Here is a 57,139-nt window from a genome sequence, read left to right as displayed (position 1 = left end):
CCGTGCAGATGCTGGCGATGCCCGCCACCGCGGTGTTGAGCCCGATGAGCGTGCTCGACGCGCCGCGCCGCTCCATCTCGATCGAGAGGAGCGGGATCGACAGGCTGAGTCCGATGCCGACGACCGTGACGCAGGTCACGGCCGCCGAGATCGCCGCCACATCCTCCGAACTGATCCCGCGCCGCCCGTCCTGCAATCCGTCCGGACCGCTCACAAGGCCACCCGTTCGCGCCGCCCGTAGCGCTCGTAATGGAAGGGGATCGTCCGGTAGGGCGCGAAATCGACGGCGATCTGCGCCTCCAGCTCGTCCAGGATCGCGCGGGTGATGTAGGGCAGATCGAGCTTGCGGGCCGCGTCGAGCCGGACCCAGGCGAGTTCGGTGAACTCGGCATCGGCCTCGACCCGCCCCGGCTCCTCGGCCGCCACCATCCGGCGGTCGATCGCGAAGAAGCGCGTGTCGAAGCGGCGCACGCGCTTGGGCGGCGTGATCGCGCGGGCGACGAGGTGCAGCGCCTCGAGATCCGGCAGCACGCCGTGCCGGGCGAAACCCTCCCAGCCCGACGGGACGTCCTCCGGGGCGCCGTGCTCGGTCGTGCCGAGCAGCAGGCCGGTCTCCTCGTAGGTCTCGCGGATCGCGGCGAGGGCCAGCGCCCGGCCGAGATGGTGCGGCGGCCGGGACACCTGCCGGGTCAGCGCCGCCTCGGCGTAGTCCGGGAGCGCCCCGGCCACCGGCATGTGGCGGTCGCCGAGTTCGATCCGGCCGCCCGGAAAGACGAACTTGCCCGGCATGAAGGCGAGGTTCGGGTTGCGCCGGCCCATCAGGACCTTCGGGCCGCCCTTACCGCGCCGGTCGATCACGATCATGGTCGCGGCGTCGCGCGGCCGCAGGCGCGCCGCGGCGGGCTTCCGCTCAGGAGCTGTGACGATCGGGGGCTCCCGCTGCGGCTCCGGCAAGGCGCGTCTCCTCAAGCCCCGGGGCGGGGCGGCTCCGCGGTAGCGTGGCGAAGCCGTGCATGCCAAGGGCGTATTGCAGCCCGACGACGGCGCCCTTCACGGGCTGGAGCAGGGCCAGCGCGAAGACGAGGGTGAAGACCGGCCACACGCCCATCTCGACCCAGAGGGGCACCTCGTAGGCGCTCTCGGTCTCCAGGATCAGGTAGCCGACGATGTGGGCGACGATGAAGATCACCACGTAGGGCGGCAGGTCGTCGGCCCGGTGATGGTGCAGCTCCAGGCCGCAGACGTCGCATTCCGGCCGCACCTTGAGGAAGCGGCCGAAGATCCGGCCCCGGCCGCAATGCGGGCAGCGGCCGACGAAGCCCCGGGCCATCGCGGGGATCAGGCGGGTGCGCTCGGGAATCGCGTCGGCGGCCATGCCCTGGCTGTACACGGCCCGGGTCAGCGGCGCGAGCCGCGGTGGCGCGACCCGGTGTTGCGGATGCCGGGGGGACGACCGGGCGGCGCGGCCTTGAAGGGCCGCCCGCCGGATTTCTTGCCCGGACCGGCGCTCCGCGCGCCGGAGCGGCTCCGGCCCTCGCTGAGCAGCTCGAACCGCAGCGCCCCGGCCACCGGCGCGGCCTCGACGAGCCGCACCTCGACCCGGTCGCCGAGACGGAACGTCTCCCCGGTGCGCTCGCCGACCAGGGCGTGACGGCCCTCCTCGTGGCGGAAATAGTCGGCGCCGAGCTGCGAGACCGGCACGAAGCCGTCCGCGCCGGTCTCGTCGAGCTTGATGAACAGGCCGGCCCGGGTGACGCCGGCGATCTGGCCCGCGAACGTCGCGCCGACCTGGTCGGCGAGGTGGTGGGCGATGAGGCGGTCGATCGTCTCGCGCTCGGCCGCCATGGCGCGGCGCTCGGCCGCCGAGATCTGCTCGCCGATCTGCGCCAATTCGCCGAGGGAGACGTCGCCCGCGAGACCGTCCGATCCGAGCCGGCAGGCGGTGATCAGCGCCCGGTGCACGATCAGGTCGGCGTAGCGCCGGATCGGCGAGGTGAAGTGCGCGTAGCGGCGCAGGTTCAGGCCGAAATGCCCGAGATTCTCCGGGGCGTAGACGGCCTGGGCCTGGCTGCGCAGGATCACCTCGTTGAGGAAGACGCCGTGCTCGGTCTCGGCCGCCGTGGCGAGGATCCGGTTGAACAGGGCGGGCCGCAGCGCCCCCTCCTTCGGCAGCTTGATGCCCACCGAGGCGAGGACCTCGCCGAGCGCCCGCATCTTCTCCAGGGCGGGCTCGTCGTGGACGCGGTAGATCAGGGGCTGGCGCGCCTGCTCCAGGGTCTCGGCGGCGGCGACGTTCGCCTGGATCATGAACTCCTCGATCAGCCGGTGGGCGTCGAGGCGCTCCGGCACGATCACCCGGTCGACCGCGCCCTCGGGGCTCAGGAGGACCTTGCGCTCGGGCAGGTCGAGGGCCAGCGGCCCCCGGCGGTCGCGGGCCGCGCGCAGGGCCGCGTAGGCGGCCCAGAGGGGGCGGAGCGCCGACTCCAGCAGCGGGCCGGTCGCGTCGTCCGGCCGCCCGTCGATGGCGGCCTGGGCCTGCGCGTAGGCGAGCTTGGCGCGTGAGCGCATCATCACCCGGTGGAAGCCGTGGCGGCGCTTCTCGCCGTCGGCGGCGATAACCATCCGCACCGCCAGCGCCGGCCGGTCCTCGCCCTCGCGGAGCGAGCAGAGATCGTTCGAGATCCGCTCGGGCAGCATCGGCACGACCCGGTCGGGGAAGTAGACCGAGTTGCCCCGCTCAAGCGCCTCGCGATCGAGGCTGGAGCCCGGCCGGACATAGGCGGCCACGTCCGCGATGGCGACGGTGAGGACGAAGCCGCCGGGATTGGCCGGGTCGGGATCGGCCTCGGCCATGACGGCGTCGTCGTGGTCCTTGGCGTCCGGCGGGTCGATGGTCACGAGCGGCCGGTCGCGCCAGTCCTCGCGGCCCTTCAGGGTGGCGGGCTTCGCGGAATCGGCCTCCGCCAGCGTCGCGTCGGCGAAGACGTGCGGGATGTTGTGGAGGTGCAGGGCGATCAGGCTCACCGCCTTCTCGGAACCGAGCGAGCCGAGCCGCTCCCGCACACGCCCCTTCGGCAAGCCGAACCGGGTCTCGCGCTCCAGCGAGACGCTGACGAGGTCACCGTCGCGGGCCTGCCCCTCCTCGCCGGGCGGGATCAGGATCTCGCGGCCCTGCGCGCGCTTCTCGACGGGCACGATCCGGCCGCCCTGCGCGCCGGCCCGGTAGACGCCGATGATCTCGGCCTTGTTCTTCCCGATGACCTTGACGACCCGGCCGCTGTAGCCGCCCTCCGCGTCGCGCTCGACCCTGACCAGGGCGCGGTCGCCGATCCCCGGGGCCGGGCGGTTGCCCTTGCGGGGGCCGCGCGGCTGGGTCAGCACGATGCCGGGCGGCTTGCCGGTCCCGGTCCACTCCACCGGGACCGCCAGGAAATCGCCGTGGCGGTCGCGGGAGCGGATGTCGGCCAGCACGACCGGCGGCAGGTGGCCCGCCGGAGCGAGGCCGCCGCGGCCGCGGTCGAGGGCGCCGTCCTCCTCGATCTCCTTGAGGACACGCTTCAGGTCGATCTTGGCGGCCCCCTTGATCCCGAAGGCCTTGGCAATCTCCCGCTTGCCCACGCGCTCCTTCGACTCGGCCACGAAGGCGAGGATCTGCTCGCGGGTGGGGAAGGGCTGCGGAGCGGTGGGCTCGGCCGCCGGGGCGGTGGTGCGTCGTGCCAAAAGGGGGGTGCCGGAGAGTTCTGCGATAGACGGGACCCGCGTGCGGGCGCGGGACCGGGGCGTCGGTCCTGTGAGGCTAACATGGGTGTCCCGCCCGCCCGCGGCAACGCCGTGCCGGCACTCCTCAACAGGCGCGATCAGCCGGTCGAGGCGCTCTTGCGGATGCGCGCCACGGCCTGATCCACGTCGAGACCGGGCGCGAGGAGCTCGTCCAGGGTGAAGGGGCAGGCGCGCGGCAGGGTCAGATTCACCCGACCTTCCAGCGGCGCGAGTTCCGGACTCTCCGCCTCCTGGACGGCGAGCGTCCAGGCGCCGTCCATCCGCAGGCTCTCGGGCTCGGGCGGATCGCCCGCGAGGGCGGCGAGCTTGGCGTGACCCGCGTCGCGGCAGGCGCGGCTCAGTCCGTCGTCCGAGAGGAGGGCGGCCTTGATCAGCTCGGCCAGGGCGTCCCTGACCCGTTCGAGGCTCGCGTTCATGGGCATCCGTTCCGGAGATTGCGGGAGGTCGCGGGAAGTCGCGGGTGCGTGGCAAGCCGGATGCCAGCACGCCCCGTCCCGGCGCCGATGGTCTCCCGCGATCCGCCGGGTGTAGAAGGCGCGGATGATCCCCGTCCTGACCCGCCATACCGAGGAAGTCCCGCTCTACGCCGCGGCCTGCGCCGAGCTGCGCCTGCGCGGCTTCGAGGGCGACCTGACGCTCTCGGACGCCGACCGCACGGTCTTCTCCACCGACAACTCGATCTACCAGGTGGCGCCTGGGGCCGTGGCCTTTCCGCGCACCCGCGACGACCTCGTGCGCGTTGCCAAGCTCCTCGCGGATCCGCGCTTCGCCGAGATCGTGATCCGGCCGCGGGGCGGGGCGACCGGCACCAACGGCCAGTCGCTGGGCCACGGCCTCGTGGTCGACACCTCGCGGCACATGAACCGCATCCTGGAGATCGACGTCGCGAACTGCGTCGTCCGGGTCGAGCCGGGGGTGGTGAAGGACCAGCTCAACCGGGAACTCGCCAAGCACGGCCTGTTCTTCGCGCCGGAACTCTCCACGTCGAACCGCGCCACGATCGGCGGGATGATCTCGACCGATGCCTGCGGGCAGGGCTCGTGCCTCTACGGCAAGACCCGGGACCACGTCCTCGCGCTGACCTGTGTGCTCACCGACGGCACGGTCTGGACCGCCGAGCCCCTGGACCCGGCCGGGCTCGACGCCGCCAAGGGCCGCGACGACCGCGTCGGCGCCATCCACCGCGCCGTCGACGCCGTCGTCACCGAGAACGCGGCGCTGATCGCCGAGCGCTTCCCCAAGCTCAACCGCTGCCTCACCGGCTACGACCTCGCGCACCTGCGCGACGCGGGCGGCCGGTTCGATCTCAAGAGCGTGATCTGCGGCTCGGAAGGCACGCTGGCGCTGATCGCCGAGGCGCGGCTCAACGTGCTGCCGATCCCGAAGGCCGCCGTGCTGGTCGCGCTCTCGTACATCGATTTCGACGCGGCGCTGCGCGACGCGCAGGCGCTGCTGCCGTTCGGCGCCGCCTCGGTGGAGACGATCGACTCCACGGTCCTGGCGCTGGCCCGCAAGGACCCGATCTGGGCCGAGGTGCGGGCCTTCTTCCCCGACGACCCGGCCGGGCGGCCGGTGGACGGCATCAACCTCGTGGAGTTCGTCGGCGACGACGCCGTGACCGTGGAGGCGGCCCTCGCGCGGCTCACCGGGATGCTGGAGGCCGAGCGCGGCACCGACACGAAGCGCCTCGGCTTCACCGTCGCGCGGGGCGACGCGATCGAGCGGCTCTGGACCATGCGCAAGAAGGCGGTGGGCCTGCTCGGCGCCGCCAAGGGCGAAGCGCGCCCGATCCCGTTCGTGGAGGACACGGCGGTCCCGCCGGAGCGGCTCGCCGACTACATCGCGGAGTTCCGCGCGCTCCTCGACGGCAAGGGCCTGCGCTACGGCATGTTCGGCCACGTCGATGCCGGCGTGCTGCACGTCCGGCCGGCCATCGACCTGAAGGATCCGGCCCAGAACGGCCTGATCCGCGAGGTCACGGAGGGCGTCGTCGCGCTCACCGCCAAGTACGGCGGCCTGCTCTGGGGCGAGCACGGCAAGGGCTTCCGCTCGGAATTCGTGCCGGCGACGTTCGGCCCGCTCATGCCGGCGCTGGAGGCGGTCAAGCGCGCCTTCGACCCGGACGACCGGCTGAACCCGGGGAAGATCGCCTCGGCCAGGGGCGCGGGCCTGACCCGGATCGACGGCGTGCCGCGCCGGGGCGAGCGGGACCGCACCATCCCGGCGCCGGTCCGGGAGAGTTTCGACGAGGCGCTCCACTGCAACGGCAACGGCGCCTGCTTCAGCTTCGACGCGGACGAGGCCATGTGCCCCTCCTGGAAGGCGACGCGGGAGCGGCGCCACTCGCCCAAGGGTCGCGCCTCGCTGATGCGCGAGTGGCTGCGCCGCGCCGCGGAGGCCGGGATCGACCCGGCCGCCGAGCTGGCGCGGCAGCCCGCCGGGTGGCTCTCCGACGTGGCGGCGACCCTGCGGCGCCGCCTCCGCGGCCGGTCCGAGGCCGACGACTTCTCCCACGCCGTCAAGGAGGCGATGGACGGCTGCCTCGCCTGCAAGTCCTGCACGGGGTCCTGCCCGATCAAGGTCGACGTGCCGACCTTCCGGGCGAAGTTCCTGGCGCTCTACCACACGCGCTACGCGCGGCCGCTGAAGGACCATCTCGTGGCGGCGCTGGAGCCGCTGCTGCCGCTGGCGGCGCGGGCGCCGCGCCTCTTCAACGCGGTCCTGGCCAACCCGCTGGCCCGGCTGATCCTGGCCCGGGCCGGGCTGGTGGCGATCCCGGCCCTGTCGCCCGTCGCGCTCGCGGCGCGGCTGGCGGAGCGCGGCGTCGCCGTCGCGACCCCGGACGCCCTGGCTCGGCTGGATCCGCGGGAGCGCGCGCGGTCCGTACTGGTGGTGCAGGACGCCTTCACCAGCCACTTCGACGCGGCGGTCGTGGCCGACAGCTGCGACCTCCTCGTCGCCCTCGGCTTCCGGCCCTGGCTGGTGCCCTACCGGCCGAACGGCAAGCCGCTGCACGTGCACGGCTTCCTGGCGCGGTTCGCCGCCGTCGCCCGGTCGAACGCCGCTATGCTGCGCGACCTCGCCGGGCACGGCGTGCCCCTGGTCGGGATCGATCCGTCGATGACGCTGACCTACCGGTCCGAGTACGCGCAGGCGCTCGGCGGCGACCTTCCGAAAGTCCATCTCCTGCAGGAATGGCTCGCCGCCCGCCTCGACCGGATCGCCCCGGGGCAGGGCGGGCGCACGATGCGGCTGCTGCCCCACTGCACCGAGCGCACCAACGCGCCGGGCGCGGTGCGGGACTGGCAGGCCGTGTTCGCCCATCTCGGCCTGCGGCTCGAGGTGCCGGCCGCCGGCTGCTGCGGCATGGCGGGGACCTACGGGCACGAGGCGCGCCACCGCGCCACCTCCGAGGCGATCTACGGCCTGAGCTGGGCCCGCCACGTCGCCGAGGCGCCCGGCTGCACCCTGCTGGCGGACGGCTATTCCTGCCGCTCCCAGGCCAAGCTGGTCGACAGCGTGCGGCTGCGGCACCCGGCCCAGGCGCTGCTGGAGCATGTCCGCGCGGCTGAAGCGGGCGCGGCGCCCTTCCATCCCGAGCGCGCCGCCGCGGTGGCGCCGTGAGCCCCGCCGTGAGCGACGCCCTGACCGTCGCCGTCGTGGGGGCCGGCGCGGTCGGCTGCTATTACGGGTTCCTCCTGGCGCGGGCCGGCCACGCGGTGACGCTGATCGGCCGTCCCGCCCTGGTCGAGGCGGTGGAGAAGGACGGTCTCGTGCTGGAGAGCGCGGCCGGGACGGCCTCCGTGCCGGTCCGGGCGACCGATGCGGGGGCGGGCGTGTCGGGCGCCGACCTCGTGCTGGTCTGCGTGAAGTCGGGCGACACCGCGGCGGCGGGCGCGATGATCGCCCCCCATCTCGATCCGGCCGCCACGGTCCTGAGCCTCCAGAACGGCGTCGACAACGCCGAGCGGCTCGCCGCGGTGCTGGGCCGCCCGGTCGTGCCGGTGGCTGTCTACGTCGCCACCGCGATGGCCGGCCCCGGCCGTGTCCGGCACAACGGGCGCGGCGACCTGATCCTCGGCGCGTCCGAGACGAGCGCGCGCGTCGCCGCCGCGTTCGCGGCGGCCGGCATCCCGACCACCGTCTCGGCGAGGGCCGTCGACGCGCTCTGGGCGAAGCTGATCATCAACTGCGCCTACAACGCCCTGTCGGCCCTGACGCAGCTGCCCTACGGCCGCCTGGTGCAGGGCGAGGGCGTGACCGCGGTCATCGCGGACGTCGTGCAGGAATGCGCGCGCGTCGCGGAGGCCGAGGGCGTGTCCGTGTCGCCCGGCATCCTCGACGACGTGATGGCGCTCAGCGCCGCCATGGCCGGACAGCGCTCGTCCACCGCCCAGGACCTGGCCCGCGGCCGGCCGAGCGAGATCGACCACCTCAACGGCACCATCGTGCGCCGGGGCGCGGTGCACGGGATCCCGACGCCGGCGAACCGGCTGCTGCACGCGCTGGTCAAGCTCGCCGAGCGGCGGGACTGAGATCGACCCCGGACGCCGGAGACACGGTTCGCGACGGGATCAGGCCCGCGCGGCGGCGTTGGCCTTGCGGGTCGCGGCGGCCTTCCGGGCGGAGGCGGAGCGCTCCGCGGCCGTCCGACCGGCCGAGGCCTTGCCGCCGGACGCGCCGCCCTTGTGGGCGGCCGGGTGGCCGGTGGCCTTGCCGCGACCCGATCCGCCCGGCTTCTTGCCGCCGCCGTCGTCCTTGTTGACGGTGGCCCAGGCGCGGGCCTCCGCCTCCTTCTCCGGCACGCCGCGGGCCTCGTACGAGTCGGCGATGTGCTCGGCCTTGCGCTTCTGCTTGTCGGTGTATTTCGACTTGTCGCCCTGGGACATGGGCCGTCTCCCGAAGCTCAGCCCACCCCGGTCGGACCGTCGAGGATCGCGCGCACGCGGCGGACCAGCTCCGTGCGCCGGTAGGGCTTGTTCAGGAGATCAAACTCCGAGCCGCCGATATCGGTTCGCTCCAGGCTCGCCTCCGCGTAGCCCGTGGCGAGCAGCACCTTGAGCTTGGGCTGGCGCCGCCGGGCCTCGCGGGCCAGCAGCACCCCGTTCATGCCCCCCGGCATGATCAGGTCGGTGAACAGCAGGTCGACCTTCTCGCTCGAGTCCAGGATCTCCAGGGCCTCGCGGGCGTTGCTCGCCACCAGCGTCGTGTAGCCGAAGTCCCGCAGGATGGTGCGGGCGAGTTCGGCCACGTCCTCGCGGTCGTCGACGATCAGGATCGTCTCGGTGCCCTGGCGGTCCACGGCCCGCAGCGAGACCTTCGCGGGGGCGTTCACGTCGCCGTCGGTCGCGGGGAACGACAGGCGCACCGTCGTGCCGGACCCGACCGTCGACTCGATCTGCGCGGCGCCGCCCGACTGCTTGGCGAAGCCGTAGACCATCGACAGGCCGAGGCCCGTGCCCTTCCCCTCCTCCTTGGTGGTGAAGAACGGGTCCATCACGCGGGCGAGCACGGCCGGCGGGATGCCGGTGCCGCTGTCCCTGATGGCGATGCTGACGTAGCGGCCGTCGCGCAGAGGCCCGATCTCCCGGCCACGCGCGGCGATCTCGTTGTTCTCGGTGGAGATCCGGACGGTGCCGCCCTCCGGCATCGCGTCGCGGGCGTTGATCAGCACGTTCAGGATCGCGACCTCGGCCTGGGTCGGGTCGACGCGGCAGTTCCAGAGATCCGCCGCGAGGTCGAGCTCGACCTTCACGGCCTCGCCCACGGAGCGGGCGACCATCTCGCCCATCCCCTCGATCAGGGTGTTGAGATTGACCGCGCGGCCGTCCAGCCGTTGCTTGCGGGCGAAGGCCAGCAATTGCTGGGTCAGCGTCGTGGCGCGCTCGGCCGCCTGCCGGATGTTCTCGGTGGCGCGGCCGAGCCGCGCGCGGTCGGCGTCGGGCTTCTCCAGGCCGGCCGCCAGGATGTCGACGTAGCCGACGATCACCTGCAGCAGGTTGTTGAAATCGTGCGCGATGCCGCCGGTGAGCTGGCCGAGCGCCTCCATCTTCTGGGCCTGGCCCAGGGCCTCCTCGGCGTCGCGGCGGCGCGAGACGTCGAGCTGCGAGCCGAAGTAGTACACGAGCTCGCCGTCGGCATTGTAGACCGGCGAGACGAACAGGGCGTTCCAGAAGGTCGATCCGTTCTTGCGGTAGTTCAGGATCTCGGTGGCGAACTCGCGCTTTTCCGCGATCGCCGCGCGGATCTGCGCGACACTCTCTCGGTCGGTGTCGGGACCCTGGAGGAAGCGGCAGTTGCGCCCGATCAGCTCTTCCGGCGTGTAGCCGGTCATCGCCAGGAATGCCCTGTTGGCGAAGATGATGGGGTTGTCGGGCTGGCGCGGATCGGTGACGATCATCGGCATCCGCGTCGTCTCGACCGCCGCGAAGAAGATGTCGCTCTTGCGGTCGGTGATGTCGCTCGGGGCGCTGTCCCGGATCGGGGGACTCGGCCCGGAGGGCGGCGTTTCTGGCGTTTCAGACATGCGAGGCGGTCGTCACCTTCCAGGACGGGAAAGACCTCTGCGCGCGGTCGATCACGAAATGCGTGAGCGAGATTAGCGGCCGGACGGCCGAAGTCGACATGGTATCCCCGGCGGCGGTGTCGCGCGACGCTCTCATGCCGCTGCCGGCCGCGCCGCCGCGGCCGGCGCGCCCACGGGTGCCGTGACGACCCGGGGCGGCGCGGGTTCGCGACAGGCGCCCAGCACCGCCGACAGCGCCTCGTTCAGCGACGTCACCAGGAAGTCGGCCGAGGTCGCCCGGCGGAGGCGCTCCAGGGTCGCGGGATCGCGCTCGCGCCAGAAGCCGACCAGGATGCGGACACCCGGCACCGCCGCCCGGGCCTGCCGGACGGTGAAGCGGATCTGCGACAGGCTCACCGGCTCCAGGTAGGAGAAGCAGATCAGCGCGAGGCCGTCCGGGTTCTCGGGCCGCTCGCCGGCACGGATCGCCGCCATGGACAGGATCTGCGAGGCCAGCCCGTGGCGCGCGAGGATCTGGCTCAGCATCAGCGTCGCCGCCTCGTCGAACGGGCCGCGGCTCGACACGCACAGGACCGGCGTCTCACTGCGCCAGTTCGGCGCGAGGTCCTCGCGCTCCAGAACGATGCCGGCCACCTGCCGGTCGGGCCCGACGGCGGCCAGGGCCGCCGCGGTCTCGGTGTCGGGCCCGCGGCCGGATCCCCGCCGGGCACGGCGCCCGACCGGCGCCGTGCCCAGGCGGTCCACCACCGTCGCAATCGCGGCACCGACCTCCGCCTGCCGCTCCCGATCCAGGGTGCCGCGGGACAGATCCTCCTGCGCCAGCAGCAGGCCCGCGAGGGCGACCTCGTCGTAGTAGGTGACGAGCGCGCGCTCCTTCAGGAACTGCCACCCCTGGTCGATCGCCTCCACCGGATCGCCGGCCAGCATGCGCTGGTAGAAGATCTCGGGCGGTGACAGGGCGGGCTGGTCGCCGAGCAGCACGTCGAGGTACCAGAGCCGCTCCACGTGCCGGCCGAGCACCACCAGGCAGACGGTGAGGGGGGTGGCCAGCACGAGGCCGATCGGGCCCCACAGGAAGGTCCAGATCGTCGCGGCCAGGATGACGGCGACCGGCGAGAGGCCGGTGGAGTGCCCGTAGAGCAGCGGCTCGATCACGTGGCCGCAGATCGGCTCGACCACGAGGAACAGGGCCGCGGTGGCGATCACCATGCTCCAGCCGGGATCGACGGCGGCGGCGAGGATCAGCGGCAGCAGGGCGCTGATCGCGGCACCGATGTAGGGCACGAAGCGCAGGATCGCCGCGAGGACGCCGAACAGGGTCGGGCTCGGGACGCCGATCACCCAGAGCCCGACGCCGATGACGAGGCCGAAGGCGATGTTGAGCGCGAGCTGGGCCAGGAAGAAGCGGCTCAGCCGGCTGGTGGCGTCGTCGATCGCCGCCGTGGTCCGGCGCAGGTCGCCCGAGCCGCCGGCGAGCCGGATCGCCCGGTTCCGCAGGTCCTCGCGCTGGAGCAGGATGAAGATCGTGAAGATCAGGATCAGGCCGGTGGTGGCCAGCGGGTGCAGGATCGGGCCCGCGAAGGTCTGAAGCGTGTCGACGACGCTGGCGCGGGCGGGGGTGAGCTCGACCGTGAGCGGGTGCGTGCGCGATCCCGGCTCGCCGCGGACCTCCGCGGCCGGCGGCGGCTGCAGGGTGGCGCTGAGATCCTGCACCATGTCGACGATCCGCGAGAGCGTGCCGGTCCCGGCCGTCGCCCCGCGCAGGTCCTTGATCTTCGTGCGCATCACCTGGGTGTAGCGCGGCAGGTCGGAGGCGAGCTGGGACGCCTCGCTGGCGATCAGGCTGCCGAGGCCGAACAGGGCGCCGAAGACGATCACCACCACCAGCAGGACCGCCGGGGCGCGCGGCACGCGCAGCCGCCGCAGCATCCGCACCGCCGGAACGAGGACGAAGCTCAGGAGGATCGCCAGCGTCACCGGCACGAGGATCTCGCGCCCGAGGTAGAGGGCCGCCATCGTGGCGACCACGAGGAGGATCGAGGCCAGCGCGACGAAGACCGGCAGGCCCTGCCGCAGGCGCTGGGCGGTGACGGGATCCTCGCTCACGGACACGCTCCACTCACATCAGGTCTCGGGGCCACAGGTCGCGCGTCCGCGGCCGGGTCAGCTCGCCTGCGCGGTCTCGCCCAGGGCGGCGCTGATCTGGCTGAGCAGCTTCGAGAAATCGACGGGCTTCGGGTGGTAGTCGTCGCATCCCGCCTGGATCGCCTTGTCGCGGTCGCCCGACATGGCGTGGGCCGTCAGCGCGATGATCGGGATCGCCCGCGTGTCGGTGCCGGATTTCAGGGTCCGGGCGACCGACCAGCCGTCCAGGACCGGCAGGTTCATGTCGAGGAGGATCACGTCGGGCTGGCCCGAGCGGGCCTGCCGGACGCCGGCCTCGCCGTCATGGGCGAGCATCACCTCGTAGCCGCGCCGCTTGAGGCGGCGCGAGAGGAAGTCCCAGATCTCTTCGTGGTCCTCGACCAGCAGAATCTTCGCCATCAGAACTCGTAACCCCCGGCTCGCGTCGTGCCGGTCGGAGGCCCAACGCGCGGCAACGCACAATCGCCCAACGTTCCTGCCGCGATTCCGGTCCCTGGAGAAGTGGCGCTCCGGTCCGCGGTTGACCCGTCGGTCCACGGGTAAGAGCGTACAGGCCAACGAATCGACAATCCTCGAACGGGGCGGAACGACCACTATGCCTGACATCGAGCTCTATCATTCGCCCAATACCCGCTCGTCGGGCGTGCGCGTGCTGCTCGAGGAACTCGGGGTCCCGTACCGGCTGCACGCGCTCAACATGCGCGCCGGCGAGCACCTCCAGGACGCCTATCGCGCCGTCAACCCGATGGCGAAGGTGCCGGCGATCCGCCACGGCGACGCCCTGGTGACCGAGCAGGCGGCCGTCTACCTCTACCTCGCCGACCTGTTCCCCGAGGCGGGGCTCGCCCCGGCTCCGACCGAGCCCGACCGGGCCACCTACCTGCGCTGGATGGTGTTCTACGGCTCCTGCTTCGAGCCCGCGGTGATCGACCGGCACCTGCAGCGGGAGCCGGGCCCGCGCGCCATGTCGGCCTACGCGGATTACGACAGCGTCATCGCCCGGGTGAAGGAGGCCCTGACGCCCGGCCCGTACCTGCTCGGGGCGCGCTTCAGCGCCGCCGACGTGCTGTGGGGCGGCGCCCTCGGCTGGACGACGGGCTTCGGCCTCGTCGCGCCCGATCCGGTGCTGACCGCCTACGTGGAGCGCATCCGGTCCCGCCCGGCCTCGCGGAAGGTCGCGGCCGCGGACGCGCAGCTCGCCGAGGCGCACCAGGCGGCCGCGTCCGCCTGAGCGCGGCCGGACTCTTGCTGGGGCTCCGGCCGGGGGCCGGCCCCGGCGCGCGGTCCGGTCTCCCGCCGGCGGGTCATCCCGCTGGCGGCCCCTCGCGCGACCGGAACCCGTCGGCCCATGCGTCTGCTCGCTCCCCTCGTCGCCGCGCTCCTCCTCGGCGCCCCCTCGGGGGCCACACGGGCCGCCGAGCTCACCGGCACCCTCAAGAAGATCCACGACAGCAACAGGCTGGTCCTCGGCGTGCGCGATACCGCCACGCCGTTCAGCTACCTGGACCAGAACCAGAAGGTCGTCGGCTTCGCGGTCGACATCTGCCTGAAGATCGCCGACGCGGTGAAGCGCGAGCTGAAGATGCCGGGCCTCGAGGTCGGGATGGAGTTCGTCAACTCCTCGTCCCGCATCCCGCTGATGACCAACGGCACGATCGACCTCGAGTGCGGGACGACCACCAACAACGCCGAGCGCAAGAAGCAGGTGGACTTCACCAACACCCACTTCCTGACGGCGACCCGCTTCGTCTCCCGGAAGGACCAGCACATCGCCAGCCTGGACGACCTGCGCGGCAAGACGGTCTCGTCGGTGGCCGGCTCGACCAACATCCTGATGCTGATCAAGGCCAACAACGAGCGCAAGCTCGGCATCACGGTGATCGCCGCCAAGGACGTCCCGGAGGGCTTCCTCATGGTCGAGACCGGCCGGGCCTCGGCCTTCGTCATGGACGACGTGCAGCTCAGCGTGGTCGCGGCCCAGTCCAAGGAGCCCGCCGCCTACGTGGTCAGCGACGAGACCCTGTCCAACCCGGAGCCCTACGGGATCATGCTGCGCAAGGACGATCCGGCCTTCAAGGCGGTGGTCGACCGGGCGACGGCCGATCTCTACCGGAGCCCCGAGATCATGGTGCTCTACGACCGCTGGTTCCTGAAACCGGTGCCGCCGCGCGGCCTCAACTACAACGTGCCGCTGTCGTCGGCCCTGCGCTGGGCCTTCGCGCACCCGACCGACAATCCCGACCCCGCGTTCTACGCGCACTGATCTGTCGCGCGGCGGGGTTCCGCTCCGGCGAGGGAGATGCGATGCCGCGATCCTGACCCCGCCCGCGTCGCGAAGCGTGCCATGACCGACAGCACAGAGCCGGCTCTCCCGACCAGCGCGGCCGTCGCCGCGCCGCCGGCCGCGTCGATCCCGCGCCTGATCCTCGTGCTGGCCTGCGCGGGCTTCGGCAGCACCTTCGCGCTCCGCTCGGTCGAGCCCCTGGTCGGCGTGCTCGCGCGGGACCTCGCGAGCGACGCGCACACCGTGGCGCTCCTCTCCACCGCCTTCGCGCTGCCCTACGCGTTCATCCAGCCGGTGCTCGGCCCGATCGGCGACGCGCTCGGCAAGGAGCGGGTGATGAGCACCTGCCTCGCGGTGCTCGCCGTGGCGCTGACCCTGTGCAGCGTCGCGCCGGATATCGGCAGCCTGTTCGGCCTGCGCATGCTGGCGGGGGCGGCCGCGGGCGGCTGCATCCCGCTGTCGCTGGCGCTCCTCGGCGACCGCGTGCCGATGGAGAGCCGGCAGGTGGCGATCGGGCGCTTCCTCGTGGCGGTGATCCTCGGCCAGCTCTCGGGCTCGACCTTCGCGGGCCTGATCGAGGCGGCGATCGGCTGGCGCGGCGTCTTCGCGGTCACCGCCGCGGTGGCGGCGCTCGCCTGCGCGGCGACCGTCCTCGGCTTCGACCGGGCCGGCCGGGCCCCCGCCCGCCGCCCCGCCTTCGGCGAGGCGGTGACGCGCTACCGCACGATCCTGGGCAATCCCCGGGCGCGGGTGCTGTTCGCGGCGGTGTTCATCGAGGCGATCGCGATCTTCGGCGTGTTCCCGCACCTCGCCCCGCTGATCGAGGCGCGGGGCGAGGGCGGCCCGCGCGAGGCCGGTCTGGTGCTGGCGGGGTTCGCGGTCGGCGGCCTGCTCTACTCGGCGCTCGTCGGGCTGCTGGTGCGGCTGCTCGGCCTGCCGCGGATGCTGATCGGCGGCGGCCTGATCTGCGGCGCGTCGCTCACCGTGGTCGGGCTCGCGGGCTCGTGGCAGGTCGACTGCGCCGCGCTCACCGCCATGGGCCTCGGCTTCTACATGCTGCACAACACCTACCAGACGCAGGTCACCGAGGTCGCGCCCAAAGCCCGGGCCTCCGCGGTGGCGCTCCACGCCTTCTCGTTCTTCTGCGGCCAGGCGCTCGGCGTCGCGGTGATCGGGCAGGCGCTGCTCCGGTTCGGCCAGCTCGGGGCGCTCCTGGGCTGTGCTGTCACCATCCTGGCGCTCGGGATCGCCACGGCCATCGCCCTGCGCCAGAAGCCGGCGCCGGTGGCGTTCCCGGGCTGAGGTCAGGCTCGCCGCAGCGCGAGACCCTTCAGGTCGAAATCCGGGTCGGCCGCCTGATCGGGCGTCAGCGGCGTCCCGGCCGCGAGCAGGCGCCGCGCGATCATGTGGTCGCCCGCGCGGTCGACGGACTCCACCGCGCTCAGCTGCCCGTCGCGGAAGCGGAAGACCGAGATGGCGTCGCCGGTTCCGCGGACCACGCTGGCATCGCCGGGTCCCGACAGGCCCGCGATCTGCAGCTTGTGCGGACCCTGGTCGCTCCAGAACCACGGCAGCGCGCCGTAGGCGGCGGGCTTGCCGGTGAGGCGCGCCGCGAGGCAGCGGCCCTGGTCGATGGCGTTCTGCACGGACTCGATCCGCACCGTCCCGTCCGGCGTCAGCCCGCGGGCGAAGGGGCTCGGGAAGCGGGCGCAATCGCCGATCGCCGAGATGGCCGGGTCGGGCGTCGCCAGGAACGCGTCGACCCGCACGCCGTCCTCGGCCGGGAGGCCGGCCTCCGCGGCGAGTTCCCGGTTCGGCAGGACGCCGATCCCCACGAGGATCAGGTCGGCCGCGAGTTCGCGTCCGTCCGCCAGGGCGACGCCCGCGGCGCGGCCGTCCCGGCCGACGATCGCCGTCACGCCGGCCCCGAAGGCGAAGCGCACGCCCATCGCGGCGTGGGCACGGCGGAAGAACGCGCCCATCTCGGACGAGACCGCCCGGGCCATGGGCCGATCGGCCGCCTCGATCACCGTCACCGGGACGCCGCGCGCGGCCGCGACGGCGGCGAATTCGAGCCCGATGAAGCCGGCCCCGACGACCACGGCGGCCCGGGCCGCGGCGAGATCCTCCTTGAGGGCGTCGGCATCCGCGAGGCCGCGCAGCTGGCGCACGCCCGCGAGTTCGGCGCCCGGGACCGGCAGGGGGCGGTTGCGCGCGCCGGCGGCGAGCACGAGGTGGTCGTAGGGGAGGCCGGTGCCGTCCGAGAGCTGCAGGCGGCGCGCGTCCCGGTCGATCGCGACGGCGCGGAGCCCCGGACGGTGCGCGATGGCGTGCTCGGCGAAGAAGCCGGGCGGGCGCAGGAACAGGCCCTCGCGGTCGGTCTTGCCGGCGAGGTAGGCCTTCGAGAGCGGCGGCCGCTGATAGGGCAGGGCGGTCTCGTCGCCCACCAGGGTGATCGGGTCCCGGAACCCGCCCTCCCGCAGGGAGGCGGCGAGCTGGAACCCGGCCTGCCCGGCCCCGGCCACGACGACGCCGGCGCTCACGCCTTGGCTCCGGCCGGCACGAGGCCGCTCTGGGCGACGCCCGGGAGGCTGCGCGCGCCCTCCGACATCAGGTAGGACCAGACCGCGGAGGCGGCGGGACCCAGCACCTTGTCGGCGCGCCTCACCGCGTACCAGTCGCGCCGGATCGGCAGGCCCCTGACGTTGAGGAGGACGAGGCGGCCGCTCTCCAGCTCGGCCGCCACGGAATGCACCGAGAGCAGCGCGATCCCGAGCCCGGCCATCACCGCCTGCTTGATGGTCTCGTTCGACCCGGTGTCGATGTCCAGCGGCGCCCGCTTGACCAGGACGCCGGTCATGAACTCCTCGAAGACCATGCGGGTGCCCGAACCCTCCTCGCGCAGGAAGAACGGCTGGTCGGCGAGGTCCTCGCGGTTCAGGTCGGTCCGGCCCGCCAGGGGATGGCCCGGCGGCGCGATCAGCACGATCGGGTGCGGCCCGAAGGTGGCGGCCTCGATCGGGAAGTCCCGGGGCGGGCGGCCCATGAGGGCGAAGTCGATCTCGTAGCCGCGCAGCGCCTCCACGGTCTGGCCGCGGTTGCGCACCGACAGGCTGATCTCGACACCGGGGTGCTTCTTGACGAAGCCCGCGATCACCTGCGGGGCGAAGTACTTGGCGGTGGAGACGACGCCGAGCGCCACGCGCCCGCCCTCCGCGCCGCGCAGGGTGCGCAGGCGGTCGGTGCAGGTCTCCAGCACCGTGTTGATGCTGTCGATCGCCCAGAGCATCTCGCGGCCGGCATCCGTCGGCTTGAGGCCGCCCGGCGTCCGGTCGAACAGCAGCAGCCCGGCCTCCTCCTCCAGCTGGCGGATGCGCGCGTAGAGGGCGGCCGAGGTGACGTTCAGCTCCTGCGCAGCCCGGGTCATGGTGCCGAGGCGGGCCACGGCAGCGACCGCCTGGAGCTGCTTGAGGGAGAGGTTGCGCATGGCGGATTTCTCGGCGGACATCTCGTTTTTTTCGTCCTATGGCACAAGATCGCACAGAAATCTTGAAGGCCCGGCCGCGGGTTCCTGTCGATCCGGAGACAGAGACCGCTATCTTGGCAGCGGAGCGGCCGCTACAGAGCCGGCGCGGAACGCGCGATCCCCGCGGGCGGGATCCGAGCAGGAGGAGTAGGCCGATGGCAATTTCAGCGGCGATCGGGACGCCCCTCGAGACCTGCCTGGCGCAGGCCGTGGACGCCAATCCGGCGCTGAAGGACGCCGCCGCGGTGATCGCGGCCGTGGCGCGGTCGGCGGTGGAGATCAGCGAGCGGATCGGGCGCGGCGCGCTCGGCGGTGACCTCGCGGCGGCCGGCGATCACAACAGCGACGGCGACGTCCAGAAGGCCCTCGACGTGATCGCCCACGAGAGCGTGACCGCGGCGCTGCAGGGCGCCCCGGTCGCCGAGGTCGCCTCCGAGGAGGCCGAGGAGGTGATGCGTCTGAACCCGGACGCGCCGCTGGCCGTCGCCATCGACCCCCTCGACGGCTCCTCCAACATCGGCGTGAACATGGCCGTCGGCATGATCTTCGGCATCCGGCCGTCGATCAAGGATGCGGCGAACCCGCTGGCCTCGTTCACGACCCCCGGCTCGACGCAGATCGCCGCGGGCTTCGTCACCTACGGTCCGGCCACGGCGCTGATCCTGACGCTCGGCGACGGCACCCAGTCCTACGTGCTCGACCGCGCCGAGGGCCGGTTCAAGCTGACGAGCCCGGCGATGTCGGTGCCGGCCTCCGCCAAGGAATTCGCCATCAACGCTTCGAACGCCCGCCACTGGGACGCCCCGGTCAAGGCCTATATCGAGGATTGCCAGCGCGGCACCGAGGGGCCGCGCGACAAGGACTACAACATGCGCTGGCTCGCCTCCCTGGTGGCCGACATCCAGCGCGTGCTGACCCGCGGCGGCGTGTTCCTCTACCCGGGCGACGCCCGGAAGAACTACGCCCGCGGCCGCCTGCGGTTGCTCTACGAGGTCGCGCCCGTGGCCATGCTGGTCGAGCAGGCCGGCGGCGCGGCCACCGACGGCCAGACGCGGATCCTCGACCTCGTGGCCACCGGCATCCACGAGCGGGCACCGCTGGTCTGCGGCTCGACCGAGGAGGTGGCGTGCGTCGCAACCTACTATGGCGGCGGAAAGCCCGATGCCGGCCGCTCGCCGCTGTTCGGCCAGCGCGGCCTGATGCGGTCATAGCCGCACCGTGAAGTCGTAAAGGCATGTCGGCGCGTCACCCCATCATCTCGGTGACCGGCTCGTCCGGGGCCGGAACCACCTCGGTGCGCAACACCTTCGAGCAGATCTTCCGCCGGGAGGACGTGCGGGCGGTCTTCATCGAGGGGGACGGCTTCCACGCCTTCGACCGCGACACGATGCGGGCGATGATGGCGAACGAGCCGACGCTGTCCCACTTCGCGCCGCGGGCCAACCTCCTGCCCGAGCTGGAGGCGGTGTTCCGCAGCTACGCCGAGTCCGGGACGGGCCGGACCCGTCACTACGCCCATGACCAGCACGACGCGCAGGCCTACGGCATCCCGGAAGGCAGTTTCTCGGACTGGGAGACGTTCCCGCCCGATTCCGACCTCCTGTTCTACGAGGGCCTGCACGGCTGCGTGGCCGACCAGGACGTCGACATCGCCCGCTACGCCGACCTGAAGATCGGGGTCGTGCCGGTGATCAACCTCGAATGGATCCAGAAGCTGCACCGGGACCGCTCGTTCCGCGGCTACTCCACAGAGGCGGTGACCGACGTGATCCTGCGGCGCATGCCCGACTACGTGCAGACCATCTGCCCGCAATTCTCGTTCACCGACATCAACTTCCAGCGGGTGCCGACGGTCGACACGTCGAACCCGTTCATCGCCCGCTGGATTCCCACCGCCGACGAATCGATGGTCGTGATCCGCTTCAAGGACCCGAAGGGGATCGACTTCTCGTATCTCGTCTCCATGATTCACGACAGTTTCATGAGCCGGGCCAACTCCATCGTGATCCCCGGCGGCAAGCTCGACCTCGCGATGCAGCTGATCCTGACACCGATGATCATGCAGCTCGTCGAGCGCCGCCGCCGGCTGGCCTGAGCCGATCCCGAAAGCCTCCCATGCTCGCACCCGTCATCGCCCCGTCGATCCTGTCCGCCGACTTCTCGAAGCTCGCCGAGGAGACGCGCGCCGTGGACGCGGCCGGGGCCGACTGGATCCACCTCGACGTGATGGACGGCCATTTCGTGCCCAACATCACCTTCGGGCCGCCGGTGGTGAAGGCCCTGCGCCCGCACACGCAGAAGTATTTCGACGTGCACCTGATGATCGCGCCGGCCGACCCGTACCTCGCGGCGTTCGCGCAGGCCGGCGCCGACGGCATCACGGTCCACGCCGAGGCCGGCCCGCACATCCACCGCTCGCTGCAGACCATCCGCGACCTCGGCAAGCGCGCCGGGGTGGCGATCAACCCCGGCACGCCGGCCGCCATGGTCGAGCCAGTGCTCGATCTCGTGGATCTCGTGCTGGTGATGACCGTCAATCCCGGCTTCGGCGGCCAGAGCTTCATCAAGGGCGCCATGGAATCGGTGGCGCGGGTGCGCGCCATGGTGGCGGGCCGGGACATCCGCATCCAGGTCGACGGCGGGATCGATCCCGAGACCGTGAAGGTCGCGAGCCGCGCCGGGGCCGACACCTTCGTCGCCGGCAACGCCGTGTTCAGCGGCGGCCCGGACGCCTACGCCGAGCGCATCGCGGCGATCCGCGAGGGCGCGGAGGGCGCCTCCGGTCGCGACCTGTCGTGCTGAGGGCGCTGATCTTCGACGTCGACGGGACCCTCGCCGAGACCGAGGACTTGCACCGGCAGGCGTTCAACCGCGCCTTCGCGGAACTCGGCCTGCCCTGGCGGTGGGACGAGGCGCTCTACGCCGACCTGCTCGCCGTCATGGGCGGCAAGGAGCGGCTCGCCCACTACATCGACAGCGAGCACCCGGCGGAGGCCGAGGCGCTCCACGCCCGCGCGCCGGAGATCCACGCCATCAAGACGCGCGCCTACGGCGACCTCGTCGCGCGGAACGGCCTGCCGCTGCGCCCCGGGATCGCCCGGCTGATCGCCGAGGCCCGGGCGGCCGGAATCCGGCTCGCCGTGGCCACCACGACGAGCCGCCCGAACGTCGACCGGCTCCTCGCCGCCAATTTCCCGCCGGGCGCCGCGCCCTTCGACGTGATCGCGGCCGGCGACGAGGCGAGCCGCAAGAAGCCCGCCCCCGACGTGTTCCTGCTGGCGCTCGCCGGCCTGGCCATCCCGGCCTCCGAGGCGGTGGCCTTCGAGGATTCGGCCGCCGGCATCAGTTCGGCCCGGGCCGCTGGCTTGCCGGTCCTCGCGACCCGGAGCCGCTACACCGAGAGCCACCGGCTCGACGGCGCCTTCTCGGCGGTGTCGGATCTCGGCGAGCCGGACCGTCCGCACCGGCACCTCGCGGGCGTCGAATGGCCGGGCGGGGTCGTGGATCTGCCCGCCCTGATCCGGTGGCACGAATCCCGGGACGGTCAGAGCGTGCCGGTCCAGGCCACGGGCACGAGCCGGTAGCCCGGCCCGTCCCGCTCCACGTGGCCGAGCGACGGGAAGGGGAAGTGGTAGCCGACCACGCGGGCCCGCTCGGACGAAGCCAAGTCGTAGAAGCGGTGGCGCGTCGCCTGCGCCTGATCGGCGTCGTAATCGTACATCACGTGCCAGTCCGGGTGCTGCAGGAAGAGGGCCGGGATGTTGGTCACGTCGGATTGCACCAGCAGACGGTCCGCCCCCGAGGCGATCGCGAAGGCCGTGTGGCCCGGCGTGTGGCCGGGGGCCGCGAGGGCGGTGATCCCGGGCGCGACCTCCGCGTCCCACGCGAAGGTCCCGATCCGGTCCCTCAGGTCGCCGAGCACCCGGCGGGTGTTGGCGAAGTAGCCCTGCGTCACCGGGTCGGCGGCGCGGGCCATGTTGGCGTCGCTCATCCAGAACGCCCAGTCGGGTGCCGCGGCCCGGATCTCCGCCTTCGGGAAGGCGAGGGACCCGTCCGCCCGCTTGAGGCCGTTCGTGTGGTCGGGATGGAGGTGCGAGAGCAGGACGAGGTCGATGTCCTCGGGCGCGATCCCGGCCGCCGCGAGGTTCGCCGCGAGGCGGCCGACGGGCGCGCCCGGCACCGGGCCGTTGCCGGTATCGATCAGGACGAGCTTCGCGCCCGTGTTGATCAGCGTCGGGTTGAACGGCACCGTCACTTGGCCGGGCGGCATGTAGGCCGCCTCGGCGGCGCCGAGCGCCGCGTCCCGGGGGACGTTGCGCACGAAGCGGTCCGGCATCGGGAAGCTGCGCGCGCCGTCGTTGAGGACCGTGACCTCGCAGCTGCCGACGCGGGTCCGGTAGAAGCCCGGGGCCTGCGCGCCGCCGAGGGGTGCGGTGGCGCGGGCGCCGCCGCCGAGCCCCAGGACGGCCCCTCCGGCGAGCGCGCCCCGCACCAGTTCGCGACGGTTCGTGACCGGCATCGGATCCTCCCGAAATCCCGCGCCCCGCGGGGCGCAACGCGGCCCCGCCCGCGAGGCCTTCGCGGCGGGGCGACGAGCCCGCGACGGGCCCGGATCCTAGCGCCTGCCGAGCCGGCGATCGGCGCGGGCCTCCGCCCGCCCGTGCGCCTCCGTGGCGAACAGCATCGTCCCGGCCACGAGGCCGAGCGCGGCCGCGATCCCGAACTTGAGCCAGCGCGGGTCCGCCGCCGCCACGTGCCCGGTCGCGCGGGCGTCGAAGCGGCCGTGGGCGCCGGGATCGGTGTCCACCGGGTCGTAGAGGTTGTCGGGTCGGTTCTTCTGCGCCTGCACGCCGGTCATCTCCCCGCGATAGCCGTGCCGGGCGAGGTAGCCGTCGATCCAGCCCGGGATCAGCATGTTTCCGATGATCGCCTTCCAGGCCGAGGCCCCGATCCACAGTTCCCGCGGCGCGTCGTGCGCCGCCCGGAAGACGTGCCGGGCGATGGCCTCCGGCTGGTAGATCGGCGGCACCGGCTCGAGCTTGCGCGGCAGCCGCGAGCGCGCCCAGTCGAATTGCGGCGTGTTCACGGCCGGAAGCTGCACCATCGTCAGGCGGACGCGGCTGCGGTCGTGGAGCAGCTCGCTGCGCAGGGAATCGACGAAGCCCCGCACGGCGGCCTTGGCGGCGCAGTAGCTCGCCTGGAGCGGGATCGACCGGTAGGCGAGCGCCGAGCCGACATGCACGATCGTGCCCCGGTCGCGCGGGACCATGTGGCGGAGGGCCGCCAGCGTGCCGTGCACCTGCCCCAGATAGGTCACCGCGGTGGCGCGGTGGAACTCCTCCGGGCTCGTCTCCTGAACGGGCGCGTAGACCGTCACCATCGCGTTGTTGACCCAGACGTCGATGCCGCCGAACGCCTCGGCCAGCGCGTCGGCGGCCTCCGCGACGGCCTCCGCGTCGGCGACGTCGGCCGCGAAGGCCAGGGCCCGGCCGCCGGCCCGCTCGACGTCGCGGATCGTGCCCCTCAGCCCCACCTCGCCGCGCGCGATCAGCCCCACGTTCCAGCCGTGCCGGGCGAATTCGTGGGCGACAGCCCGGCCGACGCCGGCGCTCGCGCCCGTGACCATGACCGTGCTGCGTCCGTTCCGGCTCGACATCGGGTTCCCAGCTGCGCGTGAAGTCCAGCGCCAACGCCCGAGGCGGCCATTCTTTCCGCGGTCACGGGATTGCGAAGCCCGCGCGTCCGTGTCGGCTCGTGCGGCGCCGACCGCATGCGGCCGCGTTGCTTCGCCCGGAGGCGGCGGCCTATATACGGCGCGACCTCACAGCCGCGACGGCGGGGTCCCGCACGCCCGCCCTCGCCAACGAACAAAAGTCTGAACCGTCATGGCAGGCCATTCGCAGTTCAAGAACATCATGCACCGGAAGGGCCGGGTGGACGCGGTCCGCTCGAAGGTGTTCGGCAAGCTCGCCCGCGAGATCACGGTGGCGGCCAAGCTCGGCACGCCCGACCCGGCGATGAACCCGCGCCTGCGCGCCGCGATCCTGGCGGCCCGCGCCGAGAACATGCCCAAGGACAATATCGAGCGCGCCATCAAGAAGGCTGCCGGCGCCGACGGCGAGAACTACGAGGACATCCGCTACGAGGGCTACGGGCCCGGCGGCGCCGCGCTGATCGTCGAGGCGCAGACCGACAACCGCAACCGCACCGCCTCGGACGTGCGCTCGGCCTTCACCAAGTCCGGCGGCAGCCTCGCCGAGACCGGGGCCGTCGCCTTCATGTTCGACCGGGTCGGCGTGATCGCCTTCCCGGCCTCCGTGGCCGACGCCGACACGATGCTGGAGGCGGCGATCGAGGCCGGCGCCGACGACGTCAGCTCCGGCGAGGACGGCCACGAGGTCATCTGCGCCCAGGATTCCTACGGTGAGGTCACGAAGGCCCTCGAGGCGCGCTTCGGCGAGCCCGCCCGCACGGGCCTGATCTGGAAGGCGCAGAACACCATCAACGTCGACGACGAGACCGGCGAGAAGCTCATCCGCCTCGTCGAGGTGATCGAGGACCAGGACGACGTCCAGCACGTCTACGTCAACTTCGCCCTGTCGGACGCGCTGGTGGCCAAGCTGCAGGCGTGAGGGGCACGGCCGACGAGCCGGCGAGCCGGGGAGCGGACAGGACCGGTCGAGCCATGTCGGGCGCGCTCGCGCTCCGGAGCCCGCTCGGCAATCCCGGAATGAAGGGCTCGGGAGTCGCGGCGTGTCCGCGCCCCGGAGATCCGGGCCGGCCCGTCAGGCGCCCGCAGTCGCGAGCTCGGCCCCGAAGCGGTCCTGCGCGTAGCGCTCCACCGAGAAGGTGTCGTCGGGCACCTGCACCATGAAGCGCTCGGCCACCTCGGTCAGCACGATGTCGGGCCGGACGCGCGCGATATACGGCCAGTCCAGCGACGTGCTCCAGACGAAGTGCACCTCGCGGAACGTCTCGGCCAGCATGATCGTCAGCATGTACGGCATCACGTGCGAGAAGGAATCGCCGAACAGCGCCAGCCGGCGCGGGTCGGTGGCCTTGGCGTTCCCGTAGATCACGTGCGCGCCGACATGCAGCGTGTGCAGCAGGCCGGCCTTCTCCCGCGCTTCGACGATCGGGCTGCCGTAGGTCCGGACCGCGTCCTGCTGCATCAGGACGGTGCGCGAGCGCGCGCGCCGCGGCGGATCGAAGGCGCTGCCCAGGTCGCCGTCGTGGTCGGTCTCGAAGGAGGGCCGCTGCCGCAGGTCCCGTCGCGGCTCGGCGCCCAGCGCCCGGCAGATCTCCGCGTAGGCGAGATAGCAGCCGTCGGCGGACCAGTGGGTGTCGGTCCGGCAGTAGAGGTCGGCCGCGTCGCGCTGCGCCCGCATCGGCGTCACCAGATCGATGCAGGTCTGCCGCCAGCGCCTCCGTCGGCGCCAGGCCGCGTACCATCCGACCGGATTGGGGAAGCGGCCTGCCGGGGGCTCGCTGTGGAGGAGCCGGTAGGCCGGCGACGCGCTCGGCCGGATGGTGAGCCCGTCGAGCCGGTGATCGTAGATCATCAGCTTCTCCGGGGCGACGACGTGGCGGTACAGGATCCCCTGGGCGCGCAGGCGCCGCTCCCGCGTCGTCACGAGGCTGCGCCACTGCCAGATCAGCTCGGTCGTCTCCTCCGGCCGCTCGTACTGGCCGAGCACGTCGTTCGTGCCCGTCTTCAGGAACAGCCAGCCGTCCTGGCCGACATGGATGTGGTCGGGCGTGCTCGGAGCCATGGCGCACTCGTGTGGCGGGTTGCCCGTCCCGGCGGCCGCCGCGGATGTCGAATTCGGCCGCAAGGCGCGGGATGCCGGCGCGGCGGCGGACCGACACGATGCTGCCCGCGTCATCCCCCACCCGGCAGGCCCCGTCATGCCCCTCCTCAACGCCCGCGCCAAGCCGCATAGTGCCGGCGCCATGAGCCCCGTTCCCACGACAGACCCGAGCGATGCCGCGCGCTGGGCGGCCCTCGCCGCCCGCGACGCCCGGGCCGACGGCACCTTCGTGTACGCGGTCCGCACGACGGGGGTGTACTGCCGTCCGAGCTGCGCCGCGCGCGCGGCGCGGCCCGAGAATGTCAGCTTCCACCGGACCTGCGCCGAGGCCGAGGCGGCCGGCTTCCGGCCGTGCCGGCGCTGCCGCCCGGACGAGCCCGCCCTCGCCGAGCGCCGGGCCGAGGCGGTCGCCCGCGCCTGCCGCGAGATCGAGACGGCGGAGACGATGCCGTCCCTCGCCGCGCTCGCCCGCGCCGCCGGCCTGAGCGCCTACCACTTCCACCGGGTGTTCAAGGACGCCACCGGCGTGACCCCGAGGGCCTACGCGGCCGCCCACCGCGCCGCCGCGGTGGCGCGGCGGCTGCCGGGCGCCGCCTCGGTGACGGAGGCGCTGTACGAGGCCGGATACGGTGCGGCGAGCCGGTTCTACGCGGCGGGTGCGCCGCGCCTCGGCATGGCGCCCGCCGCCTACCGGACGGGCGGCGCGGGCCTGCGCATCCGGTTCGGCATCGGGGCCTGCAGCCTCGGAGCGATCCTCGTCGCCGCCACCGAGGCGGGCGTCTGCGCGATCCTCCTCGGGGACGCGCCCGAGCCGCTCCTGCACGATCTCCAGGACCGCTTCCCCGCCGCGGAGATCGAGGGTGGCGACCCGGACTTCGAGGGCTGGATGGCGCGGGTCATCGGGCTCGTGGAGGCGCCGGGCAGCGGCCTCGACCTGCCGCTCGACATCCGCGGCACGGCCTTCCAGCAGCGGGTCTGGACGGCGCTGCGCAAGATCCCGGTGGGATCCACCGCGACCTACGCGGAGATCGCCCGGGCGATCGGCCTGCCGACGGCGACGCGCGCGGTCGCGCAGGCCTGCGGGGCGAACCCGGTCGCGGTCGCCATCCCCTGCCACCGCGTCGTGCGGTCGGACGGCGCCCTGTCGGGCTATCGCTGGGGCGTCGCGCGCAAGCGCGCGCTGCTCGACCGGGAGGCGGAGGGCTGAAGTCCCTCCGAAGGCCCTCCATCCCGCGCGCGCCCGTGCTCCGCGCAGCCTGTCCCAGGGCCGCCTCCGATCGTGTCGCGACGGTGCGGGACGAAGGCCGATCCGTTCGCGACAGCCGCCCCACACCCCCCTCTCCAGCAGGGGAGAGGGGACCCGCGCCTCGGCCGGCACGGACCCGGCTCCATTGTCGTCCCGACCGGGCGCGGCTCTAGCGCCGGCCGCCGCCAGGACCGCCAGGCCCGCCGAAACCACCGCCGCCGAAACCACCGCCGCCGAAGCCGCCTCCGCCGAAGCCGCCTCCGCCAGGGCCCTGGCCGGTTCCTCCGGGCGGACCGCCGAAGCCCCCGGGGCCGCCCGGGAACGCCCCGGGGCCTGCCGGCGGCGCGCCGCCGAAGCCGCCGCGCGGCGCTCCGAATCCGCCGGGGGCCTCCGACCCGGGGACGACCGCGCCGCCCGGCCGGGTGTCGATCGCGGGGCCGCGCGGCGACCCGATGCTGCCCGAGCCGCCGCCGGGCTCGGCGCCGAAGCGGCCGGGCAGCTCGTCGGGGAGGTTGCGCAGGTCGAGCCGGTCGCGCTCCCGCTCGAACCGCGGGGCGTCCGGCCGCTGCGGCTCGGGCGCGATGCGGTCCTCGATCCGCAGCCGCTCCACCGTCAGGTCCCCGTCCCGCGCGATCGCCGCGGTCAGCACCGCCCGCACGCTCCCGTCGCGCGGAACCCGGACGCCCGGACGGCCCGCGACGGCGTAGCCCGCGCCGATGTCGAGCCCGCTGCCGGCCCGCCCGATATAGGCCTCGATCGAGACCTGCTTCAGGCCCGGCGGGAAGGGCAGGCCGACCTGCGCGGCATTGGTCACGGCGAGGACGCCGCCCGTCGCGCGGCCCGTCACCAGGGCGCGCTTGCCCGGCGGCAGGGCGTCCGCGCCCGCGAGGCGGAGTCCGCCGATCCCGAGGCCGCCCGCGACCCGCCGCACCGGGCCGGCGACGCGGTCGGGGCCGGCGTCCCGCGGCTCGATCAGGCTCGCCACGATCACGCCGTCGGGCCGGCGCAGCCCGCTCACCGCGACCCGCGCACCCGGCCGCCACGCGCCGCCGAGACCCGCGGTCGAGACCCGCTGCCCGAGCACCACGAGCCGCCCCGGCGCGACCGACTCCACCGGCCCGACCACCTCGCTGGTCACGTCGATGCGCCCCGTCGCGAGGCCGCCGCCCTCGGGCCGCGCCACCACGTGGACGACCTGCCCGATCTTCAGGTCCGCGGCCTGCGCGGCCGCGCCGTCGATGCGCACCTCCACCTCGGGCGGGTAGGCGATGCGCAGGTCGTTGACGACGATCGAGCCGAAGCGGCGGATCGTGCCGATCACCCCGGTGCCCCCGATGCCGCGGTCGCCCTCGCCGAGGGACCCGTTCCGCGGCTCGTCGGTCCGCATCATGCCGGTGCCGCCGATGCCCTGGTCGCGCGGTGATTCCTGCGATCGGGCGCCGCCGGGCAGCAGGGTCGCGGCGCCCGCGAGCAGGCGCAGGACGAACCGGCGGTTGAGCGAGGCGCGCACCGGCCGGCCTCTCACCGCTCGTCCGCTCGCCGCGCCGGCGGCGCCGCTTCGGTGTAGACGTAGAGGCCGAAGTTCCAGCGATGCGTGCCGCCGGGATCGGTCTGGCAGGCGGCGTGCGCTTCCCGGTTGGCCTGCTGCAGCGCCTCCATGGCGATCTCGCGGGCGCGCGCCTCGAGCTTGATCGCGAGGGCCTCGGACAGCCCGTCGTAGTGGACCGCCCGCTCCAGGAACCGGGGCGCGTCGCCGACGATGTTGGCGACGGCGGCCGCCATGTGGTCGTGCAGGTTGCGGCCGAAATAGTAGAGCTGCGGCCCCTCGGCGCCGTCGCCGCGCGGGACGTAGGCGGCCTCCGCCAGCACGATCCGGTCCTGCGGATCGGTGAAGGCCAGCCCGCGGTCGAGCCACTCGTCGAGGACGGCGCGGGGCCGCAGATCCCGGGTGACGCCCGCGACCAGCGACTCGAACGAGGGCGCGCCGCCATCGGCCGTGCGCGGAAGCCGCAGGGGCTGGCCCTGCGCGTCGGTGAAGGCCGGGTCGGCGATCCAGCGGGCGATGATCCGGCTGGTGCGGGAGACGACCGCCGGCACGGCGCTGACCGGGGCGCCGGCGCCGCGCAGGCGCCGGACCTCCTTGCGGTGGATGCCGGTGAGCAGGGAGACGCGGCTGTCCGTCTGCTCCTTGCCGGCGAGGGCGAAGTCGTACTCGGCGACGTTCACGTAGAGCTCGCGCAGCAGGTCGGTGAGCGCCGGGAAGGTGATTCCGCGGGCGACGAGCAGGCGCACGAGGGGGCGCAGCAGCCGCGCCAGCGGCGCGTGCAGGCCGGCGCCCTCCCGCGGTGTATCGGCAGTCTCAGACATCGGCTCATCGTGACGGCTTGTGCCGTGGGATACAATCCCACCGCGTGTGGCGGCGCACACGGGACCGTGCTTTTCGCGTTGACGTGGGATTTTTGCACACGTAAACCGACTGCGTGGTCAAATTTCCCACGCAGGTCCGGAGGCACCGACCGATGACGGTTGAAACGCGCATCCTCGTGGCGAAGTCCCTGCCGCCGCTCACGCTGCCCGGCGCCCAGGCGGGCCGACCGTGCACAAGCGACCCCCTTCCGCGGCTCCGGCGCCTCGTCTGCGTCGTCGCCGCGCTCGCGCTGCCCGTCCTCGGTGTCGCTGTCGCGGAAACGGTCCACCGCACCAGTCCATCGAGGGCGCCGCAGGCCGCCGCTCCCGTCTTCCCCTCAGGCGGGGCGGCGGCACCCTCGGGTGCCGTAGTGCCCAGGCGCGCGGCGCGGACCGTGAGGATCGCGGCCCGCCCCGGCGAGAACCGGTGGGACCGGTCGTGATCGCCCTGTCCGCCTCCGGGAGCGCCCGAGCTGTGCCGACCTGCGGTGGAGCGGCCATCCTCGATCTCGCCCTCTGCATGATCCTGTCCGTGACCGTCGTCGGCCTGCTCCTCCTGGCCCTCTGATCCCGCGGCGCCGCCGCGTTCCAGAACGAGATTCCCATGATCGCTCGAACTCACGCAGCCCTCGCGGGCGCCGCCTGCGGCTGCCTGGCCCTCGCCGCCCAGGCGGCTGATCTGCCCCGCCGCGCGCCGCCGCCGCCGCTGCCCTCGCTGCCGGTCTTCACCTGGACCGGCTTCTACGCCGGCGTGAACGCCGGGTACGCGTTCCCGACCGGGAGCGGCGGCTTCACCGACCCGACCTACGGCACCGTCACGGGCGGCGGCCGGTCCGGCGGCTTCGCCGGCGGCGGCCAGGTCGGCTACAACTATCAGTTCACGCCGGGTTCCGGCGTCGTCGTCGGCGTCGAGACCGACATCCAGGGCACGGCCTTCGCCAAGGCGGACGCCGCCTATCTCGGCACCGCGCCGTACTACAGCGTCCGGCCGAGCCTCGACTATTTCGGCACGGTCCGCGCCCGGCTCGGCTACGCGTTCGACCGGGTCCTCGTCTACGGCACCGGCGGCTTCGCATACGGCGGCGGGGCGCGCTCGACCTACGCGGCCTCCTACCCCTACACCCTGCCGTCGACCGACCGGACCGGCTACGCGGCCGGCGGCGGCATCGAGTACGCCTTCACCGAGAAGCTCTCCGCCAAGGTCGAGGCCCTCTACCTCCATCTCGGCCGCGGAACGACCGCCGCCACGTACTACAGCGCCAGTGTTCCGGCGTTTTATGGTGCCGGCAAACAGGATTCCGGTTTCGCTCTGGTTCGCGCCGGTGTGAATTACCGATTCTGAGCAGTATTCGCAGGGAGAGAGCTTGACGGGGCGGCGGGGCTGGGCCGCAATGCCGCGCATTCGGCTTCGCGAATCTGTCGGCCGCGCGAGCTTGTTCAAGGCCGAGGGATGTCGGCGAAGCCGGAGGCCGCGCGGCTCCAGCCCCGCGGGATCGCGGGTTCTCTCCGACAGGATCGGCCGTGAGCATGCCCAGCCCGACCTCCCTCAAGACGATGCTGCTCGCCGCCGCGCTCGCGGCCGGCGCCGTTCCGGCCCGGGCGCAGGAGATCGTCCCACCCGGGCCCGACGGGGGCGGCGCCATCCTGATCTACGGGAATTTCTGCGGCCCCGGCAGCCGCGGGCCCGCCTACAAGCCGATCGACGCGCTGGATCTCGCCTGCGCGCACCACGATGCCTGCTCCCCCGATCCGACCGCGGGCACGCTGCCGACCTGCGCCTGCAACGGCCGCCTCCGCGTCGAGGCGGGGCTCGTCGCCCGCGATCCGGCCGCGCCGGACCGGACCCGCCAGACCGCGCAGTTCATCTCGGATTTCGCCGCGGCGCTGCCCTGCCAGTAGGGCGCGCCGCGGGTCCGCTCAGGCGGCGTCGGCCGGGTTGGCGGCCGCCTTCGGGCCGCCCTTGGCGACGCCGACCAGGGCCGGGCGCAGCACGCGCTCGCCGATGACGTAGCCCGCCTGCACGACCTGCACGACGGTGCCGGCCGGGACCTCCGCGTTCGGCACCTCGAACATCGCCTGGTGGCGGTTCGGGTCGAACTTCTGGCCCTGCGGCTCGACGATCTTCACGCCGTGGCGCTCCAGGGTCTTGCCGAGGTCGCGCTCGGTCAGCTCGATCCCGTCGATCAGCCCCTTCAGGGCTCCGTCGGCCGTGGCCTTCGCGTCGGCCGGGACGCTGTCGAGGGCGCGGCGGATGTTGTCGGCGACGTTGAGCACGTCCCGGGCGAAGTTGGTCACCGCGTAGGCGCGCGCGTCGGCGACCTCGCGCTCCGTCCGGCGGCGCAGATTCTCCATCTCGGCGAGGGTGCGCAGCGTCCGGTCCTTGAGCTCGTCGCGTTCGGCGGTCAGCAGGGCCAGGGCCTCCGCGACCGGATCGACGGTGGCCGACTCGCTGCCCTGACCCGCGGCCGCGGGATCCTGGGCCGCGCCGGCACCGGCTTCGACCGTGGTCTGGCGCTGGTCATCCTGGGGCATGTCGTTGCTCGTCATCACGTTTCAGTCGTGGGCGGGAATCGGTGGGCGATGATGGAATCGGCGCTCATATCTGGCCACGGGGCCGCGAAATCAACCCGTCCGCTCAAGCCTCGCGCGGCGGCGGCGCCGCCACCAGCGCCTCCAAGCCCTCGGCCTTGAGCGTCGCGACGTCGTGCGCGAACACGTCCATCACGGCGGCCCGGATCGCGGCCTGCCGGTCGGGCTGCGTCACCCGCGTGCCGGTGAGGTCGGTGACGTAGAAGACGTCCACGGCGCGCTCGCCGAAGGTCGCGACATGCGCCGACGTGATGTTGAGCGACAGCCGGCTGAAGGCGGTGGTGAGCTCGTAGAGCAGGCCCGGCCGGTCGAGGCCGGTGATCTCCACCACGGTCTCCCGGCTCGACAGGGCGTTGTCGATGATGACGTCGGGGGGCACCGGGAAGGTCTTGGCGCGGGTGCTGGTCGGCGGATGCTTGTCGGCCACGAGGTCGGCGATCTTGATCTCCCCCTTGAGCGCCCGCTCGATCGCCGCCGTGATGCGCTTCGTGCGCCGCAGCTCGTCGTCGTCCCGCTCGAAGGCGCGGGAGATGAAGATCGTGTCGAGGGCGAACCCGTCCGTGGTGGTGAAGATCTGCGCGTCGACGATGTTGCTGCCGGCGGCCGCGCAGGCGCCGGTGACGATGGCGAGCAGGCGGGGGTGGTCCGGCGAGTAGACCGTGATCTCGGTCACGCCCCGGACGGGGTCGAGGGCCACGTCGGTCGCGCTGGTCCGCCCGTCGCGCACGACGTCGCGCAGGAAGATCGCGTTCTTGAGCTGGCGCGTGCCGTCGACCTTGAGCCAGTAGGCCTGGCTGTGGCGGGCCGCGTAGGCGTCGAACTCCTCCGCGCCCCAGCCGGGCAGCTGCTCCCGCAGGCCCATCTGGACGAGGCGCACCCGGTCCGTGCGGGCGATCTCGGAATGGCCGCCCGACAGGTAGACCTCGGTCTCGTCGTACAGGGTGCGGATCAGCGTGCCCTTCCAGGCCGTCCAGACGCCCGGCCCGACGGCGGTGATGTCGGCCACCGTCAGGATGGTCAGGAGCTTCAGCCGCTCCAGGCTCTGCACGCTCGCGGCGAAGCGCTCGATCGTCTTGGCGTCCGAGAGGTCGCGGCTCTGCGCGGTCATCGACATCAGCAGGTGGTGCTCGACGAGCCAGCGCACCGTCTCGGTCTCGGCCTGGTTCAGGCCGAAGCGCGGGCAGAGCTTCTCGGCGATGGCGGCGCCCGCGATCGAGTGGTCCTCCGGCCGGCCCTTGGCGATGTCGTGGAGCAGGATCGCCACGTAGAGCGCGGTGCGGTTGTGGATCGAGTGCACGAGGCGCGAGACCAGCGGGTAGGTCTCCTGGACCCGGCCCGATTCGATGTCGGCCAGCACGCCGACCGTGCGCAGCAGGTGCTCGTCCACCGTGAAGTGGTGGTACATGTTGAACTGCATCATCGCGACGATGCGGCCGAAATCCGGGATGAAGCGGCCGAGCACGCCCGCCTCGTTCATCTCGCGCAGCGCCTCCTCCGGCGCGTTGCGCGAGGTCAGGATCTCGACGAAGAGCCGGTTCGCCTCGGGGTCCACGCGCAGAGTCGGGTTCACGAGGCGCAGGGACCGGTTGGCCAGCCGCTTGGCATCCGGATGGATCGCGAGGTTGTGCCGGTCGGCGAGCCAGAACAGCCGGATCAGGTTGACCGGGTCGCGCTCGAACGCGTCCTCCGCGCGCAGGTTCACCCGGCCGTGGTCGATCCAGAAATCCTCCGCCTCCATGGCGGTCGCCCGGAAGCGGTCGCGAAACCGGCCGATCCAGCGGTCGAGCACCGGCGTGCGCTTGGCGTGGCGCGCCTCCAGCTCGGCGCAGACGATGGCGGTGAGATCGCCCACGTCCTTGGCGATGCGGAAATAGGCCTTCATGAAGCGCTCGACGCCGGAGAGGCCGCCCCGGGCCTCGTAGCCGAAGCGCTCGGCGATCCGCGGCTGCAGGCCGAAGGAGAGGCGCTCCTCGGCGCGCTTCGTGGCGAAGTGCATGTGGCAGCGCACCCGCCACAGGAACTCGTCGCAGCGCTCGAACAGCGCGTACTCCTCCGGGGTGAACAGCCCGGCGCTGACGAGCTCGATCTGGTCCCGGACCCGGTAGGTATACTTGGCGATCCAGAACAGGGTGTTCAGGTCGCGCAGGCCGCCCTTGCCGTCCTTGACGTTGGGCTCGACGAGGTAGCGCGAGGTGCCGGCCTTGGAGACGCGCATGTCGCGCTCGCGCAGCTTCGCCTCCACGAACTCGGCGGCGGAGCCGACCACGAGCTCGGCGTCGAAACGCGTCACCAGCTCCTCGTAGAGGATCCGGGTCCCGAACAGATACCGCGCCTCCAGCAGGGCGGTGCGGATCGTCATGTCGGCCCGCGCCTCGCGCAGGCACTCCTCGACCGAGCGGGTGGCGTGGCCGACCTTCAGCTTCAGGTCCCACAGGACGTAGAGCATCCCCTCGACGACGCTCTCGGACCACGCGGTCTGCTTGTAGGGCAGCAGGAACAGCAGATCGATGTCCGATCCCGGCGCCATCGTGCCCCGGCCGTACCCGCCGGTGGCGACCACCGCGAGCTGCTCGCCGGTCGACGGGTTGTCGTTGGGGTAGAGCCGCCAGACCACGGCGTCGTGGATCGCCCGGACCACCGCATCGGTGAGATTCGACAGGGTCTGCGCGCAGAGCAGCCCGTTGCGATCCTCGAGGAGCTGCGCCTCGGCGGCTCGGTGGCCCTCCTCGATCACCCGGCGCAGCTGCGGCACCAGCGCGGCCCGGAGCTTGGTGGGCTCGCGGGCGTCGCGGTCGAGGTTCTCGAGGACCGTATCGAGGGCGGCGACGGGATCGAACATGGTTCCCGTTAGCATGATATGCCTAAGCCGCCAGCCATGCGGCGCCCGCCGCTATTCCGCGGCCGGCAGGTCGAGGGCGAGCAGCCGCGCCGTGCGGTTGCGGGTCGCCGCCCGGGGCGCGGTCTCGCTCGTCTGCCGACGCGCGTCGGCGATCGCCGCGTGCACGCCGTCGACCGCCAGGATCAGGGCGCTGACGGTCCGCGCGTCGATGCTGCGCTCGCGGGCGTAGCAGACGACGTCCGCCACCAGCCCGTCGGTCTCGATCGCGATCGCGTCGAGTTCGGCGGCGCTGGTCGCCGCACGCACCTCGCGCATGATGTCGAGCAGCCGGTCGAGGACGAAATCCACGCGCTCCCGGCGCTTGCGGGCGAGGCGCTGGCCGAGCCACGCGAAGCCGGAGCCGATCGTGCCGCCGAAGAAGGCGAACAGGTAGATGTAGTCCTCGTAGCGGTCGAGGAAGGTCTGCTGCTCACGCTCGAAATAGTCGACGGCGCCGGGGTGGTTCGGCAGGCGCGCCGAGGTCGCCGCCACCGTCGTGTCGAAGTCCGGCGCCTTCATCAGCTTGGCCACCGGCGCGGTCGAGGCGAGGCGCGAGCGCCACTCGAACAGGTGCTGCGTCGCCGAGGCGACCGCGACGCGGCTCACCGTGCCGCGGGCCATCAGGCGGTAGGAGGCGCCGACGGTCTTGACCTCCTCGTCGGGCCGCTTCGGTCGGCCGCCGAAGGTGCCGGCCGGGATCGTCACCGCCTGCAGCTCCGGGAAGCGCTGCAGGATCGCGTCGCCGTCCGGGATCGAGACGAAGCCGATCTTGCGGTCCGGCGAGCCCAGCTCGACGGCGCGGACCACCGCGGCGGCCGGCTTGGAGGCCGGGCTCGCGATCACCGCCACGGCGTCGACGCGCTTCTCGGTGAGCGCGGCCGTGACATCGCCGACCTTCAGGGGCACCACGACCACGTGGCCGGGCTCCGCCTCGGCGACGTGGCCGGCCTCCGCCGCGTCCTCGCCCGCGCTGTCCGGCACGAGGTCGTAGAAGGAGAGCAGATTCGTCAGGAACGACAGGTCGGCGCTGTGGCGGACGACGATACCGAGCCGCTTGCGCGCCAGGGCCGGCACGTCGTCGAGATCGGCCGCCTCGGGCGCCGCGATGACCAGGGCCTCGTCGTGGAGGATCGCCAGGGTCAGCCCGTTCTCGGGCAGGAACACGTCCGGCCGCACCACCGCGAGGTCGGCCTTGTTCCGCTGGAGCGCCAGGGCGCTGTCGCGCACGTCGCCGTAGCGCACGACCTTGAGCCGGACATCCTCGCGCGCCCGGTCGAGGGCGCCGGCATACGCCTCGATCAGCGCGGCCTCGGGCCCGTCCTGCGGGCCGACCGCCACCGTGAGGGTGTTCGGGCGCGACAGGTAGACGATCGCGGCCGCGGCCGCGGCGAGCCCCAAGGCCACGAGGACCAGGAGCCACTCGCGCCGCATCAGAACGGCCGCCGCGCCGTGCAACCGCCGGCGCCATCGGCCCTGCGCGTTGCCGGGCGAAGAACGGTGGTTCGGGCCATGGCCGAGCCTGTCGCGTTGCGCGCGTTCCATACCCGAGTCATGGAACGCAAACCTGTCGAGATCGTGAAGAACCGGTGAAATCTCCATTCGTTGCAGGATCCGCGCCAGAAGGTCGCGACCGGGCGGTCAAGCCGCCCGGCCCCGTGAGCCCCGCGTGGCTGGAGCGGGCGGCGCTCCACTATCTGGAGCGCTACAGCGCCTCGACCGAGATGCTGCGCCGGACGCTCGCGCGCCGCGTCCAGAAGCGGGCTCGGGCCCGGGGCGAGGATCCCGAGCGCTTCGCCGACCTCGTGACGGCGACCGTCGCGCGGGCGGTGTCGGCCGGCCTCGTGGACGACGCGCGCTTCGCCGATACCCGTCTCGCCACCCTGCGCCGCCGCGGCACGTCGACCCGCGGCGTCTCGGCCAAGCTCGCCGCCAAGGGCCTTGCCCGCGACGTCGTGGAGGCCGCCATGCTGGCGGAGCGCGACGCCCTGCCGGAGGGCGAGGCGGAGGCGATCGAGGAGCGGGCCGCGCAGGCCTACGCCAGGCGGCGTCGCCTCGGGCCGTATCGCCGCCCGGATCAGCGGGCGGCGCACCGCGACCGGGACCTCGCCGCCCTGGCCCGGGCCGGCTTCGCCTACGGCCTCGCCCGCCGGGTCGTCGACCGGGAGCCCGACGAATCCGACGAGCCCGACGCCCCGGCGTGACGGGTGCGGCATCGCGGCCCGGGGTGAACGCCGCGCCGGCCTTGCACCTTCGGCCGGGTTGTTCATTGTCTGTTCGATGGACGAGACCCTGGCCAAGAAGCTGCGCATCCTCGCGGACGCCGCCAAGTACGACGCCTCCTGCGCCTCCTCGGCGGCGCCGAAGCGGGCGGCCGGCAAGGACGGGCTGGGGTCGACCACCGGCGCCGGGATCTGCCACGCCTACACGCCGGACGGGCGGTGCGTCTCGCTCCTCAAGATCCTTCTGACCAACTGGTGCCTGTTCGACTGCGCCTACTGCGTGAACCGGCGCTCCTCGAACGTGCGGCGGGCGAAGTTCACCGTGGAGGAGGTCGTGACCCTCACCCTGAACTTCTACCGGCGCAACTACATCGAGGGCCTGTTCCTCTCCTCGGGCATCATCAAGTCGCCCGACCACACGATGGAGCTGCTGACCCGCGTGGCGAAGTCGCTCCGGCGCGACCACGGCTTCGCCGGCTACATCCATCTCAAGTCGATCCCGGAGGCGAGCCCCTGGCTGATCGAGGAGGCGGGCCTCTACGCCGACCGGCTCTCGATCAACGTCGAGCTGCCGACCGAGGCGAGCCTGGAGCGGCTGGCGCCGGAGAAGGACGGCGCCGCGATCCAGGGCGCCATGGCGCAGATCGGCGAGCGCATCGTGCAGGCCAAGGCCGAGAGGCGCCGCTTCTCGCCGGCCGGCCACTCGACGCAGGTGATCGTCGGGGCGGATGCCACCACCGACGAGGCGCTGATCCGCAAGAGCGCGCTCCTCTACGGCAGCGTCGGCCTGAAGCGGGTCTACTACTCCGCCTACAGCCCGATCCCCGACGGGTCGGCGATCCTGCCGCCGAAGCCGCCGCCGCTCCAGCGCGAGCACCGGCTCTACCAGGCCGACTGGCTGCTCCGGTACTACGCGTTCACCCCCGACGAGGTGGCCGACGCCTCCGAGGGCGGGATGCTCGCCCTCGACATCGACCCGAAGCTCGCCTGGGCGCTGAAGCACCGGGACAAGTTCCCCGTGGACGTGAACCGCGCCGACCGGGAATGGCTGCTGCGGGTTCCGGGACTCGGGGCGCGGGCGGTCGACAAGATCATCCGGGCGCGCCGCCACGCGACCCTGCGCCTCGACGACGTCGCCCGGCTCACCTCCGGCCTGAAGCGGGCGCGGCCGTTCCTCGTCGCCGCCGACCATCGGCCGGTCGGGCTGACGGACCGGCTCGACCTGCGGGCGCGGCTGGTCGAGCCCGCGGCGCAGCTGAGCCTGTTCTGATGGGCGCCGGTCACGCGCCGTGTCCCTCATGTCCCGAGGACGGCGGGGATCCGCGCGCGCCGCGCGCCGTCGCGCTGCGCCCCGGCGCCGATCTCGACGGTTTCCGGAAAGCCGCCCGGAGCCTCGTCGCGCGGGGCGTCGCGCCCGAAGCCGTGTCGTGGTCGGTGACGGACGCCCCCGGCCTGTTCGGCCGCGACGCGGAGCAGGCCGTCGGGACGCCGCTCGTCCTGCCCAGGGCCGTCGCCGGCCTGATCCCGCAGGTGATCCCCCACCGCGATCCGGAGCGCTACGGTCTTCTCTACGCCCTGATCTGGCGGGTCTGCCGCGGCGAGCGGCACCTGATGGAGGTCGGCAGCGATCCGCTGGTCCACCGACTCCACCGGATGGCGAAGGCGATCGGGCGCGACCTCCACAAGATGCACGCCTTCCTGCGCTTCAGGCGGGCGGAGGGGCCGGTCCTCGAGCACTACGTCGCGTGGTTCGAGCCGGATCACCACATCCTCGAGGCGGCGGCGCCGTTCTTCGTCAACCGCTTCCGCGGGATGCGCTGGTCGATCCTGACGCCCGAAGGCTCGGCCCATTGGGATACCGAGACCCTGACCTTCGGTCCGCCGGGCGACCGCGCGCAGCTGCCGGAGGGCGACGGCTTCGAGGCCGGCTGGCAGACCTACTACGAGAGCACGTTCAACCCGGCCCGCACCAACCTCAAGGCGATGCGGGCGGAGATGCCCAAGAAGTACTGGCACAACATGCCCGAGACCGCCGCGATCCCCGCCCTGGTCCGGGCGGCGGCCGGGCGCACCGAGGCCATGATCGAGAGGGAGCCGACCGTGCCCACACGCCGCGAACCCGCCCGCGCTGTCGCCGCCATGGCCGACCAGGACCCCAAGTCCCTGGAGGCGCTGAACGCGATCATCCGCCGGACCGAGCCGCTGGTGCCGGGGGCGACCCAGGCCGTGCTCGGTGAGGGGCCGGTTGGCGCCACGGTCGCCTTCGTCGGCGAGCAGCCCGGCGACCAGGAGGACCGCCAGGGCCGGCCCTTCGTGGGGCCGGCGGGGCAGCTGCTCTCCCGCGCCATGGCGGAAGCCGGGATCGACCGGGGGGCGAGCTACCTCACGAATGCGGTCAAGCACTTCAAGTTCGAGGAGCGCGGCAAGCGTCGCATCCACCAGAAGCCGACGGCCGGCGAGGTCAGCCACTATCGCTGGTGGCTCGATCGGGAACTGGAATTCGTGGCCCCGAAGCTTGTCGTCGCCCTCGGCGCGACTGCGGTGCTGGCGCTGACCGGCAAGGCTGTGCCGATCACCCGGGCGCGCGGCCCGTTCCGCTTCGAGCGGCACGACAACCGCTTCCAGGGCTTCATCACGGTCCACCCGTCCTACCTGCTGCGCCTGCCCGACGAGGCGAAGGAGGAGGCCTACGCGGCCTTCGTGCACGACCTGCGCCGGGTGGAGGCGCTGGGGCGCGAACTCGCGGCGTGATCCTCCGCGTCGCGCGGTTCTGCTATGCTGACGGACGCCGGTTCCCTGCGGTTCCAGCACCATGGCCAAGCTCGCCGCCCTCGACATCCTGCGCGCCAACGAGGCGGAGCTGCGCCGCCGCGGGGTCCTGCACGCCGCCCTGTTCGGCTCGGTCGCCCGGGGCGAAGCGGAGGCCGACAGCGATCTCGATGTGATGATTGAGATCGATGCGCCCGTTGTCGGCGGTGTCTATGGCTATGTCGGACTCCGCCACTTCATCGATGATCTCTTTCCAATCCGGGTCGATGTGGCGAATCGGGCGACGCCAAAGGCGCGGGTCCGCACGCATGCAGAGCGCGATGCCGTTTTCGCCTTCTGAGCGCGAGCGCACCGCCTGCGCCGACATCATCGCCAGCGCGGAGCGCGCCACTCGCTTCGTGGCCGGGTTCACACTTGAGACCTTCGAGGCGGACGAGCGCACCCAATTCGCGGTCGTCCGCTGCCTGGAGATCGTTTAGCAGGCGAGCCGCCGATTGAGCGCCGAGACGAAGGCCCGGTATCCCGCCGTGCCGTGGCGACAGATCTCGGATGCGGGCAACGTCTATCGCCACAGCTACAATCGCGTGACGCTGGACATCGTCTGGCTCACCGTCCACCACGAGTTGCCCGTCCGCGTCGCGGCCTGCCGCGCCGAGCTGGACCGCGCGCCCGACCCATGATCGCCCCGAGCCGCCTGAGCCCATGACCGACGCGAAGCCCGACGCGAGCCCCGAGACCAAACCCGTCGGCCCCGGCGATCAGGTGATCCTGGTCGACGGCTCGTCCTTCATCTTCCGAGCCTATTTCCAGTCGATCAACCAGGACCAGAAGTACAACTCCCGGCCCTCCGACGGGATGCCCACCGGCGCCGTGCGGCTGTTCTGCACCAAGATCGCGCAGTTCCTGCAGGACGGCGCCGCCGGCACGATGCCGACCCATCTCGGCATCGTCTTCGACAAGTCCGAGGGCTCGTTCCGCAAGGAGATGTTCCCGGACTACAAGGGCCACCGCCCTGACGCCCCCGACGACCTCAAGCGCCAGATGCCGCTGATGCGCGACGCGGTGCGCGCCTTCGGCCTGCACGCGGTGGAACTGGAGCGCTACGAGGCCGACGATCTCATCGCCACCTACACCCGCCAGGCCGAGGCCCGGGGCGCGGGCGTCATCATCGTCTCGTCCGACAAGGACCTGATGCAGCTCGTCGGGCCGCAGGTGCGGTTCTACGATTTCGAGTCGGGCGCCAAGGGCAAGCCCGGCTACCGGCCCGAGCGCAACCTCGATGTCGAGGCAATCATCGCCAAGTGGGAGGGGCTGCAGCCCAACCAGATCGGCGACGCGCTGGCGCTGATCGGCGACACCTCCGACAACGTGCCCGGCGTCCCCGGCATCGGCCTGAAGACCGCGGCGGCGCTGATCAAGGAGTTCGGCAGCCTGGAGGCGCTGCTGGAGCGGGCGGGCGAGATCAAGCAGCCTAAGCGCCGGGAGACCCTGCTGGCGAACGTCGACCAGGCCAAGCTCTCGCGCAAGCTCGTGGCGCTGATGGAGGACGTGCCGGTTCCGGTAGCGCTCGACGAACTCGGCGTGCCGAAGCCCGATCCGGAAAAGCTCGTCGGCTTCCTGAAGGCGATGGAGTTCAACACGCTGACCCGCCGCATCGCCCAGATGCTGCACGTCGATCCCGAGGCGGTGAAGCCCGACCCGCGGCTCCTGCCGGGCGCCCGGCCGCACGGCTACGGCAACGCCGCCGGCGGCAGCGACGCGGTGCCGTTCTTCGGCGATTCCGTGCCGCCGGATCCCGAGATCGCGGCCGCCGGGGCCGAGTGCCCGCCGGGCGCCGCCCCGCCGGAGGGCGGCGAGATCGATCCCTTCGCCGATCTCGACCTGCCGGACGCCCCCGCCAAGCCCCGGGCGCCCGTCGAGGCGACACCCGGCAACGTGGTGGCGGCCCGGGCCGCGGAATCCGTGGCGCCGTTCGACACCGCCGCCTACGAGACGGTCTCGTCCCTGGAGCAGCTCGACGCCTGGATCGCGGAAGGCCAGGAGGCCGGCGTGATCGCGGTCGACACCGAGACCGACTCGCTCGATGCCCACAGGGCCGGCCTCGTCGGCGTCTCGCTGGCGGTCGCCACCGGCCGGGCCTGCTACATCCCGCTGGCCCACGTTCAGGCCGCCAAGGTGCAGGCCGACGCCACCGACCTGTTCGGCGAGGGCGCCGCGCCGTCCGACGTGGTCGAGCCGGTGCCGGGCCAGATCCCCCTGAAGGAGGCCGTCGCCCGGCTGAAGCCGCTCCTCGAGAACCCGGGGGTCCTGAAGGTCGGCCAGAACCTCAAGTACGATTGGGTGGTGCTCGCCCGCTGCGGCATCGAGGTCGCGCCGTTCGACGACACGATGCTGATCTCGTACGTGCTCGACGCCGGCAAGGGCGGCCACGGCATGGACGAGCTGGCCCGCCGGCACCTCGGCCACCAGCCGATCACCTTCGCCGACGTGGCCGGCACCGGCCGCAACAAGGTGACGTTCGACCGCGTCGCGATCGACAAGGCCACCGCCTACGCGGCCGAGGACGCGGACGTGACCCTGCGCCTGTGGCGGATGATGAAGCCGCGCCTCGTGGCCGAGCACCGCGTCGCCGTCTACGAGACTCTGGAGCGGCCCCTGCTGCCGGTGATCGCCCGGATGGAGCAGCGCGGCATCCGCGTCGACCGCGAGATGCTGAGCCGCCTGTCGGGGGATTTCTCGCAGATCCTCGTCCGCCTGGAGGAGGAGATCCAGGAGGATGCCGGCGAGAAGTTCTCGGTCGGCTCGCCGAAGCAGATCGGCGACATCCTGTTCGGGAAGATGGGTCTGCCGGGGGCCAAGAAGACGCCGTCGGGCCAGTGGGCCACGCCGGCCACGTTGCTGGAGGAACTCGCCCAGGCGGGCCACGAACTCCCCAAGAAGATCCTGGAATGGCGGCAGCTGTCGAAGCTGAAATCCACCTACACGGACGCGCTCCAGGCCCACGCCGACCGCGAGACGGCGCGGGTCCACACCTCGTTCTCGCTGGCGGCCACCACCACGGGGCGGCTGTCCTCCTCCGAGCCGAACCTGCAGAACATCCCGATCCGCACCGAGGAGGGGCGGCGCATCCGCCGCGCCTTCGTGGCGGCGCCCGGCAACCGGCTGATCTCGGCCGACTACTCGCAGATCGAGCTGCGGCTGCTCGCCCACATGGCCGACATTCCGGAACTCCGGAAGGCGTTCGAGGACGGGATCGACATCCACGCGGCGACCGCCTCGGCGATGTTCGGCGTGCCGCTCAAGGAGATGACCCCCGACCTGCGGCGCCGGGCGAAGACGATCAACTTCGGCATCATCTACGGCATCTCGGCCTTCGGCCTCGCCGACCGGCTCGGCATCGGCCGCGAGGAGGCCTCGGCGTTCATCAAGCAGTATTTCGAGCAGTTCCCGGGCATCCGGGACTACATCGAGACCACCAAGAAGAGCTGCCGCGACAAGGGCTACGTCACCACCCTGTTCGGCCGGGTGTGCCACTACCCGCAGATCCGCTCCAACAACCCCTCCGAGCGGGCCAGCGTCGAGCGGCAGGCGATCAACGCGCCGATCCAGGGCTCGGCCGCCGACATCATCCGCCGGGCCATGACGCGGATGGAGGCGGCGCTCGCCGCCAAGAAGCTGAACGCCCGCATGCTGCTGCAGGTGCACGACGAACTCGTTTTCGAGGCGGCCGAGGACGAGGTGGAGCGGACGATCCCGATCATCCGCGGCGTCATGGAGGAGGCGCCGGCGCCGGCCCTGACGCTGAAGGTGCCGCTCGTGGTCGAGGCCAACGCGGCGGGCAACTGGCAGGAGGCGCATTGACGGGTCGGGTCGGGTCGGATCGAGGCGAAGCCGGCGGCGCTCCGAAACGACGTCGTTGAGCCGCGTCCGGGCATCTTGGAGATGTCGCCGAAGACGGTCATACGCCGTACGCCCATGACCTGCACTGCTCAGAGCCCGTGACCGACCCCCTCTCCTTCCTCTCCGGCGGCGGCGAGGCCGCGCGGATGATCCGCGCGCGCGACTGGTCCGGCCATCCTCTGGGGTCTCCGGAGACGTGGCCGGCGGAGTTCCGCGCGGCCCTGTCGCTCGTCCTCAACTCGCCGGAATCGATGATCCTGGCCTGGGGGCCCGACCTCCACTTCTTCTTCAACGACACCTATTTTCCGCTCCTGGGTCCGCGGTTGCCCTGGGCGATGGGCGAGCGGTTCGACGTGGTCTGGGCGGATGCCTGGGATCAGGCCAATCCGATCATCGACGCCGCGATGGCGGGCCGTCCGGAACGCTTCGTCGACCTGCCGTGGAAGCTCGACACCGATCGGGGCGCGCGCGAGACGTGGTGGACCTTCTCGTACTCGCGGGTGCTCGATGCCGAGGGCCGGGTCGCCGGCCTGTTCATCCTCACCAACGAGACCACCGGCCGGGTCCTGGCAGACGCCGCCCTCAAGGAGAGCCAGGGCCGGCTCGAGGCGGCGCTCGCGGAGCTGCGCGACCTGAACGCCACCTTGGCGCAGCAGGTCGAGGAGCGCACGGCCGACCGCAACGCCCTGTGGACGCTCTCGTCCGACATGATGCTGCGCTGCCTGTACGACGGGACGATCACCGCGGTGAACCCGGCCTGGACCGAGGTGCTGGGCTGGCGCCCGGACGAGTTGATCGGAACGAAACTCATCGCCTTCGTCCATCCGGACGATCTCGACCGCACCGTCGAGGGCGCGCGCCAGCTCTCCACGGGGTCGAGTCTCGCGCGCTTCGACAACCGCTACCGCCACCGGGACGGCGGCTATCGCTGGATCAGCTGGGCGGCCCGGCCGGGGGAGGGGTTCATCAACGCGGTCGGGCGCGATTTCACCGCGGAGCGCGAGCGCGCCGACGCCCTGGCCGCCGCCGAGGAGGCCCTGCGCCAGTCGCAGAAGATGGAGGCGGTCGGTCAGCTGACCGGCGGCATCGCCCACGACTTCAACAACCTGCTCGCCGGCATCTCCGGGTCGCTGGAGCTGATCCAGACCCGGCTCGGCCAGGGCCGCGTCATGGACGTCGACCGCTACATCAACGCTGCGCAGGGGGCATCGAAGCGGGCCGCGGCGCTGACCCACCGTCTGCTCGCCTTCTCGCGTCGCCAGACCCTCGACCCGAAGCCCACCGACGTGAACCGGCTGGTGGCCGGCATGGAGGACCTGATCCGCCGCACCGTGGGACCCGCCGTGGTGGTCGAGGTCGTGGCGCCCCCCGGCCTGTGGCCGGCCCTGGTCGATCCGCCGCAGCTCGAGAACGCGCTCCTCAACCTGTGCATCAACGCCCGGGACGCGATGCCGGAGGGCGGCCGGATCACCATCGAGACCGCCAATGCCTGGCTCGACGAGCGCGCCGCCCGGCGCCACGACATGCCGCCGGGCCAGTACCTGTCGCTGTGCGTCACCGACACCGGCATCGGCATGCCGCCGGAGATCGTCGGCAAGGTGTTCGAGCCGTTCTTCACCACGAAGCCCCTGGGGCAGGGCACCGGCCTCGGCCTGTCGATGATCTACGGCTTCGCGCAGCAATCGGGCGGTCAGGTGCGGATCCACTCCGAGCTGGGCAAGGGCACGACGGTGTGCCTGTACCTGCCCCGCCACCGCGGCCCGGTGGCCGAGGAGGACGCGCACCCCGCTGTCGGCGCGCCGCCGCGGGCCGCGCCGGGGGAGACCGTGCTGGTGGTCGACGACGAGCCGACCGTCCGCATGCTGGTCACCGAGGTGCTGGAGGAACTCGGCTACACGGCGATCGAGGCTGCCGACAGCGCGGCCGGCCTGAAGGTGCTGCAGTCCGACGTGCGGATCGACCTGCTGGTGTCCGACATCGGATTGCCGGGGGGCATGAACGGGCGCCAGATGGCCGAGGCCGGCCGGATCACGCGTCCCGGCCTGAAGGTCCTGTTCGTCACCGGCTACGCGGAGAGCGCGGTCTTCGGCAACGGGCCCCTCGATGCCGGGATGCAGGTCATCACCAAGCCGTTCGTGGTGGAGGTGCTGGGAGCCCGGATCCGCGAGATGATCGGAACGGCTTGACCGCACGTCCGGTTCGGGCCTGATCGGCCGGGAAACGCCGGGAAGGAGGGACGCCATGCGGGCGCTGCTGTGCACGAAGCTCGACGGGCCGGAGCATCTCGAGATCGTCGAACGCCCCGACCCGGTGCCGGGTCCCGGGCAGGCGCTGGTACGGATGCGGCTGGCGGCCCTGAACTTCTTCGACACGCTGATCACCGCCGGGCGCTACCAGGTGAAGCCGACCCTCCCGTTCTCGCCGGGCGGCGAAGGGGTGGGCGTGGTCGAGGCGCTCGGTGAGGGGGCCTCGGGCGTGGTCGTGGGCGACCGGGTGATCGTCCATGCCGGGCACGGCTGCTGCGCGGAGCTGATCGCCCTCGACGCCGCCCGGCTCACGCCGGTGCCGGACGCCGTGCCGGACGAGCAGGCGGCCGGGCTGACCATCACCTACGGCACCTCGCTGCACGCCCTGGCGAACCGCGCCCGCCTGCGGCCCGGCGAGTGGCTGGCGGTCCTCGGTGCGTCCGGGGGCGTCGGCCTCGCCGCCGTCGAGCTCGGCCGGCTGATGGGCGCGCGGGTGATCGCCTGCGCCTCCTCGGAGGAGAAGCTCGCGGCGGCCCGCGCCCACGGCGCCGAGGCGGGCGTGGTCTACGACCCGGCAACGCTCAAGGACGAGCTGCGCCGGATCTCGGGCGGCGGGATCGACGTCGTCTACGACGCGGTCGGCGACGCCTACGCGGAGCCGGCCCTGCGGGCGCTCGGCTGGCGCGGGCGCTTCCTCGTGATCGGCTTCGCCGCCGGCGCCATCCCGCGGCTGCCGCTGAACCTGATGCTCCTGAAGGAACTCGACGTGCAGGGCGTCCACTGGGGCGCCTTCCTGGATCGGGAGCCCGAGGCGCACCGGGCCGATCAGCGCCGGCTCCTCGGCTGGGTCGCCGAGGGCAAGCTCACCGCGCAGGTTCACGGAGTCTACCCGCTGGCGCAATTTTCCGAGGCCTTCGGCCTCCTGACCCGCCGTGCCGCCGTGGGCAAGGTGCTGCTGCGACCTTGACCGGGCCGCGGCCGCCCGCCTTCCCGGGAAGCGGCGCCTGAACCGCCACACGGCCACGGCGGGCGGCGAGCCATGCGCTCCGCGCTGATCTCCGGCGCAGGTCGTTTCCGAAGTAGATGTTGCGGATCGGTCCGACATTCATCTTCATGCGCCTCGATGCAGTCGAGTCGTCATCCGTGGTGCCCGAGATGAATCTTCGAAGAAGTGTCGTATCGAAGCTGATACTCCCTTCGATCATCGGTCTTCTGCTTTTCCTGGCAAGCTCGATCGTCGGCTTGATGCAGATACAGGCCATCAACGGCGCCGCCGTGGACACCCGCGACGTCTGGGGACGCAAGGACAACGCGCTTCACACGATTCGATTCCTGATGCTGCGGTACCACACCACGACGATCCGCCAGGTGGTGGCCACCGACGCCGGCGAGAACCGGGACCTTGAGGCCGAGTTCGTCGAGATGGATGGGACCATCCCGGATGCCTTCCAGAGCTACCGCGCGGGCATGATCACCCCCCGGGAGCGCGCGCTCTGGGACGCGTTCGAAGGTCGGTGGAAGGCCTATCGCGTGGCGCGGGAGGCGATCCTCGCCCCGCTGAGACGCGGCGACCGGAACGCGGCCCGCGACGCCATCGCGCCGGCCCGCGCACCGCTGGTCGCCGCCTTCGAGGCTCTGGCGGATCTGGGCCACCTCACTGCCGAGGGTATGGACGTCTCGGTCCGCCGCTCCGAGGATGCGTTCCGGACGGCGTGGTCCGTCACCGTGGCGCTCTCCGTCATCGGATTGATCATGACCGGCGCGGCGGTCTGGTGGGTCTGGCGCCGGGTCGCCCGTCCGATCCGATCCCTGGCCGAGATCATGGGCCGGCTCGCGGCCGACGATCTCGACGTGGCCGTCAGCGGCTCCGGGCGGACGGACGAGATCGGCGTCATGGCCGCCTCCGTGCAGGTCTTCAAGGACGGCCTGATCCGGGCGCGGGCGCTCGAGCACGACGCCGCGCAGGCCCGCGCCACGGCCGAGGCGCGGCGGCGGAGCGGCATGCACGAGATCGCCGACGCCTTCGAGGGCACGGTCGGCGGCATCATCGGCACGGTCTCGACCGCCGTCGCCGCGCTGCAGGACACGGCCTCGACCATGAACGAAGCGGCCGCCGACGCCGCCGATCGCTCGGGCCGGGTGGCGAGCGCGGCCGAACTCGCGGTCGGCAACGTCAACGTCGCGGCGGCGGCGGCCGAGGAACTCGGCGCCTCCGTCCAAGAGATCAGCCGCCAGGTCGCGGGTTCGACGGCACTGACGCAGTCGGCGGTCGCGGACGCGGAGGCGAGCGCTCATTTGGTTCAGGATCTGAACGGGGCGGCGGTCCAGATCGGGCACGTCGTGGGCATGATCTCGACTATCGCCGAGCAGACGAACCTCCTGGCGCTGAACGCCACGATCGAAGCGGCCCGGGCGGGCGCCGCCGGCCGCGGCTTCGCCGTCGTGGCCGCTGAGGTGAAGGAGCTGGCCGGCCAGACCGCGCGGGCAACCCACGAGATCGGCGCCCACGTCGCCCGGATCCAGGCTTCCACCGGCGACGCCGTCTCGGCGATCGGGCGCATCGGCGGTCGGGTCCAGGAACTCAGCGCGGTGGCGACGCGGATCGCCAGCGCCGTGGAGCAGCAGGGCGCCGCGACGCAGGAGATCGTCCGCAACGTCTCCCAGGCCGCCCAGGGGGCGGCTGACGTCACCAGCACCATCGCGGGCGTCGCCGACGCGGCGAAGGGGGCCGGCGCGGCGGCCGATCAGGTTCTCACGGCAGCCTCGGAGCTGTCGCTCCGGTCCGGGCATCTCAGGGACGAGGTGACGCGCTTCCTCGCGACCGTCCGCGCCGCCTGAGCGCGCGGGACGGTCGCGGACGAAACCCTCCGACCGCGCCCGCGGCGCCGGCTCAGAGGAGCCCGCGCGCCCTGGCCAGGCCGACCAGATCCGCCTGCGGGCGGGCGCCGATGTGCTGGATGACCTCGGCCGCCGCGAGCGTGCCCAGGCGGGCGCTGGCGACGTTGTCGAGGCCGCGGGCGTGGCCGGCGAGGAAGCCGGCCGCGAACAGGTCGCCCGCGCCGGTCGTGTCGACGACGGTCTGGACCGGGCTCGCCTCGACGGCCCGGACCTCGCCGCCCTGAACCACCAGGGCGCCGTCGGCCGAGCGCGTGACGAGGCCGAGCAGATGGCGGCCGCGGGCGTTGCGCTCGTCGCGCAGGGCCGCCACGGCGGCCTCGGGATCCTCGGTCTCGTAGAGGCTCTGCAGCTCGGCCATGTTGGCGAACAGGATGTCGATGCTGCCGTCACGCACGAGGCCGAGGAACTCGTCGCGGTAGCGGCCCACGCAGAACGCGTCCGAGAGGGTGAGGGCGACGGCGTTGCCCGCCTGATGGGCGAGCTGCGCCGCCTTGCGGAACGCGTCCTTGGCGGCCGGCGGATCCCAGAGGTAGCCCTCGAGATAGACGACGCGGGCCGAGCTCACGAGCGTCTTGTCGACATCGTCGGGTGACAGGCCCTGGCAGGCGCCGAGATAGGTGTTCATCGTGCGCTCGCCGTCCGGCGTCACGAGCACGAAGCACCGGGCGGTCGCCGGACCCTCGGCGGCGGCCGGGACGGCGAAGTCGATGCCGGTCGCCTTGAGATCGTGGCTGAACAGGCCGCCGAGCTCGTCGTTCCGGACCTTTCCGACGAAGCCGGTCCTTGCCCCGAGGAGCGCCGCGCCGACCGCGGTGTTGGCGCCCGAGCCGCCCGACACGATCGTCGCCGGTCCCATCGCCTGGAACAGCGCCTCGGCCCGCGGCTCGTCGATGAGTTGCATCGCGCCCTTGGTGACGCCCTGCGCCGACAGGAAGGCGTCGTCCGTGCGAGCGATCACGTCGACGATGGCGTTGCCGAGCACGAGGAGATCGAGGGGTGCAGTCATACGGGCGTCCTGATTCGCGTTCGCGCCGCTGTGGCATCCGCCTCGGATCGGATCAAGCGCCGTCGTCGGCGGGCGCGAGGTCGGCGAACAGCTCGGGCACGGGCAGGCGCAGGCCGGGCGGCGTCAGGTCCAGCGTCTCCCGGGTCGCGATGCGGGTCTCGATCAGGCCGCCCTGAGCGCGGCGGTGATGGATGACGAGACGCTTCACCGGATCCACGATCAGATAGTGGATGACGCTCTCCAGACCGAAGTAGCGGGTCAGTTTCAGGCCCGAGTCCACCGCGCGTGTGCCCGGCGACTGAACCTCGACGACAATGACGGGATCCGGCACTTCGACGGCATCGAGATCCATCCGGGGCCCACAATAGACCAGTGCATCCGGTTCGAACGTCGTCGTGCTGTCGATGCGGACCGTCATGCCGTCGGGCATCATGTGACAGACGACACCGGAGGCTCTGATCGCACGATTCAGGGCTGTCTGTGCTGCGAACTTGACCAACGCATGTCCGGCCCGCTCCGGTGACATCGCGAACACCTCGCCATCGACCAGCTCGAAGCGCCCCGGCTGCCCCTCGGCCCAGGCGAGAAACTCGTCGACCGTCATCCGGGATCTCGGCTGAGCGACCATGCCCGAGGTTAGCACGGATTCGGCTTGCCGGGAGCCGTGCTCCTCACGGGCCTCACCCCGCGATCTTCTCCAGCGCGACGTCCCGCGTCCGGGGACCCAGCAGCCCGACGAGCAGGCCCGCGGCCAGCATCGCCGCCGAGATGAACAGGAACACGCCCGGCGTCCCGGCCTCCCGCAGCACGAACGCGATGACGAAGCCGGTGAAGATCGCCGAGAAGCGGCTCCAGGAATAGACGAAGCCGACCGCGCGTGCCCGGATGCCCGTGGGAAACAGCTCGGCCTGATAGGCGTGGAAGCTGTACGACATCACGTTCGAGGCCAGCGTCAGGCCGATGCCGAGCGCCACGATGACGGTGACGTCCCGCGTCTGCGCGAAGGCCAAGCCGCAGCCGATGTAGACGAGGGCGGCGGCCACGATGACGTGCTTGCGCTCGAACCGGTCGGCGATGGCGAGGCCGATCAGGGGCCCGACCGGAGCGGCCAGCGCGATCAGCGCCGTGTAGGCGAGGCTCGACGTCACCGTGATGCCCTGGGCCACCAGGAGTGTCGGCACCCAGTTGGCGAAGCCGTAGAAGCCCACCGTCTGGAAGACGTTGAACCCCGCCATCATCAGGGCGCGGCGCCGGTAGGGCTGGACCCACATGTCGCGGAACGCGCCGCGCGGCTGCACCGGCTCCGGCGCGGCCGGTGCCGGAAGCGGCCGCCCATGCTCGGCCGCGATCCGCGCTTCCAGCCGCCGCAGGACCGCCTCGGCCTCCGCCAGACGGCCGCGCTCGACGAGCCAGCGCGGGCTCTCCGGCAGGCCCGCCCGCATCCACCAGACCACGATCGCCGCGGAGGCGCCGATCAGAACCACCCAGCGCCACCCGTCGATGCCGAGGGGGGCCGTCGGGATCAGCAGATAGGACAGGAACGCCACGACCGGCACGGCGGTGAAGCCGATGCCCTGGCACAGGGCGAAGGCCCGGCCCCGGATCGCCTTCGGCACCAGCTCGGAGAGGTAGCTGCCGATCGTCACCATCTCCAGGCCGAGGCCGATCCCCGCGATCAGGCGCCAGAGATTGAGGCCGAAGGCGTCGCTCTGGCAGGCCATCACCACGTTGGCGGCGGTGTAGGACAGGAGCGACCACGTGAAGATCGCCCGCCGGCCGAACCGGTCGGCGAGCCAGCCGCAGGCGATGGTGCCGATGAACAGGCCTGTGAAGAGGGCAGCCACGAAGCTCGCGACGCCGCTGGCACCGAACAGGCCCGGAGTCGTCGGCGTCAGGATCCCGGCCTTGACGAGCCCCGGCGCGACGTAGCCGGTGAACAGCAGGTCGTAGAGCTCGAAGAAGAAGCCGAGCCCGAGCAGCATCACGAGGCGCCAGACCGTCGGCGTCGCCGGGAGCCGGTCGAGACGGGCCAGGAGGGCGCCGGGATCGAGACCCGCGTCGAAAGCCCGGACTGCCGTACGCGTCGCCATGCCGGTGAGCCTCGTCTCGGCGCCGCGGCGCCCCGCCGGCGCAGTGCCGCGGAAGCGGGCAGCGCGCAAGGGGGCGCGACGCCGGCCGCGCGGGGGTGCCGTCAGGCGCCGAAGACGGACCAGCCCATGCGCTGCGTCAGCCGCTCCAGGGCGATGCGGCCGAGGTGAGAATTGCCCGCCGCGTCGAGGCCGGGCGACCAGACGGCGATCGAGGCCTTGCCCGGCGCGATCGCCAGGATGCTGCCGCCAACCCCGCTCTTGCCCGGCAGGCCGACCCGGTAGGCGAACTCGCCCGACCCGTCGTAGTGGCCGCAGGTCAGCATGATCGCGTTGATGCGGCGCGCGCGCTCCGCCGACACGACCGAGTGGCCTGTCGACGGGTTGATGCCGTTATGCGCCAGGAACCGGCCGGCCTGCGCAAGCTGCCGGCAGTTCATCGCGATGGCGCAGTGGTGGAAGTAGACGCCGAGCGTGTAGTCGACCGGATTGTCGAGGACGCCGAACGATTTCATGTAGTTGGCGAGCGCGGTGTTGCGGAAGCCCGTGCGCTTCTCCGAGGCCGCCACCCTCTCATCGATGGCGATGCTGGGATCCTGGGCCAGGAACTGCATGAAGCGCAGGATCTCGCCCAGCGCCTCGCGGGGCTCGTGACCCGAGAGGATCACATCGGTGACCGCGATCGCGCCCGCGTTGATGAACGGATTGCGCGGCACGCCGCGCTCCCGCTCCAGCTGGACGATGGAGTTGAACGGGTTGCCCGAGGGCTCGCGGCCGACCCGCTTCCACAGCCGGTCGCCGACCATGCCGAGGGCGAGGGTGAGCGTGAACACCTTCGACACGCTCTGGATCGAGAACGGCGTCTCGCTGTCGCCGCCGGCGAAGACCTGCCCCTCGGCGTCGATCACCGCCAAGCCGAACTGGTCGGGATCGACCCGGGCGAGCTCCGGGATGTAGTCCGCGACCGCGCCCCGGTCGGGGCGCTGGGCCATCTCCTCGGAGATCTCCCGGATGACGTGGGCAAGGTCGGGCACGGTCGGGCTCGGGCGTCGCGTTGCGTCGGAACCGGGCCGGTTCGCGACGTCTCGGGCGATGCAAGGTCCGGTCCGGCCGAGCGGTGATCTAGCAGTGCCGGGCGGGCGTGGGAACCGAACGGAGCCATACCCCGCCGTCCTCGCGAGCGGAGCGAAGCGATCCAGCGGCGCCGCGTTCGGCGGTGTCGCGCTGCCCTGGGTCGCTTCGCTCCGCTTGCGAGGACAGGGCGCGAGCTAGAGGTCGAGGCGTCACGCGGCGGCGAGCGCCATCGCCATCGATTCCTTCTTCATGAGCTCCCGGAAGAAGCCGTCGAGATGGGTCAGCTTGTCGGGCGAGCCGTCCTGCGCGATGCGGCCGCCGTCGAGCACGACGATCCGGTCGAAATCCTGCAGCGTCGAGAGACGGTGCGCGATCGCGATGACGGTCCGGCCCTTCATCAGGTTCGCGAGGGCGTGGCGGATCGCCTGCTCGGATTCGGCGTCCAGTGCGGAGGTCGCCTCGTCGAGCAGCAGGATCGGCGAGTTCTTCAGGATCGCCCGGGCGATGGCGATGCGCTGACGCTGACCGCCCGAGAGCTTCACGCCGCGGTCGCCCACGATCGTATCGAAACCCTCCGGCAGGGCCTTGATGAAGTCGGTGCAGTGCGCCGCCTCGGCTGCCTGCCAGACCTCGTCGTCGGTCGCCTCGGGCCGGCCGTAGCGGATGTTCTCGCGCAGCGAGCGGTGGAACATCGAGACGTCCTGCGGCACGACCGTGATCGCCTCGCGCAGGGATTCCTGCGTGACGCGCTCGATGTTCTGCCCGTTGATGCGGATCGCGCCGCTCTGCACGTCGTAGAAACGCTGGATCAGCGAGAACAGGGTCGACTTGCCGCCGCCCGACTTGCCGACGAGGCCGACGCGCTGGCCGGGCTCGATGACGAGATCGAAGTCGGTGAAGACGGGCCGCCCGTCCGGATAGTTGAACGCGACGTGCTCGAACTCGATCTTGGCGCCCTGACCGCTGAGCGGCTGCGCCTCCGGATGGTCCACGAGGTCGTGGGGCTGAAGCAGGGTGTGCAGCGCCTCGGACAGGCGCGCGGTGTGCTGGGTCGCGTCGACCAGCGCCACCGCGAGGTCGCGGGTGGCGGCGAGGATGCGGATGCCGAGCGTGCAGACCAGGACCACCTGACCGTTCGTCGCCTGGCCGGCCTCCCACATCTGGATCGCCCAGTAGAGCAGGCCGAACACGGCCAGCACGGTGAGCACCGCGTGCACGATGCGCAGCTTCTCGAGATAGAGCAGGGACGAGCGGCGGGCCCGCATCTCGGTGGCGATGGTCCCCTCGAAGCGCTTCCCCTCCCGCTTGAACGCCGAGAAGGCGCGCACGAGCGACATGTTACCCACGAGGTCGACCATCTCGCCGTCGACGGAGGCGGCCTTGGCGGCGAAGTCGTGGTGCAACGGCTTGCCGGCCGCGGCCATCTTGAACATCAGCACGACGACGGCGGCGAATACGCCCGCCAGGATGCCCGCCATGGTGAGGTTGACGGTGGCGATGTAGGCGATCGACCCGAAGGCCGCGACCGTCGGCGGCATCACGTTGAACACGAACATATTCTCGACCGTGAAGATCGCGTTCGAGGTCGCCGTGATCCGCGACGCCAGGGTGCCCGGCTGGCGGTCGGAGAAGAAGGTCGGGGAGTGGCCGGTCAGGTGCCGGAACAGGTCGCGCCGGATGTCGCCCGTGATGCCCACGAAGGTGAAGGCGCCGGTCAGCGCCGCCACGCGCCAGAGCATGTTGTCGGCGGCGATGAAGGCGATCAGGACCGCCAGCGCCCCCCAGATCACGGTGTTGCCCGGGCCGGGGCCCTTCGTCAGCGCGTCGACCACGCCCTTGAGCGCGTAGTCGGTGGACACCGAGAAGCCGACGGCGCCGAGCACCGAGATCAGGATGACCAGGTGCGGCAGCCAGCGGCGCCGGAGATACCGCCCGACGAAGGCGAAGGGCCTGTCGGCGTATCGGTGCAGCTCTTCCATCGCGGTGACCATTCCGTATTCGCGCGGCTTTGGCTTACGGGCTGAGGCGGAGTGCAGCGCGGGCGCAGTCTGACCCGCAGCGGCAACGCGAGAGCGTTGCCATATGTTTCACCGGCTCGCACCTTCGTTGCGCTTTTATCCGCAGAACCTGAACGCCGCTTGAGCGGCGTGGAAACACCCAAGCGAATCCGATGCCGTGACCGTTCAGGCCGCGCGCTCCGTCTGGCGCGTCTCCGGCATGATCAGCGCCACCAGCATGAAGGCCGCGAAGCCGACGACCGCGAGGCCCAGGAAGGCGCTGTGGCTGCCGAGGTGGTCGGCCATGATGCCGGCGAGGGACGTCGAGAGGGCGGCGCCGATGCCCATGGCGGTCCCGACCGCGCCGAGGGCGAGGTTGAAGCGCCCGGTGCCGCGGGTGAGGTCCGACACGATCAGCGGCACCATCACGCCGAGCACCGACGCCGAGATGCCGTCGAGGACCTGGATGGCGACGAGGCCGTACGGGTTGGTCGTGTAGGCGAGCATCAGGCCGCGGACCGGCAGCGCGCCGAAGCCGAACAGCAGGACCGGGTAGCGGCCGAAGCGCTCGGCGGCCCGGCCGACCGCCGGGGCACTGACCGCCAGGACGGCCTGCGGGACCATGATGCAGGCGGCGACCAGCGCGGTCGCGGTCTCGCTCGCCCGCAGGGTCAGGACGCTGCCGACGAGGGGCAGCATCGCGGCGTTGGCGAGGAAGAACAGCACCATGCAGGCCGCGAAGCAGAGCAGGCCGCGGTTGGTCAGGAGGGCGCGGATGCCGTCCTGGCCGGATGCGGGCCCCGTCGGGGCTGGCGCCGTCTGGGCCGCGGCCGGCTCCTTGAACACGCCGGGATCGATGTCCTGGGCGCGGATGCGCGCCAGCGCGATCACCGTCGGGATCCCGAGTGCCGCGGTGAGGTAGAAGACAGCGCCGTTGGACAGGTAGTAGCCGATCGCGCCCATCCCGGCCGCGCCCAGGGCATTGCCGAGGGCCGCGAAGCTCGCGTTGCGGCCGAGGCGCTCGCCGGCCCGGGCGCGCCCGACCAGGCCGATGCTGATCGCCGCGATGGCCGGCGTCAGCACGCAGCTCGCGGCCGAGTGAAGCGCCATCGCCAGCAGCACGACCAGGAAGCTCGGCCAGACCGCCAGCGCGAAGGCGCTGCCGGCGATCCCGATCACCGCCACGGCGGCGGCGAAGCGCTTCGAGCGCACGACGTCGACGAAGGCGCCGCCCGGCACCTGGCCGAGGAGCGCCACGAGGCTGCCGACCGTGAGGGCGAAGCCGATGTCGGACTGGGTCCACTTGGCCTGTGAGAAGTAGACCGCCAGGAACGGCCCGAACCCGGTCTGCAGGTTGGCGACGAAGAACGCGAAGGCATCGAGGCCGTAGCGGCTCGCCGACGAGATCGCGCGCTCGCCGTGGGCCGCCGATGCGGCCGGCGGACGCGCGGCCTCGGCCGCCTGATCCTTCAGGCGGGTCGGACGGGAGCGGATGTCCTGCCGGGGCACGTCGCGCTCGCGGGAGGCGGCGGCGGTTCTGACCTTCAACCGGGCCACCGTCACTTATCCGGTGCCTTCTCCGGGGGCAGGGCGGGCACGGTCGCCGGCGGGGCGGCGGCCGGTGCCGCGGCGGCCGGAGCGGCGTTGCCCGGCGTGGGTGAGGCCGGTGCTGTCGGGGCCGGTGCTGGCGGGGCCGGGGCGGTCGAGGCCGGAGCCGACGCGGCCGGGGGCGGCTGCGCCGCCGTCAAGTCG

49 protein-coding genes (1 of these 49 cut by a window edge) are annotated in these 57,139 nt (G+C 72.3%); 24 read left to right on the top strand and 25 right to left on the bottom strand.

All coding sequences use genetic code 11. The annotated features are described in order from the left end of the window. The 5 genes from ACLBXO_RS03880 to ACLBXO_RS03860 all read right to left on the bottom strand — a co-directional run. Positions 1-214 carry the 5' end (the start) of an MFS transporter gene (locus ACLBXO_RS03880; protein WP_331313554.1) on the bottom strand. It extends 971 nt beyond the left edge of the window, so only the first 214 of its 1,185 coding nucleotides appear in the window; the start codon lies at positions 212-214; its stop codon lies beyond the left edge, outside the window. Beyond that, the gene (locus tag ACLBXO_RS03875) at positions 211-954 is read right to left on the bottom strand and encodes an NUDIX hydrolase (protein WP_331313555.1); all 744 of its coding nucleotides are present in this window, start codon (positions 952-954) and stop codon (positions 211-213) included. The genes ACLBXO_RS03880 and ACLBXO_RS03875 overlap by 4 nt, the downstream gene beginning before the upstream one ends. Continuing rightward, positions 911-1,375: a DUF983 domain-containing protein gene (locus ACLBXO_RS03870; protein ID WP_331313584.1), complete on the bottom strand. Its 465-nt coding sequence runs from the start codon at positions 1,373-1,375 to the stop codon at positions 911-913. Before ACLBXO_RS03870 ends, ACLBXO_RS03875 begins: the two co-directional genes overlap by 44 nt. A 23-nt stretch (positions 1,376-1,398) precedes the next feature. Then, complete coding sequence (rnr, locus tag ACLBXO_RS03865) at positions 1,399-3,720, bottom strand: ribonuclease R (protein WP_447684560.1); 2,322 nt, start codon at positions 3,718-3,720, stop codon at positions 1,399-1,401. Positions 3,721-3,857: 137 nt separating this feature from the next. Further along, a complete protein-coding gene (locus ACLBXO_RS03860; RefSeq protein WP_447684559.1) occupies positions 3,858-4,196 on the bottom strand; it encodes a hypothetical protein in 339 nt (112 codons plus the stop codon). A gap of 124 nt (positions 4,197-4,320) precedes the next feature. Between ACLBXO_RS03860 and ydiJ the strand changes: the two genes are divergently transcribed. After that, entirely contained in the window at positions 4,321-7,404 is a 3,084-nt protein-coding gene (gene ydiJ / locus ACLBXO_RS03855; RefSeq protein WP_447684558.1) for a D-2-hydroxyglutarate dehydrogenase YdiJ, read from the top strand. A 20-nt stretch (positions 7,405-7,424) separates the two neighbouring features. Beyond that, positions 7,425-8,315, top strand: a complete 891-nt coding sequence (locus ACLBXO_RS03850; protein ID WP_447684638.1) for a ketopantoate reductase family protein — start codon at positions 7,425-7,427, stop codon at positions 8,313-8,315. Between the two features lie 39 nt (positions 8,316-8,354). On the opposite strand, the gene ACLBXO_RS03845 is transcribed toward ACLBXO_RS03850, so the two are convergent. The 4 genes from ACLBXO_RS03845 to ACLBXO_RS03830 all read right to left on the bottom strand — a co-directional run bounded on the left by ACLBXO_RS03845 (position 8,355) and on the right by ACLBXO_RS03830 (position 12,850). Continuing rightward, complete coding sequence (locus tag ACLBXO_RS03845; RefSeq protein ID WP_331313558.1) at positions 8,355-8,669, bottom strand: plasmid stabilization protein; 315 nt, start codon at positions 8,667-8,669, stop codon at positions 8,355-8,357. Between the two features lie 17 nt (positions 8,670-8,686). Beyond that, positions 8,687-10,306: a hybrid sensor histidine kinase/response regulator gene (locus tag ACLBXO_RS03840; RefSeq protein WP_331313559.1), complete on the bottom strand. Its 1,620-nt coding sequence runs from the start codon at positions 10,304-10,306 to the stop codon at positions 8,687-8,689. A 132-nt stretch (positions 10,307-10,438) separates the two neighbouring features. After that, on the bottom strand, positions 10,439-12,412 hold the full coding sequence (locus ACLBXO_RS03835; RefSeq protein ID WP_331313560.1) for an AI-2E family transporter: 1,974 nt from the start codon (positions 12,410-12,412) through the stop codon (positions 10,439-10,441). 57 nt (positions 12,413-12,469) lie between these two features. After that, positions 12,470-12,850 (bottom strand): response regulator, encoded by a 381-nt coding sequence (locus ACLBXO_RS03830; RefSeq protein ID WP_020092557.1) that lies wholly within the window; start codon positions 12,848-12,850, stop codon positions 12,470-12,472. A 196-nt stretch (positions 12,851-13,046) separates the two neighbouring features. Between ACLBXO_RS03830 and ACLBXO_RS03825 the strand changes: the two genes are divergently transcribed. The 3 genes from ACLBXO_RS03825 to ACLBXO_RS03815 all read left to right on the top strand — a co-directional run bounded on the left by ACLBXO_RS03825 (position 13,047) and on the right by ACLBXO_RS03815 (position 16,037). After that, complete coding sequence (locus ACLBXO_RS03825; RefSeq protein ID WP_331313561.1) at positions 13,047-13,682, top strand: glutathione S-transferase family protein; 636 nt, start codon at positions 13,047-13,049, stop codon at positions 13,680-13,682. A gap of 117 nt (positions 13,683-13,799) precedes the next feature. Beyond that, entirely contained in the window at positions 13,800-14,714 is a 915-nt protein-coding gene (locus ACLBXO_RS03820; protein WP_447684557.1) for an amino acid ABC transporter substrate-binding protein, read from the top strand. 81 nt (positions 14,715-14,795) lie between these two features. Beyond that, positions 14,796-16,037 (top strand): MFS transporter, encoded by a 1,242-nt coding sequence (locus tag ACLBXO_RS03815; RefSeq protein WP_447684556.1) that lies wholly within the window; start codon positions 14,796-14,798, stop codon positions 16,035-16,037. A gap of 2 nt (positions 16,038-16,039) precedes the next feature. On the opposite strand, the gene ACLBXO_RS03810 is transcribed toward ACLBXO_RS03815, so the two are convergent. Both ACLBXO_RS03810 and ACLBXO_RS03805 read right to left on the bottom strand, forming a co-directional pair. Next, positions 16,040-17,278: an NAD(P)/FAD-dependent oxidoreductase gene (locus tag ACLBXO_RS03810; RefSeq protein ID WP_447684555.1), complete on the bottom strand. Its 1,239-nt coding sequence runs from the start codon at positions 17,276-17,278 to the stop codon at positions 16,040-16,042. Continuing rightward, complete coding sequence (locus tag ACLBXO_RS03805; protein ID WP_331313586.1) at positions 17,275-18,222, bottom strand: LysR family transcriptional regulator; 948 nt, start codon at positions 18,220-18,222, stop codon at positions 17,275-17,277. The genes ACLBXO_RS03810 and ACLBXO_RS03805 overlap by 4 nt, the downstream gene beginning before the upstream one ends. 194 nt (positions 18,223-18,416) lie before the next feature. Here ACLBXO_RS03805 and ACLBXO_RS03800 point away from each other — a divergent pair, with 194 nt between their 5' ends. From ACLBXO_RS03800 to ACLBXO_RS03785, 4 genes are read left to right on the top strand one after another with little or no spacing between them, the layout of a single operon-like run. After that, positions 18,417-19,472, top strand: coding sequence for a class 1 fructose-bisphosphatase (locus ACLBXO_RS03800; protein WP_331313565.1), 1,056 nt, complete (start codon positions 18,417-18,419; stop codon positions 19,470-19,472). A gap of 23 nt (positions 19,473-19,495) precedes the next feature. After that, a complete protein-coding gene (locus tag ACLBXO_RS03795; protein WP_012320495.1) occupies positions 19,496-20,356 on the top strand; it encodes a phosphoribulokinase in 861 nt (286 codons plus the stop codon). Positions 20,357-20,376: 20 nt separating this feature from the next. Next, the gene (rpe, locus tag ACLBXO_RS03790) at positions 20,377-21,063 is read left to right on the top strand and encodes a ribulose-phosphate 3-epimerase (protein ID WP_020092550.1); all 687 of its coding nucleotides are present in this window, start codon (positions 20,377-20,379) and stop codon (positions 21,061-21,063) included. Next, complete coding sequence (locus tag ACLBXO_RS03785; RefSeq protein WP_447684554.1) at positions 21,057-21,845, top strand: HAD-IA family hydrolase; 789 nt, start codon at positions 21,057-21,059, stop codon at positions 21,843-21,845. The genes rpe and ACLBXO_RS03785 overlap by 7 nt, the downstream gene beginning before the upstream one ends. Here the strand turns inward: ACLBXO_RS03785 and ACLBXO_RS03780 are convergent. Together ACLBXO_RS03780 and ACLBXO_RS03775 are read right to left on the bottom strand one after the other, a co-directional pair. Next, positions 21,806-22,780, bottom strand: coding sequence for an MBL fold metallo-hydrolase (locus tag ACLBXO_RS03780; RefSeq protein ID WP_447684553.1), 975 nt, complete (start codon positions 22,778-22,780; stop codon positions 21,806-21,808). The two genes, ACLBXO_RS03785 and ACLBXO_RS03780, sit on opposite strands and share 40 nt — an antisense overlap. A 96-nt stretch (positions 22,781-22,876) precedes the next feature. Then, positions 22,877-23,917: an SDR family oxidoreductase gene (locus tag ACLBXO_RS03775; RefSeq protein ID WP_447684552.1), complete on the bottom strand. Its 1,041-nt coding sequence runs from the start codon at positions 23,915-23,917 to the stop codon at positions 22,877-22,879. Positions 23,918-24,146: 229 nt separating this feature from the next. Between ACLBXO_RS03775 and ACLBXO_RS03770 the strand changes: the two genes are divergently transcribed. After that, the gene (locus tag ACLBXO_RS03770) at positions 24,147-24,893 is read left to right on the top strand and encodes a YebC/PmpR family DNA-binding transcriptional regulator (protein WP_331313569.1); all 747 of its coding nucleotides are present in this window, start codon (positions 24,147-24,149) and stop codon (positions 24,891-24,893) included. Positions 24,894-25,046: 153 nt separating this feature from the next. On the opposite strand, the gene ACLBXO_RS03765 is transcribed toward ACLBXO_RS03770, so the two are convergent. Continuing rightward, positions 25,047-26,033: an alginate O-acetyltransferase AlgX-related protein gene (locus ACLBXO_RS03765; RefSeq protein ID WP_447684551.1), complete on the bottom strand. Its 987-nt coding sequence runs from the start codon at positions 26,031-26,033 to the stop codon at positions 25,047-25,049. Between the two features lie 181 nt (positions 26,034-26,214). Between ACLBXO_RS03765 and ada the strand changes: the two genes are divergently transcribed. Then, positions 26,215-27,279 carry a bifunctional DNA-binding transcriptional regulator/O6-methylguanine-DNA methyltransferase Ada gene (gene ada, locus ACLBXO_RS03760; RefSeq protein ID WP_447684637.1) on the top strand — a complete coding sequence of 355 codons (1,065 nt, stop codon included), beginning with the start codon at positions 26,215-26,217 and terminating at the stop codon, positions 27,277-27,279. Positions 27,280-27,487: 208 nt separating this feature from the next. Here the strand turns inward: ada and ACLBXO_RS03755 are convergent, their stop codons facing one another. Together ACLBXO_RS03755 and ACLBXO_RS03750 are read right to left on the bottom strand one after the other, a co-directional pair. Beyond that, a complete protein-coding gene (locus ACLBXO_RS03755; protein WP_447684550.1) occupies positions 27,488-28,828 on the bottom strand; it encodes a DUF5666 domain-containing protein in 1,341 nt (446 codons plus the stop codon). An 11-nt stretch (positions 28,829-28,839) separates the two neighbouring features. After that, positions 28,840-29,685: a DUF6502 family protein gene (locus ACLBXO_RS03750; RefSeq protein WP_331316880.1), complete on the bottom strand. Its 846-nt coding sequence runs from the start codon at positions 29,683-29,685 to the stop codon at positions 28,840-28,842. A 478-nt stretch (positions 29,686-30,163) separates the two neighbouring features. Between ACLBXO_RS03750 and ACLBXO_RS03745 the strand changes: the two genes are divergently transcribed. The 3 genes from ACLBXO_RS03745 (at position 30,164) to ACLBXO_RS03735 (ending at position 31,623) form a co-directional block, all read left to right on the top strand. Further along, a complete protein-coding gene (locus ACLBXO_RS03745) occupies positions 30,164-30,292 on the top strand; it encodes a hypothetical protein (protein WP_331316882.1) in 129 nt (42 codons plus the stop codon). Positions 30,293-30,328: 36 nt separating this feature from the next. Further along, entirely contained in the window at positions 30,329-31,066 is a 738-nt protein-coding gene (locus ACLBXO_RS03740; RefSeq protein ID WP_331316884.1) for an outer membrane protein, read from the top strand. Between the two features lie 185 nt (positions 31,067-31,251). Next, positions 31,252-31,623, top strand: coding sequence for a hypothetical protein (locus ACLBXO_RS03735; RefSeq protein ID WP_447684636.1), 372 nt, complete (start codon positions 31,252-31,254; stop codon positions 31,621-31,623). A gap of 18 nt (positions 31,624-31,641) precedes the next feature. Here ACLBXO_RS03735 and grpE read toward each other — a convergent pair whose 3' ends face one another. The 3 genes from grpE to ACLBXO_RS03720 form a co-directional block, all read right to left on the bottom strand. Further along, positions 31,642-32,256, bottom strand: a complete 615-nt coding sequence (gene grpE, locus ACLBXO_RS03730; RefSeq protein WP_331316886.1) for a nucleotide exchange factor GrpE — start codon at positions 32,254-32,256, stop codon at positions 31,642-31,644. Between the two features lie 103 nt (positions 32,257-32,359). Then, a complete protein-coding gene (locus ACLBXO_RS03725) occupies positions 32,360-35,152 on the bottom strand; it encodes a [protein-PII] uridylyltransferase (RefSeq protein WP_447684549.1) in 2,793 nt (930 codons plus the stop codon). 51 nt (positions 35,153-35,203) lie between these two features. Continuing rightward, complete coding sequence (locus ACLBXO_RS03720) at positions 35,204-36,622, bottom strand: TAXI family TRAP transporter solute-binding subunit (protein ID WP_331318585.1); 1,419 nt, start codon at positions 36,620-36,622, stop codon at positions 35,204-35,206. A gap of 224 nt (positions 36,623-36,846) precedes the next feature. Between ACLBXO_RS03720 and ACLBXO_RS03715 the strand changes: the two genes are divergently transcribed. The 10 genes from ACLBXO_RS03715 to ACLBXO_RS03670 all read left to right on the top strand — a co-directional run bounded on the left by ACLBXO_RS03715 (position 36,847) and on the right by ACLBXO_RS03670 (position 49,163). Next, on the top strand, positions 36,847-37,392 hold the full coding sequence (locus tag ACLBXO_RS03715) for a RecX family transcriptional regulator (RefSeq protein WP_447684548.1): 546 nt from the start codon (positions 36,847-36,849) through the stop codon (positions 37,390-37,392). Between the two features lie 76 nt (positions 37,393-37,468). After that, positions 37,469-38,680: a putative DNA modification/repair radical SAM protein gene (locus ACLBXO_RS03710; RefSeq protein WP_331316889.1), complete on the top strand. Its 1,212-nt coding sequence runs from the start codon at positions 37,469-37,471 to the stop codon at positions 38,678-38,680. Continuing rightward, entirely contained in the window at positions 38,680-40,161 is a 1,482-nt protein-coding gene (locus tag ACLBXO_RS03705) for a UdgX family uracil-DNA binding protein (protein ID WP_447684547.1), read from the top strand. Before ACLBXO_RS03710 ends, ACLBXO_RS03705 begins: the two co-directional genes overlap by 1 nt. A gap of 61 nt (positions 40,162-40,222) precedes the next feature. After that, complete coding sequence (locus ACLBXO_RS03700) at positions 40,223-40,519, top strand: nucleotidyltransferase family protein (protein WP_447684546.1); 297 nt, start codon at positions 40,223-40,225, stop codon at positions 40,517-40,519. Beyond that, positions 40,500-40,658 (top strand): hypothetical protein, encoded by a 159-nt coding sequence (locus ACLBXO_RS03695; RefSeq protein ID WP_447684545.1) that lies wholly within the window; start codon positions 40,500-40,502, stop codon positions 40,656-40,658. Before ACLBXO_RS03700 ends, ACLBXO_RS03695 begins: the two co-directional genes overlap by 20 nt. Positions 40,659-40,673: 15 nt before the next feature. Beyond that, positions 40,674-40,859, top strand: coding sequence for a HepT-like ribonuclease domain-containing protein (locus ACLBXO_RS03690; RefSeq protein WP_447684544.1), 186 nt, complete (start codon positions 40,674-40,676; stop codon positions 40,857-40,859). A 22-nt stretch (positions 40,860-40,881) separates the two neighbouring features. Then, positions 40,882-44,040 carry a DNA polymerase I gene (gene polA, locus ACLBXO_RS03685; RefSeq protein WP_447684543.1) on the top strand — a complete coding sequence of 1,053 codons (3,159 nt, stop codon included), beginning with the start codon at positions 40,882-40,884 and terminating at the stop codon, positions 44,038-44,040. 137 nt (positions 44,041-44,177) lie between these two features. Next, on the top strand, positions 44,178-46,265 hold the full coding sequence (locus ACLBXO_RS03680) for an ATP-binding protein (protein ID WP_447684542.1): 2,088 nt from the start codon (positions 44,178-44,180) through the stop codon (positions 46,263-46,265). A 55-nt stretch (positions 46,266-46,320) separates the two neighbouring features. Beyond that, entirely contained in the window at positions 46,321-47,292 is a 972-nt protein-coding gene (locus ACLBXO_RS03675; RefSeq protein ID WP_331316897.1) for an NADPH:quinone oxidoreductase family protein, read from the top strand. A 188-nt stretch (positions 47,293-47,480) separates the two neighbouring features. Then, entirely contained in the window at positions 47,481-49,163 is a 1,683-nt protein-coding gene (locus tag ACLBXO_RS03670) for a methyl-accepting chemotaxis protein (protein WP_331318588.1), read from the top strand. A 52-nt stretch (positions 49,164-49,215) separates the two neighbouring features. Here the strand turns inward: ACLBXO_RS03670 and ACLBXO_RS03665 are convergent, their stop codons facing one another. The 6 genes from ACLBXO_RS03665 to ACLBXO_RS03640 form a co-directional block, all read right to left on the bottom strand. Continuing rightward, the gene (locus ACLBXO_RS03665; RefSeq protein ID WP_331316898.1) at positions 49,216-50,229 is read right to left on the bottom strand and encodes an adenosine kinase; all 1,014 of its coding nucleotides are present in this window, start codon (positions 50,227-50,229) and stop codon (positions 49,216-49,218) included. Between the two features lie 52 nt (positions 50,230-50,281). Further along, positions 50,282-50,833: a Uma2 family endonuclease gene (locus tag ACLBXO_RS03660; RefSeq protein ID WP_447681691.1), complete on the bottom strand. Its 552-nt coding sequence runs from the start codon at positions 50,831-50,833 to the stop codon at positions 50,282-50,284. A gap of 76 nt (positions 50,834-50,909) precedes the next feature. Further along, on the bottom strand, positions 50,910-52,319 hold the full coding sequence (locus ACLBXO_RS03655; protein ID WP_331316900.1) for an MFS transporter: 1,410 nt from the start codon (positions 52,317-52,319) through the stop codon (positions 50,910-50,912). Between the two features lie 101 nt (positions 52,320-52,420). Further along, entirely contained in the window at positions 52,421-53,350 is a 930-nt protein-coding gene (locus ACLBXO_RS03650) for a glutaminase (protein ID WP_331316902.1), read from the bottom strand. Between the two features lie 249 nt (positions 53,351-53,599). Then, entirely contained in the window at positions 53,600-55,369 is a 1,770-nt protein-coding gene (locus tag ACLBXO_RS03645; RefSeq protein ID WP_447684541.1) for an ABC transporter ATP-binding protein, read from the bottom strand. A 204-nt stretch (positions 55,370-55,573) separates the two neighbouring features. Then, complete coding sequence (locus tag ACLBXO_RS03640; protein WP_331316904.1) at positions 55,574-56,950, bottom strand: MFS transporter; 1,377 nt, start codon at positions 56,948-56,950, stop codon at positions 55,574-55,576. Positions 56,951-57,139: the final 189 nt, after the last annotated feature.

Source organism: Methylobacterium sp. C33D (assembly GCF_053345825.1).
This window is presented reverse-complemented; position numbering and strand designations above follow the sequence as displayed.

Bases quoted from the DNA above. Each gene is read 5' to 3' on its own strand.
- ACLBXO_RS03840 (WP_331313559.1), bottom strand. From the start codon at position 10,306: ATGTCTGAAACGCCAGAAACGCCGCCCTCCGGGCCGAGTCCCCCGATC.
- polA (WP_447684543.1), top strand. From the start codon at position 40,882: ATGACCGACGCGAAGCCCGACGCGAGCCCCGAGACCAAACCCGTCGGC.
- rpe (WP_020092550.1), top strand. From the start codon at position 20,377: ATGCTCGCACCCGTCATCGCCCCGTCGATCCTGTCCGCCGACTTCTCG.
- grpE (WP_331316886.1), bottom strand. From the start codon at position 32,256: ATGCCCCAGGATGACCAGCGCCAGACCACGGTCGAAGCCGGTGCCGGC.
- ACLBXO_RS03660 (WP_447681691.1), bottom strand. From the start codon at position 50,833: ATGACGGTCGACGAGTTTCTCGCCTGGGCCGAGGGGCAGCCGGGGCGC.
- ada (WP_447684637.1), top strand. From the start codon at position 26,215: ATGAGCCCCGTTCCCACGACAGACCCGAGCGATGCCGCGCGCTGGGCG.
- ACLBXO_RS03775 (WP_447684552.1), bottom strand. From the start codon at position 23,917: ATGTCGAGCCGGAACGGACGCAGCACGGTCATGGTCACGGGCGCGAGC.
- ACLBXO_RS03735 (WP_447684636.1), top strand. From the start codon at position 31,252: ATGCCCAGCCCGACCTCCCTCAAGACGATGCTGCTCGCCGCCGCGCTC.
- ACLBXO_RS03675 (WP_331316897.1), top strand. From the start codon at position 46,321: ATGCGGGCGCTGCTGTGCACGAAGCTCGACGGGCCGGAGCATCTCGAG.
- ACLBXO_RS03725 (WP_447684549.1), bottom strand. From the start codon at position 35,152: ATGTTCGATCCCGTCGCCGCCCTCGATACGGTCCTCGAGAACCTCGAC.
- ACLBXO_RS03845 (WP_331313558.1), bottom strand. From the start codon at position 8,669: ATGTCCCAGGGCGACAAGTCGAAATACACCGACAAGCAGAAGCGCAAG.
- ACLBXO_RS03645 (WP_447684541.1), bottom strand. From the start codon at position 55,369: ATGGAAGAGCTGCACCGATACGCCGACAGGCCCTTCGCCTTCGTCGGG.
- ACLBXO_RS03800 (WP_331313565.1), top strand. From the start codon at position 18,417: ATGGCAATTTCAGCGGCGATCGGGACGCCCCTCGAGACCTGCCTGGCG.
- ACLBXO_RS03720 (WP_331318585.1), bottom strand. From the start codon at position 36,622: ATGCGGCGCGAGTGGCTCCTGGTCCTCGTGGCCTTGGGGCTCGCCGCG.
- ACLBXO_RS03820 (WP_447684557.1), top strand. From the start codon at position 13,800: ATGCGTCTGCTCGCTCCCCTCGTCGCCGCGCTCCTCCTCGGCGCCCCC.
- ACLBXO_RS03825 (WP_331313561.1), top strand. From the start codon at position 13,047: ATGCCTGACATCGAGCTCTATCATTCGCCCAATACCCGCTCGTCGGGC.
- ydiJ (WP_447684558.1), top strand. From the start codon at position 4,321: ATGATCCCCGTCCTGACCCGCCATACCGAGGAAGTCCCGCTCTACGCC.
- ACLBXO_RS03750 (WP_331316880.1), bottom strand. From the start codon at position 29,685: ATGTCTGAGACTGCCGATACACCGCGGGAGGGCGCCGGCCTGCACGCG.
- ACLBXO_RS03665 (WP_331316898.1), bottom strand. From the start codon at position 50,229: ATGACTGCACCCCTCGATCTCCTCGTGCTCGGCAACGCCATCGTCGAC.
- ACLBXO_RS03870 (WP_331313584.1), bottom strand. From the start codon at position 1,375: ATGGCCGCCGACGCGATTCCCGAGCGCACCCGCCTGATCCCCGCGATG.
- ACLBXO_RS03670 (WP_331318588.1), top strand. From the start codon at position 47,481: ATGAATCTTCGAAGAAGTGTCGTATCGAAGCTGATACTCCCTTCGATC.
- ACLBXO_RS03765 (WP_447684551.1), bottom strand. From the start codon at position 26,033: ATGGCTCCGAGCACGCCCGACCACATCCATGTCGGCCAGGACGGCTGG.
- ACLBXO_RS03695 (WP_447684545.1), top strand. From the start codon at position 40,500: ATGCCGTTTTCGCCTTCTGAGCGCGAGCGCACCGCCTGCGCCGACATC.
- ACLBXO_RS03655 (WP_331316900.1), bottom strand. From the start codon at position 52,319: ATGGCGACGCGTACGGCAGTCCGGGCTTTCGACGCGGGTCTCGATCCC.
- ACLBXO_RS03830 (WP_020092557.1), bottom strand. From the start codon at position 12,850: ATGGCGAAGATTCTGCTGGTCGAGGACCACGAAGAGATCTGGGACTTC.
- ACLBXO_RS03815 (WP_447684556.1), top strand. From the start codon at position 14,796: ATGACCGACAGCACAGAGCCGGCTCTCCCGACCAGCGCGGCCGTCGCC.
- ACLBXO_RS03705 (WP_447684547.1), top strand. From the start codon at position 38,680: ATGGGCGCCGGTCACGCGCCGTGTCCCTCATGTCCCGAGGACGGCGGG.
- ACLBXO_RS03795 (WP_012320495.1), top strand. From the start codon at position 19,496: ATGTCGGCGCGTCACCCCATCATCTCGGTGACCGGCTCGTCCGGGGCC.
- ACLBXO_RS03700 (WP_447684546.1), top strand. From the start codon at position 40,223: ATGGCCAAGCTCGCCGCCCTCGACATCCTGCGCGCCAACGAGGCGGAG.
- ACLBXO_RS03860 (WP_447684559.1), bottom strand. From the start codon at position 4,196: ATGAACGCGAGCCTCGAACGGGTCAGGGACGCCCTGGCCGAGCTGATC.
- ACLBXO_RS03770 (WP_331313569.1), top strand. From the start codon at position 24,147: ATGGCAGGCCATTCGCAGTTCAAGAACATCATGCACCGGAAGGGCCGG.
- ACLBXO_RS03805 (WP_331313586.1), bottom strand. From the start codon at position 18,222: ATGCGCAACCTCTCCCTCAAGCAGCTCCAGGCGGTCGCTGCCGTGGCC.
- ACLBXO_RS03740 (WP_331316884.1), top strand. From the start codon at position 30,329: ATGATCGCTCGAACTCACGCAGCCCTCGCGGGCGCCGCCTGCGGCTGC.
- ACLBXO_RS03780 (WP_447684553.1), bottom strand. From the start codon at position 22,780: ATGCCGGTCACGAACCGTCGCGAACTGGTGCGGGGCGCGCTCGCCGGA.
- ACLBXO_RS03710 (WP_331316889.1), top strand. From the start codon at position 37,469: ATGGACGAGACCCTGGCCAAGAAGCTGCGCATCCTCGCGGACGCCGCC.